Here is a 51,512-nt window from a genome sequence, read left to right as displayed (position 1 = left end):
ACCCGAGGGTCTGCGCGAACCCGGACGACTGCGACAGATTCAGCTCGAGGTAGTCGCCGTTCACGAGGTCGAGCGTGACGACGGCCTTCGCGGAGAACTGGCTGATCGCGCCCTGGTTCGTGATGGGAACCGCCTGGCCGCCATAGCCGATGTCGGTGCCGTTCTTCCGGAACCATGCGACGACGCGGCCGGTCGCCGTGTTCGTGGAGAAGCCGCCGCCGCCGGACACCTCATAGCGGCCCGGCCCGACAATGGTGATCCGGGTCGGGTTCGCACCGATGTTCGACATGCCGCCCGTGTCAGTAACCACCGTGTTGAACTGGACCTGCGCCGTCGTGCCATCAGCGAAGCTCTGAGACGTTCCCGCCGTGAGGACGCACGCCATGGCACCCGTCCAGTTCGTGCCGTCGCAACGCTGGATCGGGCACCCAGCCAGATCGAGGCGACACACGAGGAGCCCGTTCTTCTTCACCAGCGCGTCCCGCGCAGCCTGCGACGCTACGGGGATCACGACGTTCGCCGAGTTGCCCATCGTCGCGAGATCTGTCGTCAAGTTCGCGAAGGCATCCGGGTTCGTAGGGACGACGATCCCATTCGTGAGGGTCTGTGCCATGTCAGCGGCTCCAATCGAAGGCGAGCTGCCCGGAGGCGGCGTTGGCTTGGACTCCCTGGAAGGCGGCATAGTCGCCGCCGAAAATGGCTATGCCGCCGCCGTTCACGAGGTCGGCTGCCTGTGCGGCGGATAGCGTCACGGTCGGCGACGCATAAGGCTGGATGGTCACTGTGGTCGGCCCATTGAGCAGGGTCACGTCCGTGAACTGGCTGGGCCGGGACGAGGCCGAGTGCGTCCAGATGTTCACTGACGCGGGGGCGTTGTAGTTTCCCGAGCCGCCGATGCGGGCCCCGAACGTGAACCGGGCGGCGGCGATGGTGCGGCCCGCAAGCTGGGTGGGGCCACCCCCGTACCACCACGCGCCGTGGACCGTCGAGCCATTCCACGTTCCCTCATAGACGTCGGCCTGATTGCCCCACGAACCCCACCCGCCCGTTGCCCAGAAGGTGGCCGAGTCCGATGCGGTGAACGGCGTGGTTCCCGTCGATGGCCCGGAGCCCTGCGATGTGATCGGCTGGCTCACCGTGGCCGATGGGGTGGCAATCGCCTTGGTGGCGTAGGGCACCCCGGCGAGGAACACCATGTCGACGTTGTCGTTCACGGCGGGCGTGTAGCCTGACTGCGCGTAGGCGTTGTACGTCATGCCGTCGGTGCCGGTCACGACGATCGTGTTCGACCCGCCGGGCACGCTGGTGACTGTTCCTGTGGCTGGGTGGATGCCCGATGTGGAGAGGCGGCACAGGATGATCGCCTCCGCGCCGCCCCTGCCCGAGTCGATCAGGACGCACAGCACTGGGTCGCCCGCCGCAACCGCGACATTATCCGCGCATGAGGCGGGCAGCGCGCTCCCGTTGATGTTCAGCGAATAGCCCGTCGAGCCGGACGCCGGAGCGACCACGACACCGCGGACGAACCGCGTGGCCTGCGGCTGAGCCAGAAGCGCCAGCACCCGGTTCAGATCAGCCACGAGCCACCCCCGAGAAGACCGACGCCACATCGCTGTAAGAGGCATCCAGGCCGAGGGTCATGGCGTCCACAGTCGAGTCGTGCCCCCTCAGATCGATGGTGCGGACACGGGCTGGGAACGAGACGACCTGCTTCGCGGGCGCCGTCGTGACGGCCTGCACCGTGATCCAGTCGCCTATCTGCAGGCCCGGGTGCGGGAGGCACGTCGCGACCATCTGCACGAGGAGCCCGTCGAGCTGGGTATCGCGCATCGTCGCCGCATACGCATCGGCATCGGCCTGCGTCGCGATCAGGTTCGAGGACACGAACACCGGGTACGACCCGTGCGGGCCACCGTCCTTGAGCGGACCGCCCGTGACACGCGCGATCCCCCGGATGGCCCTCTGCCCGGACCCTGATCCAGTTCCGTCGGCTACGAACACGTTGTTCAGCCCGTCGAGCTTCATAGTGCGCTGGACGTCGATCTGGAAGCCCTCGACGCCGGGCGCGAGCGTCCACACGGTGCCCGTGTTCGCGATCGGGTACACCTCGAGAAGGCCGGACCCATTCGTGCGGATGTCAGCCCCGACGCGCTTCGCAAGCGACTGCACAGCCGCCAGCCGATCCTGCGGATACACGAGCGTGGAAGGAACCGCTGCGTCTGTGACGCCCGAGAGGACCGTCACAGGCATAAGGTCCGTCAGGAGCCGCTTGATCTCGGACACCACCGTCGGGGAGCCAGCCGCCGGGGATGATGGCGCGAGGAACTGGGCGTTCGCAATGTTCCGGGTAAGGGAGTCGGCCTTCAGCCGGGTCCGCGCACCGCCAGACGCCCACCTGACCGACTTGCCATTGGGGATCGGGGTGTCACGGTTGACGACGCCCTGGTTCGTGACGAGATACGACCGCCACGTCTCCTCGGGGTCGGCCTGCGAGATCCTGAACCAGTCGTATGCGACGGTCCCGGCCCCGCCTACGTTGTAGAAGACTTGGAGCCGCGATCCCGCAACGCCTAGCGGATCGCTCAGGAGCCACGGGGCCTTCGTGCCGTCCGAGTCGGGGACTTCGAGGTCGAGCGTCTGAATCTGGCGTCCCGTGTCATAGGACATCGACCACTGGCCCACAGGTATCGGGTCCGGGTAGGCGAGCTGCCCGTTGTACCAGCACCAGACGGTGATCGTGTCCCCCGGCCGCGATCCCGCGAGCGCATTCGTGCTGTTCGCGTCGAGGGTGCGCATCTCAGTAGATCGCCCCCGCCGTGCAGACTACTGAGCCTGTGCCAGTTAGGGTCGCGGTGATCCGCCAGTAGAAGCCTTGGAGGGTCCGCGGCCCGGACGTGTAGACGCCGGCAGCGGTCACTGTCGCGATTGACGTCGCGTCGTCGGTCCACGTCGCGTTGTCGTCGGACCACTGGAGCTTGAAGAGCACCGAGGGCGTCCCGGTGACGGATGCGACGCGGATGCCCAGTTTGATCCACGGCTGGTCGAGGGAGACGAGCCTGCCCGTGTCCGCCGCCGACGCCGAGAGTTGGTAGCTCTGGAACATGAGGACGGCGGCCACGGGCGTCTCCTTTTAGGGGGATCGGGTCACGGGCTTTGCTCCATGGCGAGATATGTCTGCCCGGAGTGGGCGGCGTTGAATGCGGCGTATGTCGCGTAATTTCCGGAGACCGTGCCGTAGGTGACGGTCGGGACGACGACCTGCGCGGCGGGTGGGGTGACGGTATCGGCCTTTATCTGCCAGCCGACCATCTGGCCGCCCATCTTCTCGTTGACAGGCGCCTCGATGATGTCCTGAGCGACGATGTAGCCGAGTCCTGGCAGCCCTGACGCCCACCCGACGAGCGGGCGGAATAGGAGCACTGCGGCCTGCTTCAAGATGGTCCGCAGCGAGTTCGACTGGCCGGTAGCAAGGGTCGTGACCTTCACGTCGATGTTCGCCGCAGCCTGACGCTGCCCGACGAGCACGACCGGCTCATTCGTCCCAGCCACGTCGAGCTTCGTCACGGTCGCCTTGTAGTCCCACGATGGCAGCGCGTCCCAATCGAGCCCCGGTTCCCCGTTCGGCCCGACATCCGCATAGACCGGGATCGCCGAAGCCGGCGCGAGCGGATCGGACAGCCACCCCGAAGCAGACGAGGTGATCGTCGTCGTCGCGGTGGTCACCACGACGCCCGCGCACACGCCTGAGAGGATCTCGATGTCGTAGGAGATCGACCTCCCAAGCGCGGCTTCGTAGTCCGTCGTGAACCCGGATCCGACGACGTTTATGCGCCTGCATCCCCGCACTGGCCTGCGCACGCCGTCCACCGTGCGCCACACGTTGATCGTGTCGCCGCCCGACTGTTGATCGAAGTCCTGCCACGTCACCTGGACGTTCGGGCTCGGCGTGGTGCCCTGCACGAGCGTGATGTACGGGGCGTACGTCGTCGCGGTCGACGTCGAGGCGTCAGCCGTCGAGGTCCACGCATAGACGACGCCAGCCGCGTTCACGAACGACCCGTCGAAGTACGAGCCGACCACCGTAGATGTCTCGGCGAGGCACGCGTCGATGTAATGCACCTCGGACGACGCCGCCGTGTTGTACGACACCTGAACCGCATAGAATGCGGTGTTGGCCGGGGCCGTGGCGACGACCGTCGCGATCGTCCAGCCAGTCGACGCATCCGTGACGCCCGTCCCGGCAGAGCTGCCATTGGCTGCCCCGGCTGCCGTGTACCAGAGGATCGTGGCGGTCACGGTGCGCGCGGTCACTGCGGTGCGCGCCTGCACCTGGAACGCCTTCGACGTGCCCGCCGTGACCGCGATCCCCGAGGTCCCCGTCGGCGTGTTCACACTGAACGCAGCCGCCGTAGACGCCGTGATGGCGAGCGAATGGGTGCGCGAGAACGCCTGCGCCGTCGATGACGCGAGCGTGCAGTTCGTCCCCGCCCAGCCCGTGGTGTTCGTCTCGAACGACGGATTCGGGAGGTCATTCGTCCGCGTCGTCACGCTCACAGCGACGGCCTCCGTCCCGCGTAGTAGTCGGCGTTGTCGATGGCGCGGGACGCGCGGCCGTCAACATAGGCGTGGAACTCGTGCCCGTCGACCACAAGGCGCAGCGAGGATGGGAGCGCCTGCCCACCGCCGAATTCCCCCGAGCCGGGTCCCGAGTCTGGCCACGAGTAGCCGAAGCCGGCCATCGCTGCATCGGCGAACCGGCCCATCGCGTTGCGCGTGAGGCCGTGCGTGGAATCGAGGCCGCCGACGAACCCGAGGCCGACATTCTGGCCGATCTCATGGAACACCCTCGACGGAGAGTGGATGCCGAGGGCGGTCTTGGCTGCATCAAGGACATTGCCCGCCAGATTCTCGGCCGCATGCACCGCGAGGTCGACCGATCCCTCGATGCCCCTCTCGAGGCCGAGGACAATATCCCCGCCCGCGTTCAGGAGCCACAGAGAGGCATCCCCGAAAGCCCCCACGATCTTCGTCTGGAAGCTGGCGACAAACCCGGCGGCCTCGTCGGGGAGCCTCTCGATATCGCCGACGATCTGCCCGACGGCGCCGCCCACCTCATACGCGAGACTGCCCCAAGTGAAGGCCAGCAGACCAATTGCCGTCTCGATGGCAGCGAGGCTGCCGACAGCCTGCTCATGCATCTGCATGCCGTTGTCATCGACGCTCTTGGTGGTGTCGTCCACGGCCTTGTCGAGCTTCGGCAGCGCGTCGGTCACACTCTTGATGCCATCTGCGACCTGCTTCATGGAGTCGCCGAATTCCTTGGCCGCCTTGGCTACCGTACCGTCCTTGCCCAGTGTCCCGTCGGCATTCGTGCCCACCTTGTCCATGGCGGTGCCGAAACCGTCCGCCGCGTTGCCCGTGGTCCCTGCCGTGCCGCTGCTGTCGCCGAAGACGCCGAGGAACGAGTTGGAGATGTTGTCCAGCGCGGGCTGGATGTCCTTCTCCCACAATCCGCTGAGCATCGGGGCGACATCGGTGACAAACTCGGTGAACTTGTCGAGCGCGTCTCCGAGGACCGGGAGAAGCTTCGAGCCGATCTTGATCGACATGGTCTCGAAGATCTCCTTGGCGCGGTCCAGCTTCGTATTGAAGTTGTCCTGGATCTCCGACCAGCCCTTGACATTCCCCGAGGCGTCGGCCGCCGCACCCGCGACCGCCTTGATCGCGCCTTGCGTATAGTCGGCGTTCTCACCCGTTAGCATGAGGGCCACGTTCGTGCCAGTCGCGTCACCGGTCAGGAGCCGCCAAGCCTGCGCGTAGTTCTGCAGAACCTTCTCGCCCGAGATCTGCTCATTGCCGAGGGCGTGAGTCGAGCCGAGCAGTGTGGCGAGCTGCGTGATCTGCTTCTCATGCACCGGGTCAAGCTCGATGGCGGCCTTGAACCACTCCTTGTACCCCATCGACCCGTCGAAGAGGTGCTGGCCCAACTGCTGGACCTTCGGGTCAAGCTCGTTCAGGGCCGTCTTCACGTCCAGGAGCACCTTGTCGGAGCCCGGCGGCATGGCCTTGACGATCTTGTCGTGCAGCATGTCCAGCGTGCCGGACAGGCCCTTCGAGGAGAGCTCGTCGGCAACTCCCTGAGCGGTCAGGCCGAAGAGGGCGAACTCCTTGGTCTGCTGCTGGGTCGGGTTGATCATGTGCCGGATCGTGTCATTCAGGTTCTGAGTCGCCTGATCCGCGCTCATGCCGTGCACCGTCATCGACGCGAGGTCGCCGAGGATGTCGTCGAGGCTGATGTGAGCTGCGGCAGCCATGGGCAGCACCGAGTGCAGCGAACCGGAGAACAGCTCGAACGTCGTCTTGCCCTGAGCCGTCGCCGTGATGAGCTTCGACGTCACGTTCGCGGCCTGATCCGCGGTCAGGTGGTAGTCCCGCAACGTCGATGTGACGGCATCGCCCACGGTCTCCACCGAGGACCCCTCGGCCTTTGCGCCCTGCGCCGCCGCCGTGAGCACCTTGAGCATGTCGGCACCGTGATAGCCAGCCGACTCGATGTAGTACGCGCCCTTCTCAAGGTTATCGATCGTCGTGCCAGTGTCCTGCGCGACCTTGAGCATCCCGTCGCCGACCTGCTTCAGGTTCTGCTGGGACTCGCCCGCAGAGGTCACAAGGCGCGTGTTCGCGGCCTGGAAGTCTCCCGCTGCCTTGACCATCTCGCCGATGCCCTTGGCCATCTCGACAGCGCCGAGGCCGGCCCCGATACCGAGGCCGAGTGGACCGAGGGCGGCTCCGAGCGTCTTCCCGACACTCGAACCGGCCTTCTCGATGCCCTCGAACGTCTGCTTGGTGTTGTGGTCCTTCGCGAAGATGTCGAAGACGAGGCTAGTGCTAGCCACCGAGACTCACCCCCCACCATCCGACCTTGTTGTCCTTGAGCCACTTGACGGCATCCAGATAGCGGAGCCACATGTCATAGGGCATCGACCAGACCGTCTGGTGCGTTATCCCTGGCCAGTGGTGCGAGACGAAGACGATGTTCGAGTAGACCGACTCTTCGACGTCTTCGATGAGGTCTTCGCCTTGGTTCCGGCTACGGCTCGGGCGGCGTCCTGACCTGAACCCGTCGGATCTTTTGGGGCCGCAGCATCATCCTCTGCTGGTGCGTCCCCGCCGACCCATCGGATCGACTCGATTCGGACGTGCGAGGCCTCCTCAAAGGTCACGGCCTCACCGGAATTGCGCCGGACGAGCCAGAGGAACGCTGACCACGCCTCGAGCTGATCGACATCCTCGAGGATGTCGAGGAATGTCCCGAGATTCCGGATCCGCTCAGAGAGTGTCTTGATCCCGAACCCAGCCGACTGGAGGAGTTCCTTCGCGGTACCGAGCTCGGTCCGGTAGATCACGCCCTCGATGTCGTAGGCGATACCGTTGATCTCGATCTGCTTCACGCGCTATCCCTTCGCGATATCGTCGGACGCCTGCTTCATGGCGAGGAAGAGTGCCGCGCGCATCTCGACCGTTGTCTTGCTGATTGGGCCGTAGAACCAGTCGAGGCCGTGCTGCTTCGCCCATGCCTTCTTGTTGCCGAAGACGGGGTGGCGGAAGGTCTTGAGCCGGTACACCCGGTTCATGCCCTTCTGGTTCTCAGCGAGGTATCGGCTGCTGGAGACGATGCGGACGCCTCGCCTGCCACCGAGGGCAACGCGCGTTCCCTTGGCGATGCCTTCCCGGAGGCCCGTGTGGCCATGATTGCGGCCGAACTGCTTCTCCTTGCGGAGCAGGACCGCAGATGCAGTCCGCTGGTCCGCCTTGGGCGGGTTCGCGGCGCGCACCGTCTTCTTGGCAGCCTCCGACCCGACGCGACCCGCCTCGCGGAGGCCCTTATTCACGCGCCGCTGTACCTTCGGCCCAGCCTCCTTGGCCATGCGCCGGAGCTTGGCGATTGACTCCGGCGAGAGCTGCACGCCGATGGCCAATCAGACCGCCGTGTCGAGGGTCCGCAGGCACACAGTGACCGGGGACGCACCAGAACCGTTGTCGAGCACGTCGAAGTCGATCGACTGCTTCACGACGCCGTTCGTCGCATTGGGCAGGTCGCCGTTCGTGCGGATCGCCGGAATGTAGACCTGAAGCGTGTTGAAAATGCCCGTCGCGATCGACGTGGCAGACGTGAACGTCAGCACCACGGCCAGCGACGTCTGATTCAGGTAGGCGTCACGCATCGTGGTCGAGTCGAACTCGACGGTCATCTTCCCCTTGATGTCCGCCATGCCGCCGACCACAGGACGCCGGCTCTGCCTGCCGCCCCCACCGTACGTGAAGCCATTCGTGTCGAGCTTGGAATCGATCGAGAGCGAGAAGTCCACCACATCGCCCACAGACGTGCCGCCCGAGGCGAGCGCCGTCGCAGTCGGCGCAGTCGGGGTGCCGCCGATCGTGATCGCGCCTTCGGAGAAGAAGAAGACCTCATTCGAGGCGACATAGGACGGCGCCGCATACGCGGTCGCCGTGTCAACCTGCTTCGCGTTCCACGACGTCTTCAGCTTCACGACGTCGCCCTGCGATGAGGACAGCTCGCCCTTCGTGCACACCGCGCCCCAGAAGGTGTGTGCCTGAGCCGCGCCACCGCCGAGGAGCGGAATGCCCTTCTGAATCGTGTACGAGTTGAGCGGATCAGACGTCGCCAGCGTGAAATTCTGCTGATACGCCGGGGCCGTCAGAGCTGTGGACACGGAGGCACCCAGAAGGGCTTCGAGGAAGATCCCGCAGCCGCGGGCCGCCATCTCGATCTCGATGTCGCCCTCAGCCCACTGCTTGCCGAGGACTCGGCGCTCGACGCGCCCGACGCGAGAGCCGACACGGAAGCCCTGCCCCTGCTTGATGTCGAGCTTCGCCTCGAGCGACTCGGAGAGGAACTCGGGGAAGTGGTCCGGGGTCACGCCCGTCCCGTAGGTGGTCTCCTTCTTGAGACCAATGCTGGAGTCGAGCTGTGTGGTCACGCGGTCTCACCCTTTCCGGCGTCGTCGGGAATGCTTGCGGCGGGTTCCTCGGCCGGGGCTGCCGCGCTGAGGGCCTTGAGGAACGCCTCGGCGGCCTTGTCGCCGGGCGCATAGTTCAGGGGCTGGATGAGCAGGAGCGCCGCATGCGCCTCGTCCACATCGACCACCTCGCCCGACTTGACGAACTGGCCGAGCAGGGGGACGTCGAGGTCCCCGAACGGGGACACGTTCTTGATCTTGATCACTGGGGCGCTCCTTAGATGCGGGTCTTGACATCGACGGCGAACACGACGCGGGCCTGTGGGCCTGCGTTCTCAGTCGGCTCCTGGAAGAAGTCCTCGACGCGGATCGCAGCGACGAGATACGGGGCGACACCGGAGAGGAGCCCCAACGATGGGTCCGATGGCTTAGGCCTGACCGCCGCATCCGCAGAGTTCACCAGCGCGAACGCAGCGTCACGAGCCGACTTGTACGACGTGCCGTCGCCGAGTGCCACGGCGGCGCAGATGATCGAGAATTCCTCGTCCCGTGCACGGTTGCCGATCGGCCCCCAGTCGACGCGCCTCACGTTCGCGGACGCGAATGCGCTCTCCTCAACGCCGGCCGCGTCATAGCCGACGAATATCGCCGCGCGGTAGTTGTCCTCCGGGACTGGGCCGTCCCAGACGGTCAGCGCTGCGGCCCTCCATGTCGAGATCAGGGCGTCGATCGTCGCAGGGATGCGAGACGCGACCGTGGCCATCAGGCGATCCCCGGGAGCGGGGCGCCGAGGATCTCGACAGCCTTGCGCGGCACGGCATACGAATAGCCGGGAACGTTCACCGTGTCATCGCCCGATGTCCCGCCCATGCCTGGCATGAAGCCGCCCGAGGAGCCGCGGTGCGTGCGCCACAGGTGCTGCACGATGATCGCCGTCGCGAGGATGCAGGTATCTGGGATGATCGGCTGCCCTGCCGTGTAGACGACGGTGACCCGACCGGTGAGCGCCGCATTCCCCGTCAGAGCCCACGTGCGCCCGTCCGGCTCCACGTGGAGCTGGGAGCCGGTCCACGTAGTGTTCGCCGGGTCATCGACCTTCGTCACGGACGTGATCGCGACGACAGGGATGTGCGAGAGGATCACGGCGTGGTCGATGTCCGTGGCCCGTAGCTCTTCTGTGAAGGACCGTGAGACTAGGGTGCGGCCCGTCAGGCTTTCGACGATGGCCGACGCTGTTCCGAGATACTTCCGAAGTTCCTCAAGTTCAGAGTTCGTCGGATTGACGATGCTGAGCTGGTCGAGGATGTCCTGCACCGGGACGATGTAGCCCGGGTCCGCTGGCAGGACATTGAAGCTCTGCGACTGCGCGCCGGGATTGCCTCCCGTAGCGACCCAGCGGGCCGTATGGCGTCCCGACTGGGTGGTCTGGTAGTCGTAGAGGTAGACGCCGGTCTGAGCCGGTGGATTCGTCACAGTCGGGGAGACGGCGGACCCGTCCGGAAGCGTGATCGTCAGTGTCACCGAGGTCGCATTCGCGAGGGTGATCCCATCCGGCATATAGTCCGACCAAGTCAGGCGGATGACGTCGCCGAGATCCGTGGCCATCGGCTACTCCTTCAGCGTGGCGGCCCTGCGCCTCGGAGCGGGGGACTCGGGCGTCTCAGGGGCTGACTTCACGACGGCGCGCTCTTGGATGCGGACGAGTCCGCCCGTCTGGTCATCGAAGTTCCAGCCGTGCCGTGTGAGCTCCTCGACAACGCAGATCGTGATATGGGCCGCTCCGGCCTGCACGCAGCGCCGGTACTCTTCCGCGAGCGCGCGGACGTAGGGTGTGGGGTCGTCGCTCATGAGCCCATCCGTTCGATCGGGAAGTGGAGGTGCACGGGGCGGACATCCCACGCGATCGGCGTCTCGAAGGAGACCGTGTTGGAGTGCCATGCCGAGAAGGAGCCGTCCGAGAAGTGGCCGGGTGCGACGTCGGAGTAGTGCCGGAGGATATCGCGTGGCAGATAGACCATGCCGAGGCCGAAGAGGTGACACGTCGGTTCGCCCTCGTCCACGAAACGGCACGTGGCCTTGATCGCCGGGTAGTGATAGGCGCGGTGCGCCCATGGCGCGTTCAGGATCGGGTCGTTCGACCCGGTCGGCGCCCACAGCCGGTACGGGGCGACCCGCACACGGTCAGGCTCGGCCTCGCAATGGGCAACGAACCGCTCGATGGCGTCCTTGTCCACGGCGATGTCCCACTCCAGGAGCAGGAGATCGTCCGGGAAGGCGTCAGCGAGGCCCCGATAGTCGTAGGTCTCCATCTCGAAGCGCGGGAGGTCGTCCTGCACGTATGCCCGTCCGCCCGGGACCGTCTTCGGAAAGGAGCGGATGATCTTCAAGCGATGGCCTCCGCGTAGACGTCGCCATGGTGGCGGACGTAGGTGATCTCGTGGTGGGAGAAGCAGGACAGCCAGCGGGTGAGCGCGAGGGGCTCGACATTGCCGTAATACTCGCCCTCGCGCACATCAAGCCCGTCATGGCCCGAGTGGGGCGCGCGCGGAGGGGCGGCGGCGGTGAGAAGAAGCCGGCCGCCGGGCTTGAGGAGCCTGCGGCATGCCTTGACCACCCCTGCCGCGTCGGGCGCATGCTCGAGAACCTCGGCGCACACCACGACGTCGGCGAGGGCGTCAGGCTCCCACTCCCGGATGTCGCAGACGACATCGACTTCCGGGCCGGGGTATAGGTCGACGCCGATGATCCTTTCGGCGTCGAAGAGTGGGCGGACGGAGCCATTGATGTTCCGTCCGCCCACATCGACGAGGAGCCCGATGCGACCGAGGCCCTGCGCGTGCTGCGTGAGCCAGTTCAAGGCCTCGGCGTGCATCATGCTCCTATCAGGTGAAGCTCGGGGCAGTAAGGCCCGCCCCCGAGATCTGCGTGATGCCAGCGGGATAGCGGCCCGCGGTGAACGCCACGTAGTTGTAGACCTGAAGGACGACCTCAAGGTTCTGGCCCTTGACCTCCATGAGGGCCCGCGTGCGGACGCCGCCCTCGAAGAGGATCGAGTCAGAGGCGCGCAGGACGAGGATGGTGTCCTGGTTCGTGCCCGCGCCGAGGTTCGTCGGGATGTTCGGGTCTGTGATGACCGGCAGGCCCTGCACGTTGCCGACCACGCCCTGAGACGCGACATCGGAGAGGATGCCGCCCGCATTGACCGGCCCCTGCACGTTCGGAAGGAACAGCGGGCGGCCCTGCGAGTCGCGCGCGGCGAGGAGGCCGCCCCAGCGGCGCGGGTGCATGATGATCGCCGTCGGCGGCTGGAAGCGGCCAGTGTGGACGAGCTGGATCGCGTTCGCGATCGCGGCGTACATCGTGCCCGCGTTCTGCGTGGTATCCGAGTACGTCACCGTCTGGATGCCCGAGGTGTTCAGGATTCCGAGCACCTGCCCCGACGCGCCAGAGCCGTTGATGACCTGCAGATCGAGGCGCTGATTGTAGTCCGCCACGAGATCCTGGAAGACCACCTGATCGAAGTTGACCGGGCTCTGCTCGATGAGCTGGAGCGCGATCGACTGCTGGCCGGCGATGGTCTTGACGCCCGCCTGCACCGACGTGTCGGTGAGGTCCGTCTCGTTCACAGCCGCGTTGTCCGCCGTCTGGACCGCAGTCGCGGTACCAGTGGCGATCTTCGGGATGTTGATCGAGTCCGTACCGCCGGGAAGCGCCTGATTCGACACGGCGTTCGCCGTCGCGCGGCCCGGACGGGCGAGCGCGATCCACTCGTTCATCATCCAGAGCGGGGGCGTGAAGTAACCGCCAGTGCCGTCCGTGCGGTTCAGATCGGCACGGGTTTCGAGGTCGATTTCCCGCGAGTGCCGCTGGAGGCGGGCGAGCGCCGTGCCGTCGTCGCGGTTCGACTGAACGAGAGCGAGGTCGCGGAAGTAGGAGCGGCCATTGCCCTTCTCGTAGGTCACGCCCTCCTTGGTGACCTCGACGCTCTGACGGGCCTTGCGGACCGCGATCGCGCCGGCCGTCAGCGTGGTCTCACGCTGGCGCTCCTCCACGAGCGGGTTGATGCGCTCGTCGAGGCTCTTGATGACCTCGTCCTTCTCGGCGATCTGAGAGGTGAGGGTGCGGAACTCGGTGTCTTCCTCCTCCGAGAGATCCTCGCGGACCTCCTGCTCGGCGAGGTCGGTGATTGCCTTGCGCTTGGCCACGAGGCCCTCGCGCGCCTTGGCCTCGTTCTCGCGCTTCGCGAGGAGGCGGGTAAGCAGCTCGTCAGACATGACGAACTCTCCTTGTCTCCCTGAAAGGGGACTGGAAGGGATTGGGTACGTGCCGCCCTACAGCGCGCTCCGCATCCCAGTGCCAGGGCATGACGGAGACCCCGCGCTCCAGTGCCAGGAGCCGGGGTGGGGGTTCGTCGGGATATTTGGGTCTAGATGGCCGAGAGGCGCTTGGCCTCTGCGAGGCTCAGCGTCTTCTTCTTCGGCGGGTCGATACGCTGAGCCAGCTTCGCAAGGCGAACCTTCGCGAGCGCGCGCTGATCCGGTGTGAGATCAAGGCCGCGCAACTCTTCGAGGGCCTCGTCCTCACCCAGCCCTGCGACATACTCGAGCGCGCGGAGCATGTTGATCTCGAGGCTCGTGTTCGGATTGGCCCCATAGTTCACGATTGAGACGTCGCCGCCGTGAAGACTGACCTCAATAAGGGTCCGGTAGTGCCCCATGTCATCGAGTTCGCCCTTGGCATTCCGCCAGACGTCGGCCTTCGTCTTGAAGCCGAATGACATCTCGCTCAAATCGCCGCGTTCCACCTTCGTAAGGACGCGCTGGACGTCCGGATCGCGGGTGTCGAGGTCCGTATTCACAAGGAGCCCATGCGAATCCGTATTGAGATGCAGCGTGCCGGAGCGGGTTGCCGCCAGAGGGAGACCATCGTGATTCACGAGCATGTGCACGGAAGGGTTGGACTTCAGCGTCACATTGAACGCGCCGGGATCTACGCGCTCCTCGAAGCCGCCCTTCGACGGTCCGCCGTAGAGGTCATATCCCTTGTTGAACACCGAGGCATAGCCCGAGAAGTGCACCGTTGAGCCCGCGTTAGCGCGGAACTCGAACTCCTCCATCGGCAGCGCACGGCGCTCGGGAGCGTCGACGAGCTTGCTGCGGTCCATCAATTGCCCTCCTCGCTCGGAGCATTCGTTGGCTGCTGCACAGGCTTCAGTTCGCCGATGGGATTCTCATCGACGGTCCCAGCGCGGGCTTCCTGGACCATGACAGCCAGCGGCGTGTAATCGTCGCCCATGTCCGCCGCGATCGGCGCCATGTCTTCCTTGGCGCGCTGCTCGTTGATGTTGGAGAAGCCGATGTTGCGCTGGATCTGGTAGATCTGGAACCGGGCCAGCGAGTCCATGCGGATCAGGCCGTCGGGGTTGAACTTCACGACGTGACCGCGGGGCGTCAACTCCGAGAATGCCGCCTCGAGCTTGTCCAGCCAGCCGCGCAGCGAGAACGAGACGAAGTTGATCCCGTGCTGCTCGACGTTGTGGTAGGTCATGCTCTTGCCGCTGTCACCGCCGATCATCTCCGGCGGGATGCCGTAGACAACCGCGATCTGCGTCGCCGTCAGCCGCATCGTCTCGACGAACTGGGCATCCGAATGCGGGATGGTGAACGGCTCATAGGACCAGTCATTTCCGTAGACCAGCGGCTCGTGGGAACGGATCGCCTGCACGATGCGCGACTTGATCACCTGGGCGTCGGCCTGGGAAACCGTCTGCTCCTTGTTCTGGAACTGACCCGGCGGGATGCCGCCGCCCTTGAACCAGTCAGACTTGTACTGCATCGCGTCAAGGCCGATCCCCACGCTGGAGGCATACGCGCCGAGAGGCGAGAGGCCCCAGACACGGCCCGGCATCGTGAACCACGGGATGTGGACGACATCCTCATTCGGCAGCTCGTGGCCCATGTAGGTGAAGATCGGATTGGTGTACGATCCGCGCTCGCCGAGGTTCGGGAGCGAGTCCTGCACGAAGACGAGTTCAGGCTTGAGCCACTCGATCCTCGTCGGGTATTCAAGGTAGTCGCGCTCGGTGACGACGCCGATCGCGTTGCCCGTGAAGGCTAGGCTGATGACCGCCCTGTAGATCCAGTCATAGGCCGTCCCAGTCGCCGAAGGCTTGGCGAAAAGCGGCGAAAGCCGGGTCCGTACGCGCGAATCGCCGCGCATCGCGAACTCTTCGAGCGGAAGCCCGGCACACGACGTCGCAAGGAGCCTGCCGGCGGCGAACACGGGGGCGAGGCGCACAGCCTCGAACTCCACAGCCTCATTGACCACCGAGGGCCCATACCGCAGCGGGTAGTTCACCGAGGAGACATCGAGCGTACGCTCCTCAGGCTTCGCTGCCTTGGACTTCTTCCGGAAGGGTTTGCTGAACAGAGCCAACGAGCCCCCTCTCAGAACACGGAATCAAGCAGGTTGTAGGACCGGGCCCTGACCAGATGCGCGCGGGACTCATAAGCCCACCGCGCGAGCGTCACGGCGACGAGCGGGGACGTATCAGCGCCGGCTTCCTTGCGCGCCCAGACGAGCGAGTCGCCCGTGAGCTTCGTCTTCGACCCGGCGGCCGATGTGTCCAGCTCGGACTGACCGACGTGCCGGAATGAAGACTGCCGCGCAGCATCCAGGAACTGGCCCGTCGCCGCAGACATCTCGGACCACGATGCGACGGCGAGGTCGCCACGCTTCGGCTTCTCGGCATCCTCGGGACGCTTTATTCCACGCTTGCCGAGGTCAACCTCAATCGAGTCTGCAGTCGCCTTGCCCATCGCGATCGCGATCGGGTCGAGGGACTTGCGCCACTCCTCAATGCGCCCGATAAGCCAGTCGGTTCCGGGGCGGTAATCCACGATCTGCACATGGCCCTTGCCGTCCTTGCGGAGCCCGTACAGGGCGATAGCCGCATAGTCGCGCTCCGGAGCAATATCCACAGCGATCGCAACATCACCATCGCGGCGCGACTCCTTGTCCAGCATCAGCTCGCGCCATGCGGTCATGTCGATCGCGCCCCCGGTCGCCATCTGCTTCGGCCAGAGCCCGAGCACCTCGCGCCCGAAGCCCTTCCGGGTCATCGATCCCTCGGGCGGGCATAGCGCCTCGATCGTCTCCAGCGTCACGCGACCACGACCGAGACCCGGACACGTCTGCGCCCACAGTTCATGGTCGTGGATGTCAATCGAGTCGATGGACTCAAGATCGCCCGCAAGCCCCCAGTCTCGATAGCCCAGACGAGAGGATTGCGACTCTGCGCGCTTCCGCAGCGAGTACATGACCTCGCCCGTGTCGCCAGTCAGTGGCGGCGACGACAAGTAGATGGTCTGCGCATTCGGCTTCGCAATCAGCGTCGGCATGATCGCGTCCTGCTGCTCAGCGGTATATGCGAATGCCTCGTCAATCACGTTGACATCGGGGCTGAAGCCGCGCAGACCACCCTTGGACCGAGCGAAGAAAAGGATGCGCTTGCCCGTGTCCAGACGCTCGAAACCGCGCTCGGTGTTGGAATTCCACACCTTGATCACGACGCCATCGACGTCGATAGTCTCCTCGGCGGCCTTGCGGTGCGAAACGCCAAGGCCGCGGAAGACGGAGCGGATGCGGCGGAACGCCTGGAGGGCCGTATCGTACTTGTGCGCGGACCACGTGATGTCCTCATCGAGAACAAGCAGGCCGAGGACGACACGCGCCTCGCCGAGGACCCCCTTGCCCTGCTGGCGGGCGACCCACTCGGCATACTCATAACACGCCCACTTGCCATCCGGGCGGATCGAGAGCATGAGGTCGAGGCCATCGCGCTGCCACTGCTCTAGAGGCTTGCCGGCTGCTTCCATCAGGTCGGCAGCCAGATCTCCATCAGAATCGACTATGTCGGCCGGACGAAGCTCAACCCGCGGGCGTTCCGCCCCGAGCAGCACGCTTGGCGGCGAGGTCGGCAAGGACGCCACCGCCCTTCTTATCCTGCGGCTTCTTCGACGAAGGCAGGCCCTTCACCAGCTCGGCCACGATCCCCTTGAGGGCCGTTGCCTGCTCGCGCGCCTCAGACAGTGCCTTGTCGATATAGACGGTTACCTCCGTCTGGTCCTCGTTGGCGTGGAAGCGCAACCAGTCATGTCCGTCGAGCTGGCGGTCAAGCCTGTCGAGCCGGCCGACGATCCGGCAGGCCTCGACAGCGAGGGGCTTCATGAGCGGAGTGAGGTCACCGTCAGCAGTAAGGGCTGCCCAGAGTTCCGCGGCAGCCTTGGACTCGGGCCCAATGTCCACAGCCGGGACGTCGAGCGCCTTGCAGCGGCCGGGAATGCAGAGACCGTGATCTCCGGCCATATGATGCCGATATCGGCGCTTGCGGAGGGTGTCGGAGTCCGCCACGCCGGGCCTCCTTTGGAATGTCCACGCTGGCCGGAAAAATTCATGGGGAGAAAAATGAGCGCGACCGGCGGGTCTACTCGGGAATGCCATTCAAAAAATACCCCCGGTGGGTGTGCCGCGCTGCAGGGTTGGGCTGCCTGACACCTCCCGGCTGGCGGCTCGGGTTCGGCATTGCCGCGCTCGTTCAGCCTTTGCTTGCTGGTTCGCCTCGTTGCGCACACTCACGCACTCGCATGTCGTCATGTACGTGGTGTGGGTAATACCCACCGGCTAAACCACCCCCGGAAACCATCCCCCAGTAGGGTCCCCCTGCCCGCTCCATGCGGCTAGACGCCGGGTCCGGACTCAGCCTTTGCCTGATGGCTTCGGCGTCTGCGGGTGCTTGGGGTGGTGTGGCCACTTGGGGTGCTTGGGCCAGTGTCCGTGGTGCGGGTGCTTGGGGTGCTTGGGCCACTTGAGCTTCACGCCTTCGTGTGCTTCGACCACAGCACTCACCGCACTTTCAGATTCGACTGGGGTCCTCCGCTACGTAGCCGCGGGGTGCCCCCCTGCCGACAGGTCCGCATGGGCGGCCGTATTTGCATGAGCATTCGGCTCGGGTGATGCTGCGCAGTCGGTTGGACCTGGTGCTGTTGCAGCCGTAGTGGGCGAGCCTGACCTGTGCGCGGTCGTATTCGTTGCCGCCGTGCTGGAGCTGGATGAGGTGGTCTGCGCTGCGGCTCATCGGGTGCGCTCGGGGGATCGTCTGGTCAACCCATCGCCCGCAGATCCAGCACAGTTCCTCTTCTTCGTAGACACGTGCTGCTACGGCCCGCCAGCGGTGATCTGCGGTGCGGTGGGTGCGGCTCACCGGTATCGGTCCCACCCGACGGGCCACCACAGCCGAGCCTTGTGGAAGGATGCCCACAGCCTGAGCCAGATGGTGGCGACCATGGCCAACCTCCCCCTCTGGGCATGAGAAAAGGCGGTGTGTGTCTGGATCAAGAGACACTACCGCCTTGCGCTGACCAGCCTAGCACCCAAATGACATCGGTGTAACTACATTGCTGTTATTCGGCGTGTCGTCGCCTTAAACGCCGAAAGCCCTCCTACTCCCAGGTTGGGGGAGTAGGAGGGTTGCGTTCATTTGGTGCTGTTGGCGATGGCTTGGGCGATGGCGAGTACTTCGTCGCCGGCCCATTCGGCTGCACAGGCTTGGCACCACATGGCGAGTTGGCTGATGTGGAGGCGTTCACCTGTTTCGGGATCGAGGTAGCGGACTGCGAGGGTTTTGTCACGGTCTTCGCCGTAGAACTGTTGGCCGCAGCTTGGGCATGGCGCGTTGGGGTGGTAGAGGCGTTCGGGGTCTAGGACTTCCTCGATCCAGCCGATGTATTGGGCTGTTTCGAGCGTCAGGTATTCCTGCCATTCGCCGTTGATGGGTTCTATGGCCCATGAGGCGATGACTTCTCTTACGGTGCCGGCGAACCTGGGGATGAGTTCGGCTTGCCGGGCTCGGGCTCGTTGGCCGATCTTCTTCTGGACTCCGAAGGCTTTCGAGTCGATGAGGATGCGGATCCCGGCTGATCCTGCGGTGCCTCCTCCGAGGCTGGGCTTGACGGCTTCAGCGAGCTGGTCCAGCAGTGCGGGAACGGATATGGGTCCTTTCGGGCCCATGGTTAGGTGGTCGGAACAGAGTCGGTGGCAGTTGTCCGCGAGGGTCACCCGTGCGGCCCCCTGATGACCACGACGGCCTCAGCGCCTCCGTCGAGTAATGCCTCAGCATCAGACCCGGAAGCTGCCACAGGGAGAACCCCACCGCCCCATGCGGTCATTGCACCGAATCGCGTGGCGCATAGCGGGCAACTCGCAATGTGCGCATTGGCCCAACCCGAGACTGGATCTGATGCAGTCACGTGCTCGATGCCGTTCTCGTCGATGTAGCTCACTCGTCCTCCTCGTCCCGTCGTGGCAGGCAGAATCCGACCTCGGCGCGCATCTCCTCGTGCTGGAAGTGGGCCTCGGATTTCGGCTGGTGCGCGTGCGTGTCGCGCCATTCGCGTGCGTGTCGGTGGCCGTGCTTGGCGGGGTATTGGATGCTCGCCCCGCAGCCGCAGGTCTCGGTGATCACAGGGCCTCCTCGATGGTCAGGATGATCCTCGGGGCACCCTTGCCGCCCCTGCGCATGTCAGGGCCTTCGACGTGCTCCCAGTCGTCGTCGTCGAGCACCCCAGCGCTCACGACGCCATCGACAGCCGCCTTGACGGTCGGCCAGTAGTTCGCTGCATCCCAGCGGCCACCGCGGACCTTCCAGATGTGGGCCACGATGCGGACCTTTCCCGCGAACGGCTCGTGCCCGAGCGCGGCGACCCGCCCAGCCTCGCGCCAGAGCTTCGTTAGCTTGGCCTTGGCGAAGTGGTGGCGGCGGTCATTCGAGTTGATCCACTCACACGGCGCCGGAACGTCCAGCTCGAGGATGCGCCGGCCGGTCACTGGCGGGCCTCTTCCGCCATTGCTCGCAGCCATTTGACCGTGGCGTCTCGATAGCTGGCCGCAGTCGCCAGCGTCTTGCGCATCCGTTCCATCGTTCCGGCTGTCGGAAGGCCCGCAAACTCGATGTCGAAGCCGACGTGCTCAGCCTCGGCTTCGTCCGCGATGGCGTCAAAGATATCCGGCATGGAAGCCTCGAAGATCTCGCCCCACGCTTCGGCGTCCAGGATTTCACGGTCCGACTCAAGCGCTGCCTTGCGGGCGCAGGCGATCGCATCCCTCAGCTTCACCACGGAGGCTCCTCTTCGGTCTCGGGCAAAGAAGAAGCCGCCTCGGCTGAGACGGCTTCGAGTCTGGATGGGTGGGGTTCGCGCATCGGCCTTTCCCTGCGCGCGCCCCTGACCATGCAGGGGCTGTGGGGTTTGGCCCCGCAGTGCGGGCACTTCACGTCCGGATGCTCCTCGGGGATGGTGAGCCCGGCCTCGGCACGGAACCAGTCAGGCGGTCCCTGGATGGGCGGCGTGGGTCCCGCCCCGATCGCCCTGGCCCGATTGCGCAGCGACTCGCGATTCAGCTTCATGAGCTTGACGAGCTCATTGATGTGCGCCGGGGTCACCCATGCCGTCGATGACCTCCGATGCGCGTCGAGCGCCATCATGACGTCGGCGAAGTCGTTGTGCCCGATCGCCTCGTGCCACGTCGCGATGGTCGCGAGGTCCACGGTGCGGCTGTCGATGATCTGGACCTTGGCGAGGAACTTCTTGGTCTCGTCGGGTGTCATCCCCACGGCTCCTCCTGCTGCGTATTGGCGGTAATGCTGCTGGTGTCAATTGCCATTGTTTCCATTGCGCGTTTTGTTCCGGTGGCGAGTTTCTGGCGTCCGGCTTTGGCGACATAGTTGGCCAGCGTGCTCGGCGGATATTTCCCCTCCCACCATTCGGCGAGGCCTGCGGCAATCCGTTCGTGGCTTATTCCCTCGGCGATGAACTGCTGGATCTGCTCAGTCACATCGTTGACCGTCCGGATGGGAACCTTGTCGGTCTGGGCAGCTTCCCATGCATGGACGATGCGGAGTGCGGCCTTCCCCTCATCGCTCATCGTGCGGCTCGCCCTGGTGACCGTTGGCTGGGAGGTGGGGACGATTTCCCCTGTTCCCCTGTTCCCCTGTTCCCCTGTTCCTATGCCGGAACTTCCGTGCAGTTGCACGGAAGTTCCGCTACTGTGCGGCGGAACTTCCGTGACTAATGCCTTCTCCCGCGTGATTTCAACGATTTTGCCGTCTTCAGGAGCGGGAAACTTGGACTTTGCGCGGCGTTCGTTGCGCTGGTGCTCCTCCCACTTGAGGATCGCGTAGTATTGCCTCCGACCGACCTCGTAGTAGGACACGTCGAAGCACTCGGAAACTTCCGCTACACAGTCGCGGAAGTTCCGCGATTTTCCGCTACTGAGTTCGGCGATGTCATCGTGCGGGAAGGCGAACCCCTCGAGCTCCTTCAGGTTCAAGGTCCCGCGGCCATGGTCGTCGGCCCAGTTCCACATAGCAATAAACAGCAGGCGCGCGACGGCACTTGCCTTTGCAGTGGATGGCGAATCCCAGAATTCAGGCTTTATCGTGCGAATTCTCGGCAAATTTCCTCCTCCCGTGCTTCCTCCGATTTGCCGCGTCCCGATTCACGACTTCTTCGCCTACAGGATCGCGGTGTGGCGGGTTCCTCGGCTCGTGCCAGACGATGCGCTGTTCGAGGTGGCAGAAGCACTCTCGGGCCCTGTAGCAGATCCCAGGCATGGAGCTGCAGCAGTCCCGACAGCACCGCTCCTCGTTCACGTGCCCTCCTTCTCGTGGCGTCTCTCGCAGATCCTCGCCATGGATGGCACGACGTAGGTCTCGCCACAGACGGCGCAGACCCATTGGGCGTCGCGCTCGGAGTCGGTCATTCGCACTCTCCTGCGGCCGCGATGATGTGGGCGTCCCAGCTCTCGTCAGGGTGAATCCAGTCGCCGCATGTGCAGACCAGGGTTTCCGCCCAGCTATTCGGAGTGCGATGTTCGGTGCGCTTGACCCGGTGACGATGGTCGGCCAGCTCGAGCTGCGCGATGCTGGACATGAGAACAGCCACGGACTCCATCTCGTGATGGGCCGCGGCCGCTGTGTAGCCGATGAGGCGGGGTGTCGGGGGCGGGGCGGTCATGGGACTACTATCACCAGCTCGCGCCAGTCCCCCTCGCGGCGGTTCATGGTCATGATCTTCCTTCCCTTCACACGCTCGTCTTCGAGGAACTTGGCGAGAGCGACGGCATGGCGGATGACCTCAGTTCGCGTGGTTCCCCGGATCGCTGCGAGGTGGTAGTTCAGCTCTGCCAGCGTCTGGGCGTTGATGTTCACGCTGAGCCGGCTCAGCTCTTGGTCGTTCACAGTCCCCACTCCTCTCGGTAGTCTTCGTGCTCGGCATACACGGCGGCGAGGGCTTCAAGCACGCCATCGACCGATGATGGCGGCGCGGGCCGAAGTGGCCAGTCGTTGACCCACTTGACAATCGCCCGTTTCGCCGCGCATTCGGCGAGGACGCGGGCCGGGTCGAACCTGCGGTCGAATGAGTTGAGCTCGCCGTCGTCGTAGTAGGGGTCGCCGTCACGGAGGATTGCCTCAACCTCGGCCCGGTGCTGATCCTCGGCGATTCTGGCCAAGAGAAATTCGGTGATTGTCATGATTCGCCTTGGTTGAAGCTCCGCCGCCGCTATCTTCGCTGCCTTCGCCACGTCAATCACGGTCGGCCTCCTTGTTTGCCATCAGGGGCCTGAATGCCTCGATCACGCGGGGTAGGCCGTCGATGACGTCGTACGAGCTGACGTCGTAGCCCCCGCAGGAATACACACTGTCGTAGATCCGCAGCATGACGTCGCGTTCGATGCCGTTAGCGTCCGCGATGGCATTTATCTTATCCACCTCGCGGGCGTAGAGATGTAAGCCACCTTCGGTTTGGAAGAAGATCTCAGCCATGGTCGGCCTCCCTCTTTCGTGGTGTTCCGATTCCACCCGGCGTATGAGTAACGCTCCATGGGTGTCTCTGGTGGTCGCGAGTCGCGCCGTGGTGGCGGTCCTGTGTTGGCCATAATCCAGATGAATCCGAGCAGGAATGCCGCACCAATGGCAACCAATGCCACGATTGCCCAATCGCTCCCTTCTGCCGCCCCCGTATCGCGGCGAGTCGGTCGTCAGTCATCGGTTCCACCTCTTCCCGCAGCTGCATATCCGACCGACAACCGGGCCATTCGGGGTGTCATGCATGTTCCACACGATGTGCCCCAACACGATGCCATGCCACCAGATCACCGTTCCCCCTCGGGTTCGTGCAGGACGGTGGCGGGAGTTGCGAGCTTGAGCCATGGGAAGGATCGGTCATCGCCGAAGACGACACCGCGCGTCGCCTCGCACTTGCATGCGATGGTCCCCGCATCCGAACGCACCACGCTCCCCACGGGCAGCGCGTCGAGTTCGGCGGCGGTCGTGACGGTGCGCGGCTTGCGGTGGGCGAGTGCAACCTCTGCTTGGTGCTGGACGAGCGACTTCATCGGGTACACGGCAGCGCCGCATTGGCAGTACGACTTCTCCGTGCCATCGTGGGCCATCGTGAAGTCCTCGTAGTGGTGCTTCCAGAGTTCGGCCGCCGGTTCGTCGCGCTCGCTCATGCTTCCTCCTCAACTGGTTCTAGCGCCGCCTCCGGGTAGATCTGCACGCTCCCCGGCTCGCGCTCGCTCTCGACGCACACTCCGCGAGGCGTGAGCGTGGTCGAGTAGTACCCGACCACGCTCCCCTGCCACGACGAGCCGCGGACCTTGCGGACGCGGTCTCCAAGCTCGAAGCTCATGCTTCCTCCCAGTCGGTGAACTCGGCGGTGTAACTAAGGCGTGTGCGGCGGACTAGCTTCGCCGGCTCGGTGCTGCGTGCGATGGCGAGTTCGGCTGTGTGGCGGAACGTGTAGGGGTCGGTCCACGTGTTGCCGTTCTCAAGCACGGTCTGGACACCCCACTCCTCGCGTGCTTCCGTCTTCCGCCACCCTGCGGCGCGGACAACGGCGGCCTGGTGGGCGGCAAAGGCGTTGTCGACGTCCGGCTGCACGAGTTCGTCGCAATGCTCGGCGATCAGTGCCCAGCACTCCGGATTGGCGCAGCGAACCTCCTCGTTGAGCAGATGTGCGTACCGAGCGTGCTCCGCGAGCAGCGCCTCCAGCCCGTCGTCTGGCGTCATGGCTGAGCTTCCTTAGGCTCGCGGACGGGTGTGTCGCCCTTGTAGTTTTCGAGGCCGCGCAAGCCAAGAGGGTTGCGGTGCTTCCCCCCGTGCGTCTCGTTCGCCTGTGTCTGGCGTTGGATCTGGAAGTCGATGGGCAGGCCGGTCAGCGACGCAAGGTACTGCCCGATAGCGAGTCCGAGGAACCAGATTGCAGGGTGGCCTATGGCGGCCCACAGTTTGTCGAATGACTCGTCGGACATGATCATGCGCACGTCCACGTCACGGTACGGGCCGCGTTCGGTCGCGGTGCCGACAAGGTACGGCCCGTAATCCGGGAAGGCGTCTCGTAGCGGCTGGCATGCCTGATCGAGCAGGAACATCTGCCGGGGTGAGAGTGCGCTCATCACGCCTCCTCGTCGATCAGGCGGTGGCCGGTGAAATCGGACATGACCTGCTCGGGCGTGTACTCTGACGAGTCCTCGTTGTCCCACCAGGTCTGCCGGTCGCCGTCGGTCCAGAGGACGAGCTCGTCGTAGGTGTTCGTCTCCCGGTGGCGGACGGCGATCCGCGCCGGAACCTCCGTGGGCAGGACGAACGTGGGCTTGGGGTCGAGGGCGGCGCGGATGTCCACCACGGCGCGCTTCCAACCACACGTGAACTCCGTCTCAGTGCACGGCTCGGGGTTACGCTCGACGGCCTCCCTTACCCGCCCGATGGTGGCGGCGAGCGCGTCACGCTCGGCTTCGGCAGCAAGCAGTGCCGATATGCGGTCCAATGCGGCGTCTAGTAGTGGGCGATCCTCGTCGTAGCAGGATTGGAACGCTACATGCTTGACGATGGCCTCCCATGCGATGACCCGTTCATCACGGGCCGGCGCAAGCTCGGTTAGGGTGCGTTCAGCCTCCGCGAGCTTGGCTCGCGGCAACGGATAGGCGTAGGTGTGCCCGACCTTGATCGTCGTGTGACCCTCGCGCACATCCGAGGGCTCGATGGTGACATCGTGGCCCTGAGCGCTCCTGATCGTGGTCATGTCAGTTCCCTTCCTTAGCCACTGCATCGGCCAACTGGTTCCAGAACTCCTGGTTCTCGCGGTAGTGCGCGAGCGGTGGGTAGCGGTAGATCGCGGCCACGGGAATCCCGGTCTTGGGGTCGAAGACCGTCTCGTCGGCGCGCTTGTGCTCTTCGATCCATTGCTGGCGGTACACGGCCTCTCGGGCCATCTCTTCCTTGTTCGGCGTCATCCTGCGCATCCGCCTTCGCGATGAGCCGTTCGATGACGGCCCGCTCGATGTGCGGGAGGGCGGCGGTGAGGGCTTCTCGCACCTCACCCTCGTTCGCCTGAGCAGGCCATCGTCCTTCCGAGCAGTAGTCGGTGGCGGCTTCTGCCCCGGCTTCGACAGCGGCCTCGGGAAGTTGGGGGTCACGCATCGGGGGCTCCTTCGTCGTAGATGGTCATCTGGCCTGCGGCCGCCAGACCGGCAGCCTTCGTGGCCGCTCTGGTCTCTGCATGGTGGTCGCGGTCATAGTGGAGGTGGCAGCCTTGGCACATGGCCTTGACGTGAGCCCGGCATTCCGGGGTGTGGCACAGGTGTGCCACCGTTAGGACGTCGGGGTCGTCGTGGGCGCAATGCCCGCAGTCGAGCAGGGTTCGCACATGTCGTCGGCCTTCACTCGAGAAGCTCCAGCTCATCTGCGCCGTACGCACTGGGCCTGCAATCTGGGAACTCGACGGCGATGGGCACGTGTCCAGCAAGCGGGCCGCCGGGAGCTATGCGGGTTATCACCGCGTCCTGACCGCATCGGATTGAGCCCTCGGCGACGACGCGGACTCGCCGGCCGGGGTAGAAGTCGGTCACCTCGGCCACCTCCCCGTGATCGCGTAAGTCCCGAAGATGACGGCGGCCATCGCCCCGGCCATGAAAAGCGCAGACCCTCCGACGCCGATCAGCACGTCCTGTCCCGACTGGCCACCCCAGACGACGAGGGCAATGAAAAGGGCAGGGATCAACCCAGCCCCGAGGAGTGCGAGAAAGCGTTTCACAGACGGTTCTCCCCCCTACTGGTTCTGAATCGTGTAGTCGGACTGGATAGAGCCGGCCGGGACATGGAAGACGTAGCTGTCAGGGCGCGCCTCCGTCCACGGCGCCAGCCAGCCATTGGCCTTCGCGGTGTGGGTGACTTCGACGCTGCGACCGCCGTCCTCGTAAATGACGGCATGGTCGGCGAACGCCTGCCTGACTGTGACAGCCGACCCGTCTTCGGCGACGTAGTTCAGGACGCGCTCTCCCTTGACGTAGCCGTAGGAGAGCATGAACGAGCCGCCGAATTTGCTGTTAATGGTCGAGCTTGTGGCAAGCGCGCGGAGCGAATGGGTTTCGTGTCCTGTCTGCACGTCGGGTGCAGGAATCAGGCACCAGAGGCCAGCCCATGCGGCCCCCAGGACTGCTCCTCCGACCATGGTCGTCAAGAGCGCATACATGAAGGCCATGAGGAGCCCGCCGGTGTAGGGTTCGGTGGCCCCGGAGGCGAGCGCGATGATCACGGCGAGGGTGAGGATAGAGAGAAATAACCAGAAGATCATAGCGGTGGTTCTCCTTCGCTGGGTTGGTTGTGGATCAGGCGTGCTATTTCGCGGGCTAGCATCTGTGCGCCGCGCTTCTTGTCGGGGTGCCCATCCACCTCGTCGGCTGCTTCTTGGGCGCGGCTGATGATGAGGAGGTCGTCGAGGCCAGCCAGCCGGGACACGAGGACGTGGCTTGCTGCCGAGGCTCTGGCAATGAAGATGACGGCGCGGATGGCTGCGGCGTCCTCGGCGGTGCGGACCGGGCTGCGGCGGAATGGGTTCCTCACGACTCCTCCCCGTCTTCGACAGTTCGGTCAGTCCAGCGCCGCTTCCCCTCAGGCCACGCCATAGAAGCGTCACCGAGGCCGCAGAACCGCGACCCGCTGTTCACGGTGTACGCCATCGGCAGCTCGTCGGACACGTGGGTCCAGACCGTTATCCCCGTCATGGTGACCGTCTCGATCGGCTTGCCGCAGCGCTTGCATTCAGTGGCGGCCTGCATCCCTGTCTCCTCTCCATAAGACCCATGCGATGCCGAGGGCGAAGATTGCCCCGAATGTCGCCGTCCCGAACACGCCGTTCGCGCACATCACGACAAAAGCCACGACGCCGAGGAACCACCAGCGGATCTTCAGCCATGGCGGGTGGACCACCGAGCGCGGATTACGGGCAGCCATCGAAGCTCCTGAGCATGTCCTTGAGTGCGGCCGCTGCCTGTTGCGGCACGACGCCGTTCCCGCAGGCCTTCAGCTGTTCGTTGCGGCTGATGGGGATGTCCGTGATCCAGCCCTCGGGGACGCCCATCATGAATTCGCAAAAGGCGGGGGATAGTCGATGGTTGCCTTTGGCGTTCAGTTCGATCGGGGCTGGGGCTTTGCGACCAAGGCACTCTTCCCAGCGGCGTATCGCTGGCCCATAAGGGCCCCAATTCGTTTCGATCTGTCCTCGTGCCAGTGGAGTTTCAGATGGTAACTCGCGCACAGCACGACCAGATTCTCGGTCGAATTGTTCGCTGGGTTCCGGTCCTTGTGGTGGACGTGCAGCTTCGACCTCGCCCCGCACTCCGTGCAGGACTTCCGCGGCATGACCTGACGCGCCCGCCATCTGTGGCTGTCCACCTGAATCACGGGTTTCGAGTTCGCACACGATTGGCTGCAATGCTCCCGCGATAGAAAGCGAGTCCTGTCCTCGAGTCGATTTCCGAAGCGGCGCCGAGTGAATGGCTTCCCGCATGCCTTGCAGGTCTTCTCGGGGTCCGGCTTGGGTGGGATTGGCATTCCAATTTCCATTCTCAATCGTCTCGTTGAGGTTCGCTACGCCGTGACCGCGAGCTCGCATCGCGGCTATCTGTTCTGGTGACTTGCCCCTCTGGGCGTCGTGGGCCTGCGGCGTCGGGAGCAGCACATGCTCAGCCACGTCCTGAATCGAGGGCTGGTGGTTCCCGGCGCGGCGCTTGTCCGGATGCTGGGAGCCGCCGTTCGTGCCGATGTTTGCGCTGGGCGTCGGCAGCAACCTCTGTGCGGCGATGGTGAGTGGCTCGCCCATGCCGTTGCCGTTGATGCCCCGCGCCTTCACGCGCTCACGGCGGGCGTCCCATGTCTCGACGCCTTCGCCGTCGTTCGCGACGGACGCTGATGGTGTCGGCAGGAGGTCCATGACCTGGGCCTCTATCAGTCCCCGCGCCTTGTTGCGGATCTGCGTTGGCCCACCCTGCGGCCCGGCGCCCTTCCACATGCGCGACGTCGGGGTGACGAGCAGGCCGATCTGATCCTCGAGTCGACCTCGCGGGTTGCCGATGGCCTCTGGATCGCGAAGGTTGTTCTTGACCCCATCAGCGCAGCGCGCAGTGCCAAGCAACTCAGTCTCGTCTCCTGGCGAGGACGAAGACCCGGAACCTGCCGTGCGGGGCTCCCACGTCGGCAGCTCGTAAGCCGCGCCATTCCGCATCGAACCCGAGAGAGGAAAGGTCTCCGAGTACGCGGCCAAGCGCTCGAAGATTGGGAGCGTGCCTTGCGCCGGACTTGGGATCCAGGCATCGAGGGCAGCGTCCCAAGTCGCGATCGATTTCACTGTCGGCACAGGCCGAATAGGCGCCACGGACGTTCTCCCATACGACGTAGGTGGGTTTGATGATGGCGATGGCCTCACGCATGCAGACCCAGAGATTGGAACGGGTGCCTTCGGTCATGCCGCGACGGCGGCCGGCGTGGCTGAGGTCTTGGCAGGGTGTCCCCCCGCTGATGAGTTCCACGGGCTCGACAGCGGCCCAGTCGATGGCGGTCATGTCGCCGTGGTTCGGGACGCCGGGCCAGTGCTCGGCCATGATCTTCGAGGGGGCTTCCTCGTACTCGGAGTACCAGGCGAGCTCGGCACCGGGGAACGCCTCCTCGATCGCTAGCGAGAGGCCTCCGTAGCCCGAACAAACTTCGCCATACTTCATGGTCGGCTCACCCCTTTCCGCGCCTTCCATGCGGCTCGATGCTTTGCCATGCATTTACGGCATACTCGCTGCCCATTGAATGGGTTTATGTATGTGTTCTCCGCGTCGAACGGGTGGCCGCTCTTGCACTCGATTTTCACGCCCATGACTGCTTGCTTCATGGCTTCCGTCAAGACCCGGGATGGGCTTCCATATCTCTTCGCTCGTAGGCGTCTCGCAGAGTTCCGCGTACTTCACCGCGCGCCCAGCTCTCTCAGAGCTTCGACCTTCCGTAGCGTCCCGTCGTCGGGCCATCCGCGCGCTCGCCTCGCTCGGATGAACTCGATGAGGCCCTTGGTGTTCGATGCGGTCTGTTCGGGCGTGGGTGGCGGGGTGATGCGTGCACCGCCGCGTGGTTCGGCTGGCAGTTCCGTGAGCGTCCCGGCGCGGCTTCTGCGCTCCCAGCACATGGAGCACAGTCCTCGCCCCCGCAGTTCGGCTGTGTCGGGGTGCTCGTCTTTGGGTGCGCCTCGTGGCCGCATCGGGCGTTGGCAGTCAGGGCAGTGCACGCAGCTCCTTCAGGTTGTCGATGTCCCAGAGGGTCGTGTCGGCCCACCCGATGCGCCGCCGCTTGCCTCTGATCCATGCGGCCAATGCGGCTGCGTGGTGTGCGATGACGACCTCAGGCGATATTGGTTCGACGGTTACCAGGCCGATTGATTTCTTCCGCCGCCGCCGTTCCCAGCACGTACTGCATAGCCCATGGCCGTAATGGGATTTCGTTCCGGGCGGGCGCATGGAGCCCTTGATCGACGAGAGCTTCCACCCGCACTCGACGCAGTTCGGCGGGTGGCTCGCCTGCCGTCGTCCTTCGCCGGTTTTCAGGGGGCCTTGCATGGTTCCTTCTCCTCCTTCCGGCGGTAGTAGTAGGCGAGCGAGTCGGCGCTGTGGGCCTTCTTGCACGCCGCGCAGGGGTCGCTGCCGAGGCGCTTGTGCTTCCGGTAGCCGCCCGGGGTCCCGTGGCGTGTGTCGGGTTCCATGCGCTGGTACTCGGCTTCGGCCATACGCCGCCAGTAGTATTCGCTGCCCTTCTTGGAGTGGGCGACCTTGCATGGCAGACAGATTGGCGTTCCTTCGCGGCGATGCTTGGAGTAGCCACTGTCCGTCCCGCATTTGGCCGCGCGGTAAGGCCTGCGGTTCGTGGTGCGGCGGGCCCGGTTCCGGGCCTCCTTGCATGCGTCGCAGGCCGGGACGCCGAGGCGTCGGTGCTGCCAGTACCCGCGAGGCTCTCCATGGTCGATCACGTCGACGAGGTTGCCACGGTAGACGTAGGTCACCGTGCCGCCCTCCGTACGCGCCGCGTCTCGCGTGCCTTCCTTGCCCGGATCAGCCGACCGCGCAGCCCGCAGTCGCAGCGGTCCGGCTCGATCACGTCGTGGCCCGAGCCGCCATATACAAAGGGCCTCCCGACTGGGAGGCCCTTGCGAGCGGTGACCGTCACCCGTCCTCATTCCCGATCCGCGCAGCCAGCTCCAGCATGTGCGGGTTGTGGCCTTCCCATGACATGTAGACGTGGCGGCGCTTACCTTCGCCAATCCAGACGAGGACGACGGGGGTCATGGTGTAGTTCTGGTAGCGCATGAACGCGCGCCCCTTCGCGGCGGGCGTCACCTCGGGCTCAATGCCGAGGAGCCGCAGCTTGTCTACGGTCGCGCGGGTGGCGGGCTCGCTGTCGCCATACACCTGGACGTGGATGGGCTCACTCCCCGCCATCGCCGACCGCCTTGGCCTCGAACGCCTGGATCAGCACGTCAGCCTCCTCGGCCGTCATCTCGGTGGGCTTGCGTGGGCTGCCAAGCTGCTCGGCTATCGCTGCCGTCTTCTCGGGAGCGGTTGCGTAGCCAGCCGCGTTCAGGGCCGCGACGAGCTGGCCGATCTGGGCTGGGGACGCCATGGGGACAGGCGTTGGCGCGGGAAGGTCCGGCAGCGGCTGCACAGTGAAGGTGGCGCTCTGGCCGCGCTTGATGAGGAGCGGCACCTTGAGCGGCTTGTCAATGCCGCTCATGTGCGAGATCCTGGTGCCCCCGACAGCCTCGCCACCGAACATGACTGACGGGTCGCAGTACAGGGTCACGCGCTGCCCGGCATACTTGGTGGCGTCGGGTCCCCACGCGGCGACGAGGACGCGGCGCATGGACTTCCCGGGCCGCCAGACGCGGGGGAACTCGGCAAGGTGGAAGTTGAACGGCTGCTCGGCGTTGCCCCGGCTCACCCGTTCGATGGTGAACGTGCGCGGCCCCGAGACGAGGTCCACCGCGTCGAGCTGGTCGGACTTCGGGGCGATTGACTCCGTGAGGTCCATGGCTAGGCAGCCTTTCTTAGTCGTGCACGGTGTGCATGTTTTGCCTTCAACCTGCATGCGCGACAGTTTCGGCGTCCGTCAGGCGTCACATAGGTATTCAGGTCATCGAGCGGATGACCACGCTTGCAGTGGAGTTTGGTTCGACTGAAAGTGACGACCACGCAACACTTTGTCCTGCATGTTGTCGAAACGTGTTCCGGGTCGCAGATGGCCAGGGTTCACGCATGGCGGGTTATCGCACGAGTGGAGAATGTGTGCGCCATCAGGGATCGACCCGAAAGTGTCAGCGTGTACGCGACGCGACTCGGTGCGCCTTCCAAACCTTCCCCTCAAACCCGAAAGTCCCATACCCCTTGTCGTCGCGCGATGCAGTCCAAATCCAGCATCCATCGGTCTTCTCTACCTTGGACCAGAACCGTTCCATCAGATCTCCATGTCCGCTAAATGATCGATGCGTTCGGTGGATGGAAGCCCTTCAGTGGATTTCAGGTATTTCTCGACCATTTCGGTCGCAGCCTTCTCGAATGCTTTGACAGCAGCTTTGATCGCATCGAACCAGCGGGTATCTGGGAACACCCGATGCGTGTAGAGCGGCATTCCGCCGCAGTAGCTGATGAAGTCGAGCCAGTCGCGGCCCGAGACGAGGAGGCCTGTCTGGATCTGGGCCATGTGTTCGAGGGGCACCTCGTTGCCGAGGATCGTCGCAAGGTGCGTCTTCTGCCGGGGCGCCTTGATTTCGATTAGCCCTTCATCGCCAACCAGGCCATCAGGTGAATAGCCCAGTTTGAACCCGTCAGCCTCGTGGATCATGAAGCCAACCCGTGTGACTGGCTCGTAGTGCTCGCTGTACAGGTCCCGGGCGATCGGCTCGCACAGTGTCCCGCGCAGCATGTCGTCTGACTGGTACGTCGGCTCGGTGTAGCCCGTGATGCGCTCGGCCACGAGGGACATGGTGAGCGCGCGGGATGTCTCGTTCGCGGCCGGTTTGATCGTCTTGGGCGTGATGAGCTGACTCATGACGGACGCTGTGACGATGCCGCGGCGTACGGCGTGCCACTGCTCTGAACCTTGCTCGATGTCGTCGTAGATGTGGAGCGTCATGCGATCTCCTCCTCCTTGAGTGCGAGGTTCTTGAACAACCCCGACGCGAGCGCGCGCGCCGCCTGCGTGAGCTCGCTCCGGTTGGGCCGCGCTTGTGATGCGCACGCGTTGTCGTGTGTGAACCGGCCGAACTCGTCCACGCCGCCCTCACAAAGCCAACAGGGGGATTCAGTGCTCATTCGGCGGCCTCCCATTCGATTTCGGCCCGGATGGTCCCGTCCGGGAAGCTGACTATTGCGGTCGCGCCTTCTGCGGTGGCCACGGTCCCGTGGCGTTGGCTGCCGTCCGGGAACACGAGGACCACGCCGTCGCCCTCACGCAGCGTCTCGGGTGTGCGGAACAAGCTTGTGAGCGCCGTGGGGATCGCGTGGGGGCGCTTCATGGCCGGTCCTCGCCATCGAGCCCCAGGAAGTCGCGCACCGTCGGGATGTCGTTCAGCAGGGCCAGCAAAGCGGCACCGAGGAAGATGCAGGCGGCGAGGAAGGCGAACGGGAAAAATTCACTCACGGAAACACGCTCCTGATATCGATATCCCAGACCGTCGAGCACGTGCGGCACTTTGCCCACGTGCACGTCGGGGAGGTTTCGCAATGCCTGTTCGTCTTGCCGACCTTCGTCCCGAAGACGCGCGGCTCCTCACCGCATCCTGGGCACGGCTTCGGCTTGCCGCGCAGTTTGTCGCCAGCCATTAGGTACCGGGCTTGATGGGGGTGAAGAGGAATGTGCTGGGGCCTGCGGGAGTGCCGCAGTGTTTGCACACCTGCGTAAACCCGAAGACCCTCATGAAGCCTTCGAGTGTTCCGCGGCAGATGTCACACACGACCGCGACGCGTTGGCCGCAGCACATCAGCGTGACGCACCATCTGGCCTCATTGGGGCAGTCTCGGCGGTTCTCGCACGCGAGCGATTCCTCGAAGTCCAGCGCTTCGATCACGGATACGTCTGGTTCGACCCGCTCGGCTGGCTGCACGGTCATTCGGGAATCACCTCGATCCGCTCGGGGGCGAAGCATGCGCTCCAGCCGAAATGGTCCAGCTCGACTTCAATGGGCAGCGGTCCGGCGTGGACCGCAACGACGGTCCCGGTCGCGCCCCGATAGTCGGGGTCATCCGATGATCTGCCGCCGATGACGACGATTCGCGAGCCGATACCGGCCCAGCCGTTCGCCGCCTTGATCTGGATGCGCTCGCCGCGCACGACGATGGTGCCTGCGTTCATGACGGGATCACCTCCAGTTCGTCGTTATGGAGCCACGTGAGATGGCGGCCGTCGTCCTCGAGGTCCACGAGGATGCGGAATAGGCCAACCTTGGATGGGGTGACCTCGCGCACGGTTCCTTCGCGGCCGGTCAGGTTCGGGACCGGGTACTGGGCGGCGATCTTGTCCTTGGCGACCCGGACGCGCGCGCCGACCTCGGGGGCGGTCACAGCGTCGCCTCGTGCTTCGCGAGGGCGAGGCTGAGCGCGTCGACCACTCGCGCGCGGGACTCGTGCCGGTAGCCGTACCCGCGCACCGTGACGGGGGCGTCGTGGTGGCCCTCGTAGGCGGTGACGAAGTATGCCGGGTCGAGGTCGTTCGGCTGGGCCGCGTTCCACTTCCCGTGCTCGTCACGCCAGAGCCGCCACCGGTCGTACCGCTTGGCGACGGGGACATGCGGTCGGGGATCGAGCGGCTCGGTCTCCGCATCGGAGCCCGTCTGCTCATGCGGATCCATGAAGCCGACATGGATCGGCTCGACATGCTCCGTGAGGTCGTCGAGGTGCTCGACGTGGATCGCGGTCACGACGCCACCTCGAGCTTCCCGCCGACGAGCTGGTAGAACGTGTTCGCCTTGACCTTCTTGCCATCCACCTTGAACGCCTGAACGTCGAGGATGTTCAAGTTGTCGTCTCGTTCGGTAAGGACGATCCAGCAGCCGAGGGCGCCGGCGGCTGCGCCATGGCCGAGGACGGCGGCGATGGAGCCTTCGTCTTTGACGGATGAGCGGACGTGCGCGGAGTAGCCCGTGGTGGCGGCGTTCGCGTAGCGGCCCGTGGTCGCAGCGTGCGCGGAGCGGCCCGTGGTCGCAGCGTGCGCGGAGTCGCCCGTGGTCGCAGCGTGCGCGTAGCGGCCCGTGGTCGCAGCGTGCGCGTAGCGGCCCGTGGTCGCAGCGTGCGCGTAGTCGCCCGTGGTCGCAGCGTGCGCGTAGTCGCCCGTGGTCGCAGCGTTCGCGTAGTCGCCCGTGGTCGCAGCGTGCGCGGAGTCGCCCGTGGTCGCAGCGTGCGCGGAGTCGCCCGTGGTCGCAGCGTGCGCGTAGTCGCCCGTGGTCGCAGCGTGCGCGTAGTCGCCCGTGGTCGCAGTAACCTTCTCCGAAGGCTTCTTCACCGAAGCCCAAACAGCCTCGACATGAGCCTTGACCAGACCAGGAATCCCGATCTTCGCCCCAACCGTGATCTTCCGGGCCGCAACCTTCGAATCCCCATCACGGCTAGGGGCAACATCCTCGAGCTCTACCTCGTGGTAGACGCTGTCCTTCGGCTTGTAGTAGTTGACGACGTCGAGCGGCAGGAGCACGGCATGGAAACCGCCGCTGCACAGTGCGACGTTGCCGTCGTGCTCGTACGTCTTGCCCTCCTCGTACTGGAAGCCGCGGCAAGTTAGGTCGGCGTTGAAGCCCTTGAAAGCCTTCATTGGGTTGTTCTCCTTCGTCTGGGAATACGAAAGTCCCCTCTCGGGGGGGGCCTTGGTGGATGTGGGTTCCGCACGGCGCGCAGGTCGGTCGATGGCAGAGGGGAAAGGAACCCGGCATGGACCCTCCCGACCGCCTTCCGTGCGCTTGGCTATGTGGCCCGCCGGGACACGGTTGACGCGCCGTGCGGAAGTTTTCAGGGGCGCTTGGCTGCGGACTTCAACGCCTCGCGTTGGCGCCTGAGCGCGATGCGATGCTCGTGGACGAGGCGACGGGATTTCATGACTCACCCCGCTCGATGTTCCGGATGGCCTGCGCGGGGGTGGGGTCTGGGATGCCGAACACGTTCCACAGGTCTTGGTCCCATGCCCGCGCCTGCTTCTTGCACATGCGGTAAGCGATCCGCTTCACCTTCGACGGGCGCAGCTCGATGCCGCGGAGCTCCAGCTCGGCGTTATTCTCGGCGGCCCACTCGGCGACCCGCTTCTCGTAGCCGGTGAGGGAAAGCTCCTGCCAGTCACCCGGTTCCTCACCCGTGGAGATGGTGATGGGGGGGATCTCGAGTTCGGCGCTCACCAGGCCACCTCGTATCCAGCCTTGGCGAGAGCCTCCTCGTGGCTCAGCGTGCCCTTCATCGAGCCGGGCAGTTCGCGGAGATCCGGACAATTCCCCTCGTCGTCGGCGCCGAAGATATAGGTCTCGGTCTTCATGACCTCGGGAATGGTCGACGCCCATCGCCTGCCGCGGGAGTCCGCCGCCGAGACGACGACGTACTCGTTTCCGTCGAGCGGCGGATCCATGCGGTACAGGGCGGCACGGCCGATCCAGTCGTGGAGGTTGCGGATGTGGGTTGCCGTGGGCATGGCTACGCCCTTTCTTTCTGCGTCCGTGGCGAACCTCGGAACGGCGATAAAGGAGGATGGTGGGGCCCCGGGCGCTGCTGGGGGTCAGCGCCCGGGGGGCTCGGTGGGCAGGCGGTCGAGCCATGTATCAAGCTCAGATGCCTCCACGATGGGGCGGCTCGAAGGGTAGCGGGCGATGAGGTCGCCTCGCGCGATGGCCCTGCGGATCACATCGGGAGAGACCCCGCAGAGTTCAGCAGCCTGCTGAACGTTGAAGGCCTTGCGGTCCTCGAGCTTCGAGCGGTCCATGTCAGACCCCGCGAACGAGGTCGTCAAGGCGGATGCCGATGACGTCGGCGACTCGGATGAGTTCGCGGACGTAGAAGCTGCCGCCGGCCATCTTCACTTCGAAGGTGTTCCTCGAGATGCCGACTGCGCCGTAGACAGCCTTCCGAGTGAGGCCTTGGGCCTCCATTGCGGCTTCGATCCTCTGCTTGATCGCTGCTTCGCGGTCCTCGTTCGGTGTGGGCATATACCAACTCTATGTGCGTTTTTCCTCACACGTCAAGAGGTACGCGGGTACTACCCACGAGTAGGTTCCGACTACCTGAGTATCAGTCCCGCTAACATCGAGTACGGAAACCCCCTTGCAGTAAGTAAAAACGGTAGCGTAATGTGAGGAATATGGAACACGAGACCAGCAGTGAGAGCAGCAGGGAGGAAGCCCTCTACCGAGCCATCCTCAAGGAGGTGAGGCTCCTCATGGCAGATCGGGAGGTCACCCAGGAGGACATCGCCAGCCGTCTCGGCATCCGGCGCGAGACGGTCAGCGGCTACCTCTCAGGCGCCACCAAAAAAGGGATGCCGACCACCGTCCTGATAGCGGTGGCCGACATCCTAGAGGAAGATCTGGGCGAGCTTACCCGCCGAGCCATCGAGCGAGCTCAGCGAGAAGGCTAGGCAGGTCGAGGCTGTGCGCGGCGGCGTAGTGGATCAGCTCCGGGACGGTCGTTGCCATGAGCGCCGAAGGCGCGAGCATCGCACACGCGGTCTCATTGGTCCCGATTGCTGCCGTTGTTGTCATGTTGGCGTGGCCTCCCCAGCTCTAGCCCGAATGGATCTCCCGAGACGCAGCCTTAGGTAGGTGCATACCTTCCGGCCGGTTCGATGCGGCAATCAAATCAAATCGGCATACGAAATGCTAGGGTTGTCCGGCTTCTTTGCCAGATCCTGTGTTGGACGTGTCAGATCTTGAGGTTTCGTCTGACAGGAGCGCGCTCATCTTCTTCATGGCCGCGGTCAGCTCGGGGAGGTTCCCCTTGGTCCGGTACGCCTCGGTCATCTCCCGCGTGGAATGCCCGATGATCTCTCGGCGCAGCTCGGCAGGGACGCCGGCCGCGGCCAGCAGGTCCACGGTCGTATGCCGCGTTCCGTGGAGCTTCACATCCTCGGGTAGCCCGGCCTTGGCGAGGATCTTCTTCCATCGCCTGGTTGCCTCATCCGGCTTGATCGCGCTGCCGTCGGGCTCTGTGAAGACGAGGCCGGGACCGCGACCCTCCATGTGCATCGCGAGGATCGACAGCAGCGGATCAACGAGCGGTATGATACGCGTCCCAGCCTTCGTCTTGGGCTTCTTGAGGTAGAGGTTGCCACCCACGTTGCGATAGACGTGGTTCGGTGGTGCGTCCTCGATGTTCGTGATCCGCTGAAGCTGCCATGAGAGATCGAGCACGTCACCCACACGATCCGCCTCGAGGCCGAGCAGCTCGCCTCTGCGGGTGCCCGTGAGCAGGTAGGCCGCCCAGAGCGCCCAGTCATGCCGCAGGGGACGCGTCATGACGTATCGGAAGAGGCTCAGGGTCTGCTCGAGCGTGAGGGCCTTCTGTGCGGCCGTGGAGCCCTTGGGGCGGTCCATGAGGTCGCAGGGGTTCTGGCGCATCTTCCCTTCGCGCACGGCATCCCGTAGTGCCACGGAGAGCGTGGCGTGGACCTGCACGACAAGCGTGCTCGAGCCGCCGCCATCGCGCACCGCCTTGTGGAGCTGGCGCACATGCGTGGGGGTTAGCTTGGAGAGGGGGAGCCTGCCAAGGGCCGGCGCGATCCATTTGTTGATGTGGCCTCGCTGGTTCTTGGTCGTTCCGGGCTCATTGCGCGGCGCCGAGATGTTCGGGAGCCAGTAATCGAGCCATACGGAGAGCTGCATGGTGCTCTTGGCGATGTCGCCCGTCCGCGCAAGCTCGTCCTGCAGGGCGCGGAGGGCTTCGATGGCGTTGCCCTTCGTCTTGCGGCAGACGACCTTCCGAGAACGCCCGACACCTCCGGGCAACTCGATGCTGACGCACCAGAGCCCGTCGCTGGAGCGCTGGTAGACCGCACCCTCGCCCTTGCCGCGCGTCGGGCTCATGTCCGCTTGGCCCGGTCATAGAGCCACGTCGAGGCGAAATTGGCGCGGTCGAAATCGCGGCCGGCATGCTCGTCGAGCCCGGCCACGCCTCCTGCCGCAGTGCAGATGCGCTGCGCCTCGTCGAATGCCTCGTTCGCGAGTTCGACTATCTCCTGCTGGGTGAGGGTCATGCGATTTACTATAGCCATAACTATAGCCATTGGCTACGTCGATACCGTCGCTGGCTTCGCGCTGACATGCTAGATTCCGCGGATTTCCGGGCTCGGCTTGCTTCCGAGATATCCCGTGCGTCATATTTGGACAATGGCCGAAATCAAGCAGTCTTCCAAGCTCCATAACGTCCTGTACGACATTCGGGGACCGATCCTGGAAGCTGCCCACCAGCTGGAGGCCGAGGGCCACAAGATCCTCAAGCTCAACATCGGCAATCCGGCCCCGTTCGGCTTCGAGGCGCCGGACGCGATCCTCGTCGACATGATCCGCCACCTGCCGCACGCGCAGGGGTACAGCGATTCGCGCGGCATCTTCTCCGCGCGCACGGCGGTCTCGCAGTACTACCAGACGCGCGGGATCCAGAACATCGGCGTCGATGACATCTACCTCGGCAACGGCGTGAGCGAGCTCATCACGATGTCGCTCATGGCCCTCCTCGAACAGGGCGACGAGATCCTCGTGCCGACGCCCGACTACCCGCTCTGGACCGCCTCGGTCTCCCTCGCGGGCGGCCGCGCGGTGCATTACACGTGCCTCGAGGAGGCCGACTGGGAACCCGACCTCGAGGATCTCGAGGCCAAGATCACGCCGCGGACCAAGGGCATCGTGGTCATCAACCCCAACAACCCGACCGGTGCCGTCTACTCCGACACGACCCTCCGCCGCATCGTCGCGCTCGCGGAGCGGCACGGGCTCATCATCTTCGCCGACGAGATCTACGAGAAGATCCTCTACGACGGCGTGACGCACACGAACATGGCCTCGTTCACGAACGAGGACGTCCTGTGCCTCACGTTCAGCGGGCTCTCGAAGGCGTATCGCGTGTGCGGCTACCGCGCCGGCTGGATGGCGATCTCAGGCCCGAAGAAGGCCGCCGCGGACTACCTCGAGGGCATCAACCTCCTCGCCAACATGCGGCTGTGCGCGAACGTCCCCGCGCAGCACGCGATCCAGACCGCTCTGGGAGGCTACCAGAGCATCAACGACCTGATCCTTCCCGGCGGCCGCCTCCTCGAGCAGCGCAACAAGGCGTACGAGATGCTCAACGCCATCCCGGGTGTCTCGACCACGCAGGCGAAGGGCGCGCTGTACCTGTTCCCGCGACTCGACCCCGAGGTGTACCGCATCCGGGACGACGAGAAGTTCGTCCTCGACCTTCTTCGAGACCAGAAGATCCTCCTCTCGCACGGCCGCGCCTTCAACTGGCTCGCACCCGACCACTTCCGGATGGTCACGCTTCCCGCCGTCGCCGACATCGAGGAGGCGCTCGGCCGCATGGCCGACTTCCTGAGCCGCTACGCCGGGAACTGACAGGCCCATGGCGAAGCGGAAGGCAGGCCACGGGTTCGCGGAGGCGCCCGAGGACTTCCTCGTGGTCCGGCCGGACTTCTCCCTCTCGAAGGTCGACCCCGCGACCACGCCCGGCTTCGTTGGCGGAAAGTCTGAGGGAGAGGCCGCCCTCGCCAGGCGTGACGCCCATCTTGCGGATCTCCAGGAGCGCTTGTTCGCCGAGGGCAAGGGCGGTGGCAAGCGCTCGCTCCTCCTCGTGCTCCAGGGAATGGACACGAGCGGCAAGGGCGGGATGGTGAGCCACGTTGTCAGCGCTGTCGACGTCCAGGGCGTGCAGCACGCGGCCTTCCGCGCGCCGACCGAGGAGGAGAAGCGGCACGACTTCCTCTGGCGCATCGAGAAGCAGCTGCCAGGCCCCGGCATGCTCGGGTGTTTCGACCGCTCGCATTACGAGGACGTGCTCGTGCCGCGCGTCCACGGCGAGATCGACGCCGACGAGCTCGAGCGCCGCTATTCGGCGATCCAGGACTTCGAGTTCCGGCTCAACAGCACCGGGACCCGAATCGTCAAGGTCATGCTGCACCTCAGCAAGGACGAGCAGAAGCGGCGCTTGGCCGCGCGCCTCGACGACCCGACGAAGTACTGGAAGTACAGCCCCGGCGACGTCGGCGAGCGGCACCACTGGGATGCCTACATGGAGGCCTACGAGGTGGCCATCCTCCGGACGAGCGCGGCCTATGCTCCGTGGTACGTCGTTCCCGCCGACAACAAGTGGTACGCCCGGATCGTCGTGCAGGAGCTCCTCGTCGCGGCCCTCGAGCGCTTGGATCCCCAGTGGCCTGCAGCATCGTTCGACATTGAGGAAGAGAAGCGGCGCCTCGCCGAGACCTGAGCTCTTACTCGGCTGAATCCGCGCCGTTGGCGGGCTCGCGGCGCGCCGCGTCGAGCCGCCGTCGTGCGCCTTCGAGCCATTCCTCGCAGCGCTGGGCGAGAGCCTCGCCGCGCTCCCACAGGGCGAGCGACTCCTCGAGGCTCACGCCACCCGCTTCGAGCTTGGCGACTACGGCGACGAGCTGCTCGCGCGCCTCCTCGTAGCTCAGCTCCGCGAATGCCTCTGCGCCCTCAGCCATGTGACTTTCCTTCCTGCTCGCCTGACGTCGATCGGGTTGCCGAGCGTGTTTCCGCCCGATGTTGCTCCAGGGGGCCCTCCGACCGGGCCGCGAGCGCCCCCCGTGCTAGGCGAACCCTGAGCTCGGTGCCCGCAGGCGCGTCCTCGGGCGAGCGCACGACGGCGGCGGCCGGGCCGTCGAGATGCTGGACGACGGCGTAGCCGCGGTCGAGCGTCTGCTGAGGCGAGAGGGCGCGGATTTGGGCGCGGAGGTGGCTCACTGCGTCTTCTCCGCGGACGATCGCGGCATTGACTGCGTGGTGGGCGCGGGCGAGGAGGCGCTCGAGATCCTCGTGCCGTGCCGTGAGCATCTGCCCGGGTTGCGCGAGGACGGGGCGGCTGCGAAGGAGCGCGAGCTGCTGCGTCTCCCTGCCGACGAGGAGCGCGATCTGGCGCTCAAGGCGCTCGCGGCAATGGTGGACGCGCGCGAGCTCGTCCGTGACATCGGGCACGATCCGCTTGGCCGCGTCAGTCGGGGTCGACGCGCGCAGATCGGCGACGTCGTCGAGGATCGGCCGGTCGGCTTCGTGCCCGATCGCGCTTACCACGGGAGTCGCCGCGTCCGCGACGGCCCGCACGAGGCGTTCGTCGCTGAAGGGAAGGAGGTCTTCGAGGGAGCCTCCACCGCGCGCGATCACGATCACGTCGACCTCGGGCCTCGCGTCCAGCTCGCGCAGGGCGCGTGTGACCTCCGAGACCGCGCTCGGGCCTTGGACGGCAACCTCTCGGATCTCGAAATGCACTGCGGGCCAGCGGAGGGCTGCGTTGCGGAGCACATCCTTCTTGGCGTCGGAATCACGGCCCGTAATGAGTCCGATGCTGTGGGGGAGCAGCGGGAGGCGCTTCTTGCGGGCTTCGGCGAAGAGGCCCTCGGCGCCGAGCGAGTGGCGGAGCCGCTCGATACGGGCCAGGAGGTCGCCAAGGCCGACCGGCCGGATGTTGCGGACCTGCATGTTGAGGCGACCCGTCTTGAGCCACATCTCGGGCTTCACGAGCGCGACGACCCGCGAGCCGCGTTCGAGCGGTTCCTTGAGCCGGTCCAACACCTGGCCCCATGCGGACGCCGAGAGCGAGATTTCGTCCTCGATGTCGCGAAGCGTCAGGAATGCGTTGCTGCCGCGACGGTTGAGCTCGATGACCTGGCCTTCGATCCAGACCTGCGGCGACCGGTCGATGTGCTCCTTGAGCTTGCGGGACAGCAGCGCGAGCGGCCACGGATTGTCCGGCGTGGTCTCGGCAGCCCGTTCGGGGACGCTCGCGCGGGCCCCGTCGGCGGCGTCCGCAGCGGTCTCGCCGACCTCCTCGGCGGCACCGTACCCGCCGAGACCGTTATCGACAGGCTCGGCCGATTCAGGCATGTCGTCCCCCTCTCGCGCGCTCGGACTCATACCCCACATGTATCACGGCCCGACGACACTCTTCTGGGCTTCGGGCCAATCCGGGCGGGACCACTACGATGGGTGCGTTGCCGCCGACCCCGGGAAGCCATGCGTACTGTCCTCTCCGCACTCTCCGTGCTGCTCGCCGTCGTGCTCACGGCCGTCGCCATGCCAGCCCTGTGGCTTGAGCGCAATGTGTCCGACGAGTCGGGCTTCGTGAAGCTTCTCGAGCCGATGGCCAAAGATGCGGACCTCCAGTCCACCCTTGTGGCCAATCTCGACACCGCGGTCCTCTCGAGCGCCGGGGTCCCCGAGGCCGTGCGGCCACTCGCGCGGCAGGCGATCCAGCATGTCGCGGATGGCCTCGTCTCGGATCCGGGGTTCCCGCAGGCGTGGACCGAGACGCTCAAGGCCAGCCACAGGCTCAATTTCACGCCAGGCGTCGCCTCGACCAACGCCTTCGAGCTCGAGCTTCGGCCGATGGCGGACCTCTTCGCCTCGAAGCTCGGCGCGGCGATCGGTGTCCAGCTTTCGGGGCCGCGCACACTCGGCGTGCAGGTGGGCACGCCCCAGCAGCGCTCGTGGCTCACGTCGGCGCAGGACCTCGCGGGGCTTTCGCAGCCGCTCGCCTTGGGCGCCGCGCTCGCGCTCCTCTTGGGCCTCCTTTTCGCGCGACGGCGGGGCGTGCCGCTCGCGTGGGCGGGGCTGTGCCTCATGGTGACGGCGGCCGTCTTCCAGATCGGGACCGGCATCGTGCCGCTCTTCGCCTCGGTGCAGGCGAGCTCGGGGTCGATGTCCTCGACGTTCGGCGCCCGCGCCGCAGAGCTCGCGGTGGACAGCTTTGAACCGTGGATCGGCGGGCTTGCGCTCGTCGGCGCCGCGCTGCTCGTGGTGGGCGCACTGCTGGGGCTGGTGCGCCGCCTTCGGCGGTCCCGCGGGGCCGCGCAGAGCCGACTCGCTAGCATGGAGGTATGACTTCCGCCTCCGTATCGCTTGCCATGCCCACGGTCCCGCGCCGCCGTCGGCCTCCTCACGAGGTCGCCGACGCCGCACCCGTGGTCGGCGACAAGCGGGTGCTGCTTGCCGCACCCCGCGGCTACTGCGCTGGCGTCGACAGGGCCGTCATCGCCGTCGAGAAGGCCCTCGAGCACTACGGGGCCCCGGTCTACGTCCGGAAGCAGATTGTCCACAACCGGCATGTGGTCGAGACCCTTGAGGAGCGCGGAGCGATCTTCGTCGATGAGACGGACGAGGTGCCCGAGGGGGCGCTCGTCGTCTTCTCGGCGCACGGGGTGAGCCCCGCCGTCGTGCGTTCGGCCGAGGAGCGCGGGCTGCGCACCATCGACGCGACGTGCCCTCTCGTCACCAAGGTGCACCGCGAGGCCGTCCGCTTTGCGAAGGACGACTACGAGATCCTCCTCATCGGCCACGTGGGGCACGAGGAGGTCGAGGGCACCTACGGCGAGGCCCCCGATCACACGCAGATCGTCAACTCGCCCGACGAGGCTGAGGCGATCGAGGTCAAGGACCCCGACAAGCTCATCTGGCTCTCCCAGACCACTCTCTCGGTGGACGAGACCATGGAGACCGTGCGGCGCCTCCGCGAGCGATTCCCGAACCTTCAGGATCCGCCGAGCGACGATATCTGCTACGCGACGTCCAACCGGCAGGCCGCGATCAAGAAGATCGCGCCGCAGGCCGATCTCGTGATCGTCGTCGGCTCCGCGAACTCGTCCAACTCTGTGCGGCTCGTCGAGGTGGCCCTCGAATACGGCGCCAAGAAGGCATACCGGGTGGACTTCGCCAACGAGGTCGACGAAGCGTGGTTCGAGGGTGTCGCAACGATCGGCGTGACGTCCGGCGCCTCGGTCCCCGAGGTGCTCGTCCAAGACGTCCTGCGGCTCGCGGCCGAGTACGGCTACGCGAACGTCGAGGAGGTCGTCACGGCCGAGGAGGACATCCTGTTCTCTCTTCCGAAGGAACTCCGCGCGACCCTCAAGGAGGCCGGCGACGGAAGCCGCGGCCTCGGGGGCCGCGGCCAACGCCCGACGAGCTGAGCCGGCCACGGCTCAGGCCGTCTCCCGGAAGGCCTCGGGTGCTTCCAGCCGCTGATCCGGGATGTCCCGCAGGCCGCTGTCCCTGAGCTGCTGATCGTCGAGGAGTTCGCTCGCGCTCAGGACGCGCGGCGTGCTCGCGAGCGGAGCCACGTCCGGAAGCATCTCCGGCGCGCCGGGATCGAGCGCGCTGATGCGCCGCGCTGTGGGGAAGACCCGCGACTCGAGCGCTCCCACGAACGCGTTGTAGCGCTCGACGGAGGACTTGAGGGATGCGCCGAGCTTCGCGACGTGCCCGCCCATCGTTCCGAGCCGGCTGTAGAGCTGCTGCGAGAGGTCGAAGAGCTCCCGTGCGTTGTCGGTCAGCAGCTCCTGACGCCACGCGAACGCGACTCCCTTCAAGAGGGCCATGAGCGTAGCGGGGGAGGCGAGGGCGACGTTGCGGGAGAAGGCGTAGTCGAGCAGGGCGGAGTCCTCCGTGAGGGCGGCGGCGAGGAACGATTCCGCGGGCAGGAAGCATACGACGAGTTCCGGGCTCGCGCCCATCGACTCCCAGTACCGCTTGCTCCCGAGGGCATCGACGTGGGCGCGTAGCGCCTTGGCATGGTCCGCGAGATGGCGGCGCCGCGTGTCAGCTGACTGCGTGCCCGGATCGTGCGCGAGTTCCTGGGCCTTGAGATATGCGCCGAGCGGGACCTTGGAGTCGACGACGATCTGCTTGCCGCCCGGGAGCTGCACGACGAGATCCGGTCGGACAGCGCCGGACTCGCCCACGGCGGAGACCTGTTCGCTGAAGTCGACGCGGTCGAGCATCCCGGCGGCCTCGACGACGCGGCGCAGCTGCACCTCGCCCCATGTCCCGCGCGAGGCGTTGTTGGCCAGGGCGGCTGTGAGCGCGTGTGCGGTCCGCAGCAGGGCGGCATCCGACTCCTGCGCGGTCTGGAGCTGCTGCGCGAGCTGGCCGTATTGCTCGACGCGGTCGCGTTCGAGCACGGCGACCTGCCGCTGCACGGCGTTGAGCTTCTCGGCGACCGGCGCGAGGGCCTGCAGGACGCTGTTCTCCTGCTCGTCGAGGCTGATCAACGCCCGGTTCTGGGTCGCCAGCAGATCGCGCTGGGCCGCCGCGGCGGCAAGCTCGGTCTCCGCCTGCGCTAGGCGTGCCTGCAGCGCGGGGTGCGCGGCGCCGTCGTTCGCTGCCTTCCGGCGCCCCGCTGCATAGCCGCCCACGGCCCCGACGAAAAGGGCGAGGAGGGTCACGAGCAGCGTCACGAGAATCTGTGTTCCGTCCATGCGATCACCCTGCCATGGGGGTCCGACATTTTCGGTGACAGGCCGCCGGTATGATGGATGACCGTGGCTCTCACTATCGGCATCGTCGGACTCCCCAACGTCGGAAAGTCGACGCTCTTCAACGCGCTCACGCGCAATCAGGTCCTCGCGGCGAACTATCCGTTCGCCACGATCGAGCCGAACGTCGGCGTCGTGAGCCTCCCCGACCCCCGCCTCGGGCAGCTCGCCGAGATCTTCGGCTCCGAGCGCATCCTGCCCGCGACCGTCTCCTTTGTCGACATCGCCGGCATCGTCAAGGGCGCCTCGGAGGGCGAAGGGCTGGGCAATCAGTTCCTCGCCAATATCCGCGAAGCCCAGGCGATCGCCCAGGTCGTGCGCGTCTTCGACGACCCCGACGTCGTCCACGTCGACGGCCGCGTCGATCCGCGGTCCGATATCGAGACGATCCACACCGAGCTCATCCTCGCCGACCTCCAGACGATCGAGAAGGCCCTTCCGCGCGTCGAGAAGGAAGTCAAGATCAAGAAGCGCGACGCCGCCGAGCTCGCCGCGCTGCAGGCCGCGCAGACGGTCCTCGAGCGGGGTGACACGATCATCTCCGCCGTCGTGAGCGACAAGCTCGACATGGCTGCGCTCAGGGAGCTCAACCTCCTCACGGCCAAGCCGTTCATCTACGTCTTCAACGCGGACGAGGGCGTGCTGGGCAGCCCGGAGAAGCAGGCCGAGCTGCGCGCCCTTGTCGCACCCGCGGACTGCATCTTCCTCGACGCGAAGCTCGAGGCCGATCTCGTGGAGCTCTCCGAGGAGGAGGCCCGCGAGATGCTCGAGATGAACGGCCAGGAGGAGTCCGGCCTCGACCAGCTCGCGCGCGTCGGCTTCCACACGCTCGGCCTCCAGACCTACCTCACGGCCGGGCCCAAGGAGGCCCGCGCGTGGACGATCCGCCGGGGCGACACCGCGCCGCAGGCCGCAGGCGTGATCCACACCGACTTCCAGCGGGGCTTCATCAAGGCCGAGGTGGTCCACTTCGCGGACCTCGTCGATGCCGGGTCGATGAACGAGGCGAAGGCCCGCGGCAAGGTCCGCATCGAGGGCAAGGACTACGTCATGGCCGACGGCGACGTGGTGGAGTTCCGCTTCAACGTCTGACGTCTGCTGGCCAAGGCAAGAAGTGAACGCCCCGCCAAGCTTCGACCTGCCGCGAGTTCTCTAGATAGGACTCAATAAGGTCCAAGATGCGTAGGCAAACAGGATCGGCTCGCCGCTCGGCGGCTGGCTCGGGGAACGGTGGGGGCTCGTCCCGGCCCTGTGGTTGGCATCGCGGGCCAGCTCCTGGGGTTCTTCCCGTCGCCGACGGCCCTTCTTCCGGCTGCGCACGCTGCCCAACGCCGTCGAAGAGGCCCGGGCGTCTACGCCCGGGCCTCAGAGCCGCTGGTCGCGGACGGCGTTGACCATGCCGTGCAGGGACGCCTCCAGGAACCGCACGACGTCGTCGGCGCTCGTCTCCCGCTCGATCGCCAGGCTGATCAGGGTCTCCTCGGCGAACGCGACCCAGGACCGCAGGGCGATGCGCAGCAGCGTGGTGTCCGCCAGGCCAAGCTCGATGAAGGAATCGGACAGGCGCTCGGCGTTCAGCTCCCGAGACTCGTCCACGATCCTCCGCACCGCGGGGTCGCCGCTGGCAGCGCCCCTGACCAACGAGTAGAAGGTTCCGCGGTGTTCCTGCACGAACACCGCGATCCTCAGCAGCGTGTCCCGGATCCGCTCGCGCGGCGCGAGGTCTTGGCGGGGAACGCTGGCGACGAGCAGGCTGTCCCGCGCTGTCGTGACGACTGCGCTGTGCATGCCCTGCCGGGTCTCAAAGTAGTGGAACACCAGCGGGCGCGAGACGCCTGCCCGGCGGGCGAGCTCGTCCATGGTCAGCTCGTCCAGCGCGTGGTCGGTCAGGAAGTTCACCCCGACCGCGATGAGCTGCGCCCTCCGGTCCTGGGGGCTGAGGCGGGCGCGCTGCGGTTCGGACACAGCAGAAAGTCTACTGATCGGCGGGACGCCGCACCGGCCCCTATTGACTAACAGTCAATAGGCTCGGTATCTTCGACCGAGTTCCCGCCGCTCGGGGCGGGCCCTGTTCCAGGAGGATCAATGAAGTTCCCCGTCTCGCAGCGTGTCCGCAGGATGCGCGCGTCCCACGCAGGCCGCATCATGCTCGTCGCCGTGCCCTCGGCCCTCGCCGCCTCACTCCTGATGGGCGGCGTCGCCGAGGGAGCGGTGCCCGTCTCCTTCGCCGTGTCCGGCAGCCAGTTCCAGATCGGCGCCTCCAAGCTCAACGGAACCGGGTTTTCCCAGTACGCCGGCGTCGCCAAGGACACCGAAGGCAAGGAGCATCCCGTGGCGATCGCCAACATCAAGAGCGCCACCCTCTCCGACCTGTGCCAGGCCGTGGTCACGGAGACTCCGCTGGGCAAGGTGGGTGTGCTCATCAAGGCCGGCGGCGGCGGCAGCCCCGCCTCGGCCTCCGACCTGCAGATCGGGATGACCGGGCTGAAGGGGGATGCGGCCTTCGGCAACATCCGCATCGGTGTGGACGCCTCGACGGTCAACACCGAGGCGAGGGGCTCTGCCGGCGACTTCGCGCAGGACTCCGGCAGCATCTCGATCACGAATCTGCAGCAGACAGCCTGGAGTACGCAGGCCTCGGTGTTCACCCTGACCGGGATGAGCATGCAGCTGACGGATGGGTCCAAGGGATGCTTCTGAGCAGCCGCGCGTCGACGACCACGGAGGACGGCATGCCCGTGCAATCCTGGGGCGCCACAGCGCCTGGACGGGCCGCCGGGTTCCGCATCTGGCGCCGCGGGCGGCCGTTCGTCGGCGGCCTGCTGGCCGGCCTCGGCGGGGTGGAGATGTTCTTCTCCGGGCAGCTCGATCTCGGCCACCTGCACATCCAGCTCGGGATCGAAGGGCTCCAAGCCACCGTCATCCCGATCGCGCTGGTGCTGCTGGGAGTCCTGTCGGTCACCATGCCGGCCCACCACGTGTTCTACGGAATCCTCACGCTCGTGGTGGCCATCTACTCCCTCGTCGGCGTGAACATGGGCGGCTTCATCATCGGCATGTTCCTCTCCGGGGCGGGCGGAGTTCTGGTCGTCGCGTGGATGGGCCCGCCCGGGGCCGAGCGAGGAAAGAGGGCGGAGTGAACCTGCGCCGCATCCGCGCCGTGGCCGCCGTCCTGACCGGCTCGGTCCTCGCGCTGACCTTCACCCTCGGAGCCGCTCGGGCCCCTGAGAGCGCCCCGACTGCGCTGTGCGTGCCGCTCCTGGTCTCCTGCCCCACCTCGACGCCGAGCCCCTCGGCGCCGGGGTCCTCGGCGCCGGGGCCGGTCCCCGGCGCCCAGCTGCCGGCCCTCGGGTCCAGCCCCACCGCTCCGGCGGTCCCGGGCGTGGGGTCGACGACGAGCCCGGCTCCCACCGCGACCCCTGAGCCGACGTCCAGCGCCCCGGTGGCGGCGCCACGGGACAGCGGGACGCCGGTCTTCACCAAGACGCCGGCCTCGATGGGCTCCCAGAGCCTGTCCTTCACGGGCCTCAGCTCGGTCAGCATCGTGACCGTGCCGACCGCCGACGGCAGCGGCCAACGCGCCCTGAAGATTACCGCCGACTCGATCACCATCACCGGGTTCACCCTCACCGTGCGGCACGCCAACGGCCCCGGCCTTGTCACGTCGGCGGACAAGATGGTGCTCAGCGGGCACGTCAGCGTCTACCTGGGGTCGGTCACCGGCACGACCTCCAACGGGCGCAGTCTGGCGTTCGGCACCGATACGCCTCCACCGCTCGACGACGTCGCGCCGGGCCTCCTCAGGGTTACCATGGGCCTCGTCGGTGCCACGGCAGACTTGATCAACTACACGAACACCGACCAGCGGATGGTTCAGAGGTGAGGGATCTCCGAGAGGGCGGACGTTTCGTCCAGTGGGTCAGGACGAACGGATCACTTGGGGCAGCTCGTCCCCAGAGAACACGAGCACGGCTTCTTCGTGCAGACCATGCGGCAGGTGCCCGCGTTGCGCCTCGTCCGTGATGGACGTTGGGCAACCCACAGGAAGGATCACCCATCGGCCGCCCGAGCCCCTCGAACCAGGAGGTCCCATGGCTGCTCGCCAGAGAAATGTGACTCCGGACACCGCGGCTCCGGGCCGCATTCATCGCCTCGTTTGGGGAGCCGGCATCCGCTCCGACGTCCAATTGGGGTGCACCGTTGGCGCGGGCGACTTCACCCTGATCCTGCGATGACTCCTGCCCCCTCACCTGCCAACTCCGCACGATAGGCCGACCGTCCTGCCATCGCCATGATCAGGGCGAGCGTACTTCCGCTGACAAGGGCGCCGTCCTGCACACCGCCGGAGAACGGTCCGTCGGTCGCGCACAGGCGCAGGCCTCGCGACCGCTGCTCGCTCGGCACGGTCATGTTGGAGCGGTGGTAGTACTCGGCGACGTGCGTCAGCGTCGCGATCGGGTAGTCGCGCTGGATCCGCAGCGGGCGGCGGATGTCCTCGCCGTGCACGATCACTTCGCCCAACATTGCGACGATCGGAATCGGCGGCTTGGTCGTGCTGGTGATCGAGCGGCGAAACCGTTCGAGCGTCTCGTCGTGGTCGTTGCCGAGCTGCTGGGCGAGCTGGTATGCGACCTGCGCGTCGAAATCGAACCGATACCGGATCACGCCCGCCATCCAGCGCACCGGCCCCAGATTCGCCCCGGCCGTCAGATGCGCGACGACCTCGCGGACCGTGAATTCGGTGCACAGCGATCCGGTGTTCCACTGCTCAGCCTTCAGTCCCGCCAGATCCTCCGCAAGCGCTGCTCTCTCGGCATGCACCATTCCCCACAGCTTCGATTCACTCACTTTGGCTCCCTCGCACCGGGTTTCGGCCGTCCATTCCGCCCTCCGTCATCTGCTGATCAGCCCGACTCGATTGCCGTCCAGGTCCTCCAGAACTGCGATCCGGCTCATCCGCGTGTCGACCGGACCCATCACCTGTTTCGCCCCGAGTGCCTTCGCGCGCTCGACCATGGCATCCACGTTCTCGACCGGGAAGTAGATGACAATCCCAACGTACGGGCTGGCGGCACCCGCCTGGCCGATCCCGCCGCCTGGCTGCACCGCCTCGCCGACCAGGGCGTACGTCTCGTCGAGTACATTGATCTGCCAGCCGAACAGGCCCTGGTAGAAGGCCCTTGCCCGCGCGCCGTCAGGGGTGGAGATATCGAACCAGGTTGGCGTGGTGGGGCTGCTCTCGTGTGTCATCGGTGGCCTCCAATACGGCTCGGGCGTCTACGTTCACCAGTTAGACTCCCGCGGTGAGGCAGAATCGTCGCCGTGGGCGAAACTTCTTCCGACCTGGCCCTGGCACGCGGCGGCGATCACGACGCGTTCACCCGTCTGATCACCCCGCTGCGCCGCGAACTGCACGCCCACTGCTACCGAATCCTCGGCTCGGCCCACGACGCCGACGACGCGCTGCAGGACGCACTCGTCCGCGCCTGGCGTGCCCTCGCCGGCTTCGAAGGGCGCAGCTCGCTGCGCACTTGGCTTTACACCCTGTGCACCCGCACCAGCCTCGACCTCGCCGCCGGCCGCAACCGTCGCGCCCTGCCGATGGGCGTCGG

General features: G+C 65.8%; 78 protein-coding genes and 1 pseudogene (2 of these 79 only partly in view). 10 read left to right on the top strand and 69 right to left on the bottom strand.

Annotated features, from left to right (window positions below; all coding sequences use genetic code 11):
* From SPF06_RS01110 to SPF06_RS00820, 61 genes and pseudogenes are all read right to left on the bottom strand, one after another.
* Positions 1-613 carry the 5' portion of a hypothetical protein gene (locus tag SPF06_RS01110; protein WP_323277082.1) on the bottom strand. The gene continues 47 nt to the left of window position 1, outside the view, so the window shows 613 of its 660 coding nt (coding positions 1-613); its start codon is at positions 611-613; the stop codon falls past the left edge of the window.
* A 1-nt stretch (position 614) separates the two neighbouring features.
* Complete coding sequence (locus SPF06_RS01105; RefSeq protein ID WP_323277081.1) at positions 615-1,580, bottom strand: hypothetical protein; 966 nt, start codon at positions 1,578-1,580, stop codon at positions 615-617.
* Complete coding sequence (locus tag SPF06_RS01100; RefSeq protein ID WP_323277080.1) at positions 1,573-2,796, bottom strand: hypothetical protein; 1,224 nt, start codon at positions 2,794-2,796, stop codon at positions 1,573-1,575. Before SPF06_RS01100 ends, SPF06_RS01105 begins: the two co-directional genes overlap by 8 nt.
* 1 nt (position 2,797) lies before the next feature.
* Positions 2,798-3,118: a hypothetical protein gene (locus SPF06_RS01095; RefSeq protein WP_323277079.1), complete on the bottom strand. Its 321-nt coding sequence runs from the start codon at positions 3,116-3,118 to the stop codon at positions 2,798-2,800.
* A 26-nt stretch (positions 3,119-3,144) separates the two neighbouring features.
* Entirely contained in the window at positions 3,145-4,554 is a 1,410-nt protein-coding gene (locus tag SPF06_RS01090) for a hypothetical protein (RefSeq protein WP_323277078.1), read from the bottom strand.
* Positions 4,551-6,896 carry a phage tail tape measure protein gene (locus tag SPF06_RS01085; protein ID WP_323277077.1) on the bottom strand — a complete coding sequence of 782 codons (2,346 nt, stop codon included), beginning with the start codon at positions 6,894-6,896 and terminating at the stop codon, positions 4,551-4,553. Before SPF06_RS01085 ends, SPF06_RS01090 begins: the two co-directional genes overlap by 4 nt.
* 105 nt (positions 6,897-7,001) lie before the next feature.
* Entirely contained in the window at positions 7,002-7,451 is a 450-nt protein-coding gene (locus SPF06_RS01080; protein WP_323277076.1) for a hypothetical protein, read from the bottom strand.
* Positions 7,452-7,454: 3 nt separating this feature from the next.
* The gene (locus tag SPF06_RS01075; RefSeq protein ID WP_323277075.1) at positions 7,455-7,979 is read right to left on the bottom strand and encodes a hypothetical protein; all 525 of its coding nucleotides are present in this window, start codon (positions 7,977-7,979) and stop codon (positions 7,455-7,457) included.
* A complete protein-coding gene (locus tag SPF06_RS01070) occupies positions 7,980-9,002 on the bottom strand; it encodes a phage tail tube protein (protein WP_323277074.1) in 1,023 nt (340 codons plus the stop codon).
* A complete protein-coding gene (locus SPF06_RS01065; protein WP_323277073.1) occupies positions 8,999-9,247 on the bottom strand; it encodes a hypothetical protein in 249 nt (82 codons plus the stop codon). The genes SPF06_RS01070 and SPF06_RS01065 overlap by 4 nt, the downstream gene beginning before the upstream one ends.
* 11 nt (positions 9,248-9,258) lie before the next feature.
* Positions 9,259-9,744: a hypothetical protein gene (locus tag SPF06_RS01060; protein ID WP_323277072.1), complete on the bottom strand. Its 486-nt coding sequence runs from the start codon at positions 9,742-9,744 to the stop codon at positions 9,259-9,261.
* Complete coding sequence (locus SPF06_RS01055; protein ID WP_323277071.1) at positions 9,744-10,586, bottom strand: hypothetical protein; 843 nt, start codon at positions 10,584-10,586, stop codon at positions 9,744-9,746. Before SPF06_RS01055 ends, SPF06_RS01060 begins: the two co-directional genes overlap by 1 nt.
* A 3-nt stretch (positions 10,587-10,589) precedes the next feature.
* Positions 10,590-10,829: a hypothetical protein gene (locus SPF06_RS01050; protein WP_323277070.1), complete on the bottom strand. Its 240-nt coding sequence runs from the start codon at positions 10,827-10,829 to the stop codon at positions 10,590-10,592.
* The gene (locus SPF06_RS01045; protein ID WP_323277069.1) at positions 10,826-11,368 is read right to left on the bottom strand and encodes a hypothetical protein; all 543 of its coding nucleotides are present in this window, start codon (positions 11,366-11,368) and stop codon (positions 10,826-10,828) included. Before SPF06_RS01045 ends, SPF06_RS01050 begins: the two co-directional genes overlap by 4 nt.
* Positions 11,365-11,856, bottom strand: a complete 492-nt coding sequence (locus tag SPF06_RS01040) for a class I SAM-dependent methyltransferase (RefSeq protein WP_323277068.1) — start codon at positions 11,854-11,856, stop codon at positions 11,365-11,367. The genes SPF06_RS01045 and SPF06_RS01040 overlap by 4 nt, the downstream gene beginning before the upstream one ends.
* 7 nt (positions 11,857-11,863) lie before the next feature.
* A complete protein-coding gene (locus SPF06_RS01035) occupies positions 11,864-13,255 on the bottom strand; it encodes a phage major capsid protein (RefSeq protein ID WP_323277067.1) in 1,392 nt (463 codons plus the stop codon).
* A 152-nt stretch (positions 13,256-13,407) separates the two neighbouring features.
* Positions 13,408-14,145, bottom strand: coding sequence for an HK97 family phage prohead protease (locus tag SPF06_RS01030; RefSeq protein WP_323277066.1), 738 nt, complete (start codon positions 14,143-14,145; stop codon positions 13,408-13,410).
* Positions 14,145-15,416, bottom strand: a complete 1,272-nt coding sequence (locus tag SPF06_RS01025) for a phage portal protein (RefSeq protein ID WP_323277065.1) — start codon at positions 15,414-15,416, stop codon at positions 14,145-14,147. Before SPF06_RS01025 ends, SPF06_RS01030 begins: the two co-directional genes overlap by 1 nt.
* 11 nt (positions 15,417-15,427) lie before the next feature.
* Positions 15,428-16,972, bottom strand: a complete 1,545-nt coding sequence (locus tag SPF06_RS01020) for a hypothetical protein (RefSeq protein WP_323277064.1) — start codon at positions 16,970-16,972, stop codon at positions 15,428-15,430.
* On the bottom strand, positions 16,911-17,393 hold the full coding sequence (locus SPF06_RS01015; RefSeq protein ID WP_323277063.1) for a hypothetical protein: 483 nt from the start codon (positions 17,391-17,393) through the stop codon (positions 16,911-16,913). Before SPF06_RS01015 ends, SPF06_RS01020 begins: the two co-directional genes overlap by 62 nt.
* Positions 17,394-18,515: 1,122 nt before the next feature.
* The gene (locus SPF06_RS01010) at positions 18,516-19,049 is read right to left on the bottom strand and encodes a hypothetical protein (protein ID WP_323277062.1); all 534 of its coding nucleotides are present in this window, start codon (positions 19,047-19,049) and stop codon (positions 18,516-18,518) included.
* 268 nt (positions 19,050-19,317) lie between these two features.
* Positions 19,318-19,503: a hypothetical protein gene (locus SPF06_RS01005; RefSeq protein ID WP_323277061.1), complete on the bottom strand. Its 186-nt coding sequence runs from the start codon at positions 19,501-19,503 to the stop codon at positions 19,318-19,320.
* Complete coding sequence (locus SPF06_RS01000; RefSeq protein ID WP_323277060.1) at positions 19,500-19,865, bottom strand: RusA family crossover junction endodeoxyribonuclease; 366 nt, start codon at positions 19,863-19,865, stop codon at positions 19,500-19,502. The genes SPF06_RS01005 and SPF06_RS01000 overlap by 4 nt, the downstream gene beginning before the upstream one ends.
* Positions 19,862-20,155 carry a hypothetical protein gene (locus SPF06_RS00995; RefSeq protein WP_323277059.1) on the bottom strand — a complete coding sequence of 98 codons (294 nt, stop codon included), beginning with the start codon at positions 20,153-20,155 and terminating at the stop codon, positions 19,862-19,864. The genes SPF06_RS01000 and SPF06_RS00995 overlap by 4 nt, the downstream gene beginning before the upstream one ends.
* The gene (locus SPF06_RS00990; RefSeq protein WP_323277058.1) at positions 20,149-20,643 is read right to left on the bottom strand and encodes a zinc finger domain-containing protein; all 495 of its coding nucleotides are present in this window, start codon (positions 20,641-20,643) and stop codon (positions 20,149-20,151) included. The genes SPF06_RS00995 and SPF06_RS00990 overlap by 7 nt, the downstream gene beginning before the upstream one ends.
* Positions 20,640-21,491 carry a hypothetical protein gene (locus SPF06_RS00985; RefSeq protein ID WP_323277057.1) on the bottom strand — a complete coding sequence of 284 codons (852 nt, stop codon included), beginning with the start codon at positions 21,489-21,491 and terminating at the stop codon, positions 20,640-20,642. The genes SPF06_RS00990 and SPF06_RS00985 overlap by 4 nt, the downstream gene beginning before the upstream one ends.
* Before the next feature lie 302 nt (positions 21,492-21,793).
* A complete protein-coding gene (locus SPF06_RS00980; protein WP_323277056.1) occupies positions 21,794-22,051 on the bottom strand; it encodes a hypothetical protein in 258 nt (85 codons plus the stop codon).
* A complete protein-coding gene (locus SPF06_RS00975) occupies positions 22,048-22,275 on the bottom strand; it encodes a hypothetical protein (protein ID WP_323277055.1) in 228 nt (75 codons plus the stop codon). The genes SPF06_RS00980 and SPF06_RS00975 overlap by 4 nt, the downstream gene beginning before the upstream one ends.
* Positions 22,272-22,628 carry a DUF6221 family protein gene (locus SPF06_RS00970; RefSeq protein ID WP_323277054.1) on the bottom strand — a complete coding sequence of 119 codons (357 nt, stop codon included), beginning with the start codon at positions 22,626-22,628 and terminating at the stop codon, positions 22,272-22,274. Before SPF06_RS00970 ends, SPF06_RS00975 begins: the two co-directional genes overlap by 4 nt.
* A complete protein-coding gene (locus tag SPF06_RS00965; protein WP_323277053.1) occupies positions 22,621-22,860 on the bottom strand; it encodes a hypothetical protein in 240 nt (79 codons plus the stop codon). Before SPF06_RS00965 ends, SPF06_RS00970 begins: the two co-directional genes overlap by 8 nt.
* A gap of 329 nt (positions 22,861-23,189) precedes the next feature.
* Positions 23,190-23,549 carry a hypothetical protein gene (locus SPF06_RS00960; protein ID WP_323277051.1) on the bottom strand — a complete coding sequence of 120 codons (360 nt, stop codon included), beginning with the start codon at positions 23,547-23,549 and terminating at the stop codon, positions 23,190-23,192.
* Positions 23,546-23,725 (bottom strand): annotated as a pseudogene (locus tag SPF06_RS00955) (hypothetical protein); the annotation flags it as partial. The gene SPF06_RS00960 and the pseudogene SPF06_RS00955, both read right to left, overlap by 4 nt.
* Positions 23,725-24,108, bottom strand: a complete 384-nt coding sequence (locus SPF06_RS00950) for a hypothetical protein (RefSeq protein WP_323277049.1) — start codon at positions 24,106-24,108, stop codon at positions 23,725-23,727. The pseudogene SPF06_RS00955 and the gene SPF06_RS00950, both read right to left, overlap by 1 nt.
* Positions 24,105-24,494, bottom strand: a complete 390-nt coding sequence (locus SPF06_RS00945; RefSeq protein WP_323277048.1) for a hypothetical protein — start codon at positions 24,492-24,494, stop codon at positions 24,105-24,107. Before SPF06_RS00945 ends, SPF06_RS00950 begins: the two co-directional genes overlap by 4 nt.
* A complete protein-coding gene (locus SPF06_RS00940; protein WP_323277047.1) occupies positions 24,494-25,120 on the bottom strand; it encodes a hypothetical protein in 627 nt (208 codons plus the stop codon). The genes SPF06_RS00945 and SPF06_RS00940 overlap by 1 nt, the downstream gene beginning before the upstream one ends.
* Position 25,121: 1 nt before the next feature.
* Complete coding sequence (locus tag SPF06_RS00935) at positions 25,122-25,331, bottom strand: hypothetical protein (RefSeq protein ID WP_323277046.1); 210 nt, start codon at positions 25,329-25,331, stop codon at positions 25,122-25,124.
* A 611-nt stretch (positions 25,332-25,942) separates the two neighbouring features.
* Entirely contained in the window at positions 25,943-26,131 is a 189-nt protein-coding gene (locus SPF06_RS00930; protein WP_323277044.1) for a hypothetical protein, read from the bottom strand.
* A gap of 15 nt (positions 26,132-26,146) precedes the next feature.
* On the bottom strand, positions 26,147-26,671 hold the full coding sequence (locus tag SPF06_RS00925) for a hypothetical protein (RefSeq protein WP_323277043.1): 525 nt from the start codon (positions 26,669-26,671) through the stop codon (positions 26,147-26,149).
* A complete protein-coding gene (locus tag SPF06_RS00920; protein ID WP_323277042.1) occupies positions 26,668-26,940 on the bottom strand; it encodes a hypothetical protein in 273 nt (90 codons plus the stop codon). Before SPF06_RS00920 ends, SPF06_RS00925 begins: the two co-directional genes overlap by 4 nt.
* The gene (locus tag SPF06_RS00915; RefSeq protein WP_323277041.1) at positions 26,937-27,155 is read right to left on the bottom strand and encodes a hypothetical protein; all 219 of its coding nucleotides are present in this window, start codon (positions 27,153-27,155) and stop codon (positions 26,937-26,939) included. Before SPF06_RS00915 ends, SPF06_RS00920 begins: the two co-directional genes overlap by 4 nt.
* Positions 27,139-27,330 carry a hypothetical protein gene (locus SPF06_RS00910; RefSeq protein ID WP_323277039.1) on the bottom strand — a complete coding sequence of 64 codons (192 nt, stop codon included), beginning with the start codon at positions 27,328-27,330 and terminating at the stop codon, positions 27,139-27,141. The genes SPF06_RS00915 and SPF06_RS00910 overlap by 17 nt, the downstream gene beginning before the upstream one ends.
* Entirely contained in the window at positions 27,317-27,460 is a 144-nt protein-coding gene (locus tag SPF06_RS22035; protein ID WP_428985673.1) for a hypothetical protein, read from the bottom strand. Before SPF06_RS22035 ends, SPF06_RS00910 begins: the two co-directional genes overlap by 14 nt.
* A gap of 44 nt (positions 27,461-27,504) precedes the next feature.
* On the bottom strand, positions 27,505-27,738 hold the full coding sequence (locus tag SPF06_RS22030) for an HNH endonuclease signature motif containing protein (RefSeq protein WP_428985672.1): 234 nt from the start codon (positions 27,736-27,738) through the stop codon (positions 27,505-27,507).
* A gap of 773 nt (positions 27,739-28,511) precedes the next feature.
* Positions 28,512-29,123: a DNA cytosine methyltransferase gene (locus SPF06_RS00900; protein WP_323277037.1), complete on the bottom strand. Its 612-nt coding sequence runs from the start codon at positions 29,121-29,123 to the stop codon at positions 28,512-28,514.
* A 504-nt stretch (positions 29,124-29,627) separates the two neighbouring features.
* Positions 29,628-29,969 (bottom strand): hypothetical protein, encoded by a 342-nt coding sequence (locus SPF06_RS00895; RefSeq protein WP_323277036.1) that lies wholly within the window; start codon positions 29,967-29,969, stop codon positions 29,628-29,630.
* On the bottom strand, positions 29,954-30,409 hold the full coding sequence (locus SPF06_RS00890; RefSeq protein ID WP_323277035.1) for a hypothetical protein: 456 nt from the start codon (positions 30,407-30,409) through the stop codon (positions 29,954-29,956). The genes SPF06_RS00895 and SPF06_RS00890 overlap by 16 nt, the downstream gene beginning before the upstream one ends.
* Before the next feature lie 160 nt (positions 30,410-30,569).
* Positions 30,570-30,845 (bottom strand): hypothetical protein, encoded by a 276-nt coding sequence (locus tag SPF06_RS00885; RefSeq protein WP_323277034.1) that lies wholly within the window; start codon positions 30,843-30,845, stop codon positions 30,570-30,572.
* Positions 30,832-31,434 carry a hypothetical protein gene (locus tag SPF06_RS00880; RefSeq protein WP_323277033.1) on the bottom strand — a complete coding sequence of 201 codons (603 nt, stop codon included), beginning with the start codon at positions 31,432-31,434 and terminating at the stop codon, positions 30,832-30,834. Before SPF06_RS00880 ends, SPF06_RS00885 begins: the two co-directional genes overlap by 14 nt.
* A gap of 102 nt (positions 31,435-31,536) precedes the next feature.
* Complete coding sequence (locus SPF06_RS22025) at positions 31,537-31,782, bottom strand: HNH endonuclease (RefSeq protein WP_428985700.1); 246 nt, start codon at positions 31,780-31,782, stop codon at positions 31,537-31,539.
* A 75-nt stretch (positions 31,783-31,857) separates the two neighbouring features.
* Positions 31,858-32,535 carry a lambda exonuclease family protein gene (locus SPF06_RS00875; protein WP_323277032.1) on the bottom strand — a complete coding sequence of 226 codons (678 nt, stop codon included), beginning with the start codon at positions 32,533-32,535 and terminating at the stop codon, positions 31,858-31,860.
* A complete protein-coding gene (locus SPF06_RS00870; RefSeq protein ID WP_323277031.1) occupies positions 32,532-32,714 on the bottom strand; it encodes a hypothetical protein in 183 nt (60 codons plus the stop codon). Before SPF06_RS00870 ends, SPF06_RS00875 begins: the two co-directional genes overlap by 4 nt.
* Positions 32,711-32,917: a hypothetical protein gene (locus SPF06_RS00865; RefSeq protein ID WP_323277030.1), complete on the bottom strand. Its 207-nt coding sequence runs from the start codon at positions 32,915-32,917 to the stop codon at positions 32,711-32,713. Before SPF06_RS00865 ends, SPF06_RS00870 begins: the two co-directional genes overlap by 4 nt.
* Positions 32,914-33,108, bottom strand: a complete 195-nt coding sequence (locus tag SPF06_RS00860) for a hypothetical protein (RefSeq protein WP_323277029.1) — start codon at positions 33,106-33,108, stop codon at positions 32,914-32,916. Before SPF06_RS00860 ends, SPF06_RS00865 begins: the two co-directional genes overlap by 4 nt.
* A gap of 399 nt (positions 33,109-33,507) precedes the next feature.
* Entirely contained in the window at positions 33,508-33,753 is a 246-nt protein-coding gene (locus SPF06_RS00855) for a hypothetical protein (protein WP_323277028.1), read from the bottom strand.
* A complete protein-coding gene (locus tag SPF06_RS00850; protein ID WP_323277027.1) occupies positions 33,750-33,962 on the bottom strand; it encodes a hypothetical protein in 213 nt (70 codons plus the stop codon). Before SPF06_RS00850 ends, SPF06_RS00855 begins: the two co-directional genes overlap by 4 nt.
* Complete coding sequence (locus SPF06_RS00845) at positions 33,959-34,318, bottom strand: hypothetical protein (protein WP_323277026.1); 360 nt, start codon at positions 34,316-34,318, stop codon at positions 33,959-33,961. The genes SPF06_RS00850 and SPF06_RS00845 overlap by 4 nt, the downstream gene beginning before the upstream one ends.
* Positions 34,315-35,205: a DUF7666 domain-containing protein gene (locus SPF06_RS00840; protein WP_323277025.1), complete on the bottom strand. Its 891-nt coding sequence runs from the start codon at positions 35,203-35,205 to the stop codon at positions 34,315-34,317. Before SPF06_RS00840 ends, SPF06_RS00845 begins: the two co-directional genes overlap by 4 nt.
* A 277-nt stretch (positions 35,206-35,482) precedes the next feature.
* Positions 35,483-35,779, bottom strand: coding sequence for a hypothetical protein (locus SPF06_RS00835; protein ID WP_323277024.1), 297 nt, complete (start codon positions 35,777-35,779; stop codon positions 35,483-35,485).
* Positions 35,776-36,066: a DUF7572 family protein gene (locus SPF06_RS00830; protein ID WP_323277023.1), complete on the bottom strand. Its 291-nt coding sequence runs from the start codon at positions 36,064-36,066 to the stop codon at positions 35,776-35,778. The genes SPF06_RS00835 and SPF06_RS00830 overlap by 4 nt, the downstream gene beginning before the upstream one ends.
* Before the next feature lie 84 nt (positions 36,067-36,150).
* The gene (locus SPF06_RS00825) at positions 36,151-36,381 is read right to left on the bottom strand and encodes a helix-turn-helix domain-containing protein (RefSeq protein WP_323277021.1); all 231 of its coding nucleotides are present in this window, start codon (positions 36,379-36,381) and stop codon (positions 36,151-36,153) included.
* Positions 36,356-36,577, bottom strand: coding sequence for a helix-turn-helix domain-containing protein (locus SPF06_RS00820; RefSeq protein WP_323277020.1), 222 nt, complete (start codon positions 36,575-36,577; stop codon positions 36,356-36,358). The genes SPF06_RS00825 and SPF06_RS00820 overlap by 26 nt, the downstream gene beginning before the upstream one ends.
* Before the next feature lie 152 nt (positions 36,578-36,729).
* Here SPF06_RS00820 and SPF06_RS00815 point away from each other — a divergent pair, with 152 nt between their 5' ends.
* The gene (locus SPF06_RS00815) at positions 36,730-37,005 is read left to right on the top strand and encodes a helix-turn-helix domain-containing protein (RefSeq protein WP_323277018.1); all 276 of its coding nucleotides are present in this window, start codon (positions 36,730-36,732) and stop codon (positions 37,003-37,005) included.
* Between the two features lie 241 nt (positions 37,006-37,246).
* Here SPF06_RS00815 and SPF06_RS00810 read toward each other — a convergent pair whose 3' ends face one another.
* Together SPF06_RS00810 and SPF06_RS00805 are read right to left on the bottom strand one after the other, a co-directional pair.
* On the bottom strand, positions 37,247-38,449 hold the full coding sequence (locus tag SPF06_RS00810; RefSeq protein WP_323277017.1) for a site-specific integrase: 1,203 nt from the start codon (positions 38,447-38,449) through the stop codon (positions 37,247-37,249).
* A complete protein-coding gene (locus SPF06_RS00805) occupies positions 38,446-38,619 on the bottom strand; it encodes a hypothetical protein (RefSeq protein WP_323277016.1) in 174 nt (57 codons plus the stop codon). The genes SPF06_RS00810 and SPF06_RS00805 overlap by 4 nt, the downstream gene beginning before the upstream one ends.
* 133 nt (positions 38,620-38,752) lie before the next feature.
* Here SPF06_RS00805 and SPF06_RS00800 point away from each other — a divergent pair, with 133 nt between their 5' ends.
* Entirely contained in the window at positions 38,753-39,973 is a 1,221-nt protein-coding gene (locus SPF06_RS00800; RefSeq protein ID WP_323277015.1) for a pyridoxal phosphate-dependent aminotransferase, read from the top strand.
* Positions 39,974-39,980: 7 nt separating this feature from the next.
* Positions 39,981-40,844, top strand: coding sequence for a polyphosphate kinase 2 family protein (locus SPF06_RS00795; protein WP_323277014.1), 864 nt, complete (start codon positions 39,981-39,983; stop codon positions 40,842-40,844).
* Positions 40,845-40,848: 4 nt separating this feature from the next.
* Here the strand turns inward: SPF06_RS00795 and SPF06_RS00790 are convergent, their stop codons facing one another.
* Together SPF06_RS00790 and xseA are read right to left on the bottom strand one after the other, a co-directional pair.
* Positions 40,849-41,082 carry an exodeoxyribonuclease VII small subunit gene (locus SPF06_RS00790; protein WP_323277013.1) on the bottom strand — a complete coding sequence of 78 codons (234 nt, stop codon included), beginning with the start codon at positions 41,080-41,082 and terminating at the stop codon, positions 40,849-40,851.
* Complete coding sequence (gene xseA, locus SPF06_RS00785; RefSeq protein WP_323277012.1) at positions 41,075-42,478, bottom strand: exodeoxyribonuclease VII large subunit; 1,404 nt, start codon at positions 42,476-42,478, stop codon at positions 41,075-41,077. The genes SPF06_RS00790 and xseA overlap by 8 nt, the downstream gene beginning before the upstream one ends.
* Positions 42,479-42,607: 129 nt before the next feature.
* Between xseA and SPF06_RS00780 the strand changes: the two genes are divergently transcribed.
* Positions 42,608-43,474: a hypothetical protein gene (locus SPF06_RS00780; RefSeq protein ID WP_323277011.1), complete on the top strand. Its 867-nt coding sequence runs from the start codon at positions 42,608-42,610 to the stop codon at positions 43,472-43,474.
* Positions 43,471-44,556 (top strand): 4-hydroxy-3-methylbut-2-enyl diphosphate reductase, encoded by a 1,086-nt coding sequence (locus SPF06_RS00775; RefSeq protein ID WP_323277010.1) that lies wholly within the window; start codon positions 43,471-43,473, stop codon positions 44,554-44,556. The genes SPF06_RS00780 and SPF06_RS00775 overlap by 4 nt, the downstream gene beginning before the upstream one ends.
* 12 nt (positions 44,557-44,568) lie before the next feature.
* On the opposite strand, the gene SPF06_RS00770 is transcribed toward SPF06_RS00775, so the two are convergent.
* A complete protein-coding gene (locus SPF06_RS00770) occupies positions 44,569-45,843 on the bottom strand; it encodes a DNA recombination protein RmuC (protein WP_323277009.1) in 1,275 nt (424 codons plus the stop codon).
* Positions 45,844-45,906: 63 nt separating this feature from the next.
* Between SPF06_RS00770 and ychF the strand changes: the two genes are divergently transcribed.
* A complete protein-coding gene (ychF, locus tag SPF06_RS00765) occupies positions 45,907-46,992 on the top strand; it encodes a redox-regulated ATPase YchF (RefSeq protein ID WP_323277008.1) in 1,086 nt (361 codons plus the stop codon).
* A gap of 273 nt (positions 46,993-47,265) precedes the next feature.
* Here the strand turns inward: ychF and SPF06_RS00760 are convergent, their stop codons facing one another.
* Positions 47,266-47,865, bottom strand: a complete 600-nt coding sequence (locus SPF06_RS00760) for a TetR/AcrR family transcriptional regulator (RefSeq protein WP_323277007.1) — start codon at positions 47,863-47,865, stop codon at positions 47,266-47,268.
* 120 nt (positions 47,866-47,985) lie between these two features.
* Here SPF06_RS00760 and SPF06_RS00755 point away from each other — a divergent pair, with 120 nt between their 5' ends.
* The 3 genes from SPF06_RS00755 to SPF06_RS00745 are packed head-to-tail and all read left to right on the top strand — an operon-like array spanning position 47,986 to position 49,783.
* Positions 47,986-48,600, top strand: coding sequence for a DUF6230 family protein (locus SPF06_RS00755; RefSeq protein ID WP_323277006.1), 615 nt, complete (start codon positions 47,986-47,988; stop codon positions 48,598-48,600).
* A 32-nt stretch (positions 48,601-48,632) separates the two neighbouring features.
* Positions 48,633-49,040 carry a DUF6114 domain-containing protein gene (locus SPF06_RS00750; protein ID WP_323277005.1) on the top strand — a complete coding sequence of 136 codons (408 nt, stop codon included), beginning with the start codon at positions 48,633-48,635 and terminating at the stop codon, positions 49,038-49,040.
* Positions 49,037-49,783, top strand: a complete 747-nt coding sequence (locus SPF06_RS00745) for a hypothetical protein (protein ID WP_323277004.1) — start codon at positions 49,037-49,039, stop codon at positions 49,781-49,783. The genes SPF06_RS00750 and SPF06_RS00745 overlap by 4 nt, the downstream gene beginning before the upstream one ends.
* A gap of 332 nt (positions 49,784-50,115) precedes the next feature.
* On the opposite strand, the gene SPF06_RS00740 is transcribed toward SPF06_RS00745, so the two are convergent.
* Entirely contained in the window at positions 50,116-50,748 is a 633-nt protein-coding gene (locus SPF06_RS00740) for a maleylpyruvate isomerase family mycothiol-dependent enzyme (RefSeq protein ID WP_323277003.1), read from the bottom strand.
* 45 nt (positions 50,749-50,793) lie between these two features.
* Positions 50,794-51,150, bottom strand: a complete 357-nt coding sequence (locus SPF06_RS00735; protein ID WP_323277002.1) for a VOC family protein — start codon at positions 51,148-51,150, stop codon at positions 50,794-50,796.
* A gap of 72 nt (positions 51,151-51,222) precedes the next feature.
* On the opposite strand from SPF06_RS00735, the gene SPF06_RS00730 reads away from it, so the two are divergent.
* Positions 51,223-51,512: the 5' end (the start) of a sigma-70 family RNA polymerase sigma factor gene (locus SPF06_RS00730; RefSeq protein ID WP_323277001.1), read on the top strand. 760 nt of this gene lie beyond the right edge of the window; the window shows 290 of its 1,050 coding nt (coding positions 1-290); its start codon is at positions 51,223-51,225; its stop codon lies beyond the right edge, outside the window.

This window comes from Sinomonas terricola (genome assembly GCF_034931225.1).
GTDB classification, from domain to species: domain Bacteria; phylum Actinomycetota; class Actinomycetes; order Actinomycetales; family Micrococcaceae; genus Sinomonas; species Sinomonas terricola.
The sequence above is the reverse complement of the archived record's forward strand: the minus strand, read 5'-3'. Positions and strand labels throughout refer to the sequence as shown.

Bases quoted from the DNA above. Each gene is read 5' to 3' on its own strand.
- SPF06_RS01100 (WP_323277080.1), bottom strand. From the start codon at position 2,796: ATGCGCACCCTCGACGCGAACAGCACGAATGCGCTCGCGGGATCGCGG.
- SPF06_RS01060 (WP_323277072.1), bottom strand. From the start codon at position 9,744: ATGGCCACGGTCGCGTCTCGCATCCCTGCGACGATCGACGCCCTGATC.
- SPF06_RS01055 (WP_323277071.1), bottom strand. From the start codon at position 10,586: ATGGCCACGGATCTCGGCGACGTCATCCGCCTGACTTGGTCGGACTAT.
- SPF06_RS01050 (WP_323277070.1), bottom strand. From the start codon at position 10,829: ATGAGCGACGACCCCACACCCTACGTCCGCGCGCTCGCGGAAGAGTAC.
- SPF06_RS01040 (WP_323277068.1), bottom strand. From the start codon at position 11,856: ATGATGCACGCCGAGGCCTTGAACTGGCTCACGCAGCACGCGCAGGGC.
- SPF06_RS01035 (WP_323277067.1), bottom strand. From the start codon at position 13,255: ATGTCTGACGAGCTGCTTACCCGCCTCCTCGCGAAGCGCGAGAACGAG.
- SPF06_RS01030 (WP_323277066.1), bottom strand. From the start codon at position 14,145: ATGGACCGCAGCAAGCTCGTCGACGCTCCCGAGCGCCGTGCGCTGCCG.
- SPF06_RS01010 (WP_323277062.1), bottom strand. From the start codon at position 19,049: ATGGGCCCGAAAGGACCCATATCCGTTCCCGCACTGCTGGACCAGCTC.
- SPF06_RS00990 (WP_323277058.1), bottom strand. From the start codon at position 20,643: ATGACACCCGACGAGACCAAGAAGTTCCTCGCCAAGGTCCAGATCATC.
- SPF06_RS00980 (WP_323277056.1), bottom strand. From the start codon at position 22,051: ATGACCGCCCCGCCCCCGACACCCCGCCTCATCGGCTACACAGCGGCC.
- SPF06_RS00965 (WP_323277053.1), bottom strand. From the start codon at position 22,860: ATGGCTGAGATCTTCTTCCAAACCGAAGGTGGCTTACATCTCTACGCC.
- SPF06_RS00960 (WP_323277051.1), bottom strand. From the start codon at position 23,549: ATGAGCGAGCGCGACGAACCGGCGGCCGAACTCTGGAAGCACCACTAC.
- SPF06_RS00950 (WP_323277049.1), bottom strand. From the start codon at position 24,108: ATGACGCCAGACGACGGGCTGGAGGCGCTGCTCGCGGAGCACGCTCGG.
- SPF06_RS00945 (WP_323277048.1), bottom strand. From the start codon at position 24,494: ATGAGCGCACTCTCACCCCGGCAGATGTTCCTGCTCGATCAGGCATGC.
- SPF06_RS00940 (WP_323277047.1), bottom strand. From the start codon at position 25,120: ATGACCACGATCAGGAGCGCTCAGGGCCACGATGTCACCATCGAGCCC.
- SPF06_RS00935 (WP_323277046.1), bottom strand. From the start codon at position 25,331: ATGACGCCGAACAAGGAAGAGATGGCCCGAGAGGCCGTGTACCGCCAG.
- SPF06_RS00925 (WP_323277043.1), bottom strand. From the start codon at position 26,671: ATGATCTTCTGGTTATTTCTCTCTATCCTCACCCTCGCCGTGATCATC.
- SPF06_RS00915 (WP_323277041.1), bottom strand. From the start codon at position 27,155: ATGCAGGCCGCCACTGAATGCAAGCGCTGCGGCAAGCCGATCGAGACG.
- SPF06_RS00910 (WP_323277039.1), bottom strand. From the start codon at position 27,330: ATGGCTGCCCGTAATCCGCGCTCGGTGGTCCACCCGCCATGGCTGAAG.
- SPF06_RS22035 (WP_428985673.1), bottom strand. From the start codon at position 27,460: ATGATGGGCGTCCCCGAGGGCTGGATCACGGACATCCCCATCAGCCGC.
- SPF06_RS22030 (WP_428985672.1), bottom strand. From the start codon at position 27,738: ATGCCGCGGAAGTCCTGCACGGAGTGCGGGGCGAGGTCGAAGCTGCAC.
- SPF06_RS00900 (WP_323277037.1), bottom strand. From the start codon at position 29,123: ATGGAAGGCGCGGAAAGGGGTGAGCCGACCATGAAGTATGGCGAAGTT.
- SPF06_RS00895 (WP_323277036.1), bottom strand. From the start codon at position 29,969: ATGCAAGGCCCCCTGAAAACCGGCGAAGGACGACGGCAGGCGAGCCAC.
- SPF06_RS00885 (WP_323277034.1), bottom strand. From the start codon at position 30,845: ATGGCGGGGAGTGAGCCCATCCACGTCCAGGTGTATGGCGACAGCGAG.
- SPF06_RS00880 (WP_323277033.1), bottom strand. From the start codon at position 31,434: ATGGACCTCACGGAGTCAATCGCCCCGAAGTCCGACCAGCTCGACGCG.
- SPF06_RS22025 (WP_428985700.1), bottom strand. From the start codon at position 31,782: ATGGGACTTTCGGGTTTGAGGGGAAGGTTTGGAAGGCGCACCGAGTCG.
- SPF06_RS00875 (WP_323277032.1), bottom strand. From the start codon at position 32,535: ATGACGCTCCACATCTACGACGACATCGAGCAAGGTTCAGAGCAGTGG.
- SPF06_RS00870 (WP_323277031.1), bottom strand. From the start codon at position 32,714: ATGAGCACTGAATCCCCCTGTTGGCTTTGTGAGGGCGGCGTGGACGAG.
- SPF06_RS00865 (WP_323277030.1), bottom strand. From the start codon at position 32,917: ATGAAGCGCCCCCACGCGATCCCCACGGCGCTCACAAGCTTGTTCCGC.
- SPF06_RS00855 (WP_323277028.1), bottom strand. From the start codon at position 33,753: ATGAACGCAGGCACCATCGTCGTGCGCGGCGAGCGCATCCAGATCAAG.
- SPF06_RS00840 (WP_323277025.1), bottom strand. From the start codon at position 35,205: ATGAAGGCTTTCAAGGGCTTCAACGCCGACCTAACTTGCCGCGGCTTC.
- SPF06_RS00830 (WP_323277023.1), bottom strand. From the start codon at position 36,066: ATGCCCACGGCAACCCACATCCGCAACCTCCACGACTGGATCGGCCGT.
- SPF06_RS00820 (WP_323277020.1), bottom strand. From the start codon at position 36,577: ATGCCCACACCGAACGAGGACCGCGAAGCAGCGATCAAGCAGAGGATC.
- SPF06_RS00815 (WP_323277018.1), top strand. From the start codon at position 36,730: ATGGAACACGAGACCAGCAGTGAGAGCAGCAGGGAGGAAGCCCTCTAC.
- SPF06_RS00810 (WP_323277017.1), bottom strand. From the start codon at position 38,449: ATGAGCCCGACGCGCGGCAAGGGCGAGGGTGCGGTCTACCAGCGCTCC.
- SPF06_RS00805 (WP_323277016.1), bottom strand. From the start codon at position 38,619: ATGACCCTCACCCAGCAGGAGATAGTCGAACTCGCGAACGAGGCATTC.
- SPF06_RS00800 (WP_323277015.1), top strand. From the start codon at position 38,753: ATGGCCGAAATCAAGCAGTCTTCCAAGCTCCATAACGTCCTGTACGAC.
- SPF06_RS00795 (WP_323277014.1), top strand. From the start codon at position 39,981: ATGGCGAAGCGGAAGGCAGGCCACGGGTTCGCGGAGGCGCCCGAGGAC.
- SPF06_RS00790 (WP_323277013.1), bottom strand. From the start codon at position 41,082: ATGGCTGAGGGCGCAGAGGCATTCGCGGAGCTGAGCTACGAGGAGGCG.
- xseA (WP_323277012.1), bottom strand. From the start codon at position 42,478: ATGCCTGAATCGGCCGAGCCTGTCGATAACGGTCTCGGCGGGTACGGT.
- SPF06_RS00780 (WP_323277011.1), top strand. From the start codon at position 42,608: ATGCGTACTGTCCTCTCCGCACTCTCCGTGCTGCTCGCCGTCGTGCTC.
- SPF06_RS00775 (WP_323277010.1), top strand. From the start codon at position 43,471: ATGACTTCCGCCTCCGTATCGCTTGCCATGCCCACGGTCCCGCGCCGC.
- SPF06_RS00770 (WP_323277009.1), bottom strand. From the start codon at position 45,843: ATGGACGGAACACAGATTCTCGTGACGCTGCTCGTGACCCTCCTCGCC.
- SPF06_RS00755 (WP_323277006.1), top strand. From the start codon at position 47,986: ATGAAGTTCCCCGTCTCGCAGCGTGTCCGCAGGATGCGCGCGTCCCAC.
- SPF06_RS00750 (WP_323277005.1), top strand. From the start codon at position 48,633: ATGCCCGTGCAATCCTGGGGCGCCACAGCGCCTGGACGGGCCGCCGGG.
- SPF06_RS00735 (WP_323277002.1), bottom strand. From the start codon at position 51,150: ATGACACACGAGAGCAGCCCCACCACGCCAACCTGGTTCGATATCTCC.